This is a genomic window from Streptomyces sp. NPDC050121, assembly GCF_044460385.1.
GTDB classification, from domain to species: domain Bacteria; phylum Actinomycetota; class Actinomycetes; order Streptomycetales; family Streptomycetaceae; genus Streptomyces; species Streptomyces soliscabiei.
Genome location: NZ_JBITJV010000050.1, coordinates 1 through 55,465, shown reverse-complemented (window position 1 = coordinate 55,465; position 55,465 = coordinate 1). Strand labels below are relative to the sequence as shown.

Annotated in this window: 53 protein-coding genes and 11 pseudogenes (1 of these 64 cut by a window edge); 29 read left to right on the top strand and 35 right to left on the bottom strand. The window is 69.0% G+C overall.

Annotation, left to right across the window (positions count from 1 at the left end; translation table 11 throughout):
* From ACIBTS_RS43390 to ACIBTS_RS43380, 3 genes and pseudogenes are all read right to left on the bottom strand, one after another.
* Window positions 1-321, bottom strand: a pseudogene (locus ACIBTS_RS43390) (transposase); its annotated part reaches 108 nt to the left of the window's first position; the annotation flags it as partial.
* A gap of 93 nt (window positions 322-414) precedes the next feature.
* Window positions 415-1,412 (bottom strand): annotated as a pseudogene (locus ACIBTS_RS43385) (transposase).
* Window positions 1,413-1,622: 210 nt separating this feature from the next.
* Complete coding sequence (locus ACIBTS_RS43380; RefSeq protein WP_399326660.1) at window positions 1,623-4,805, bottom strand: right-handed parallel beta-helix repeat-containing protein; 3,183 nt, start codon at window positions 4,803-4,805, stop codon at window positions 1,623-1,625.
* A 150-nt stretch (window positions 4,806-4,955) separates the two neighbouring features.
* On the opposite strand from ACIBTS_RS43380, the gene ACIBTS_RS43375 reads away from it, so the two are divergent.
* On the top strand, window positions 4,956-5,279 hold the full coding sequence (locus tag ACIBTS_RS43375; protein ID WP_399326659.1) for a FadR/GntR family transcriptional regulator: 324 nt from the start codon (window positions 4,956-4,958) through the stop codon (window positions 5,277-5,279).
* Here the strand turns inward: ACIBTS_RS43375 and ACIBTS_RS43370 are convergent.
* The 9 genes from ACIBTS_RS43370 to ACIBTS_RS43330 all read right to left on the bottom strand — a co-directional run bounded on the left by ACIBTS_RS43370 (window position 5,224) and on the right by ACIBTS_RS43330 (window position 14,033).
* Window positions 5,224-5,493 carry a hypothetical protein gene (locus ACIBTS_RS43370; protein WP_351804360.1) on the bottom strand — a complete coding sequence of 90 codons (270 nt, stop codon included), beginning with the start codon at window positions 5,491-5,493 and terminating at the stop codon, window positions 5,224-5,226. The two genes, ACIBTS_RS43375 and ACIBTS_RS43370, sit on opposite strands and share 56 nt — an antisense overlap.
* Complete coding sequence (locus ACIBTS_RS43365; RefSeq protein WP_399326656.1) at window positions 5,490-6,251, bottom strand: SDR family NAD(P)-dependent oxidoreductase; 762 nt, start codon at window positions 6,249-6,251, stop codon at window positions 5,490-5,492. The genes ACIBTS_RS43370 and ACIBTS_RS43365 overlap by 4 nt, the downstream gene beginning before the upstream one ends.
* Window positions 6,248-7,300, bottom strand: coding sequence for a zinc-binding dehydrogenase (locus ACIBTS_RS43360; protein WP_399326654.1), 1,053 nt, complete (start codon window positions 7,298-7,300; stop codon window positions 6,248-6,250). Before ACIBTS_RS43360 ends, ACIBTS_RS43365 begins: the two co-directional genes overlap by 4 nt.
* Before the next feature lie 115 nt (window positions 7,301-7,415).
* Complete coding sequence (locus ACIBTS_RS43355) at window positions 7,416-8,336, bottom strand: amidohydrolase family protein (protein WP_399326653.1); 921 nt, start codon at window positions 8,334-8,336, stop codon at window positions 7,416-7,418.
* 38 nt (window positions 8,337-8,374) lie between these two features.
* The gene (locus tag ACIBTS_RS43350; RefSeq protein WP_399326651.1) at window positions 8,375-8,722 is read right to left on the bottom strand and encodes an L-rhamnose mutarotase; all 348 of its coding nucleotides are present in this window, start codon (window positions 8,720-8,722) and stop codon (window positions 8,375-8,377) included.
* A complete protein-coding gene (locus tag ACIBTS_RS43345; protein ID WP_399326649.1) occupies window positions 8,719-10,731 on the bottom strand; it encodes a hypothetical protein in 2,013 nt (670 codons plus the stop codon). The genes ACIBTS_RS43350 and ACIBTS_RS43345 overlap by 4 nt, the downstream gene beginning before the upstream one ends.
* A 62-nt stretch (window positions 10,732-10,793) precedes the next feature.
* Window positions 10,794-11,702, bottom strand: a complete 909-nt coding sequence (locus ACIBTS_RS43340; protein WP_399326647.1) for a carbohydrate ABC transporter permease — start codon at window positions 11,700-11,702, stop codon at window positions 10,794-10,796.
* Between the two features lie 55 nt (window positions 11,703-11,757).
* Window positions 11,758-12,672: a carbohydrate ABC transporter permease gene (locus ACIBTS_RS43335; protein WP_399326645.1), complete on the bottom strand. Its 915-nt coding sequence runs from the start codon at window positions 12,670-12,672 to the stop codon at window positions 11,758-11,760.
* Entirely contained in the window at window positions 12,669-14,033 is a 1,365-nt protein-coding gene (locus ACIBTS_RS43330; RefSeq protein ID WP_399326643.1) for an ABC transporter substrate-binding protein, read from the bottom strand. Before ACIBTS_RS43330 ends, ACIBTS_RS43335 begins: the two co-directional genes overlap by 4 nt.
* 187 nt (window positions 14,034-14,220) lie before the next feature.
* On the opposite strand from ACIBTS_RS43330, the gene ACIBTS_RS43325 reads away from it, so the two are divergent.
* The 8 genes from ACIBTS_RS43325 to ACIBTS_RS43290 all read left to right on the top strand — a co-directional run bounded on the left by ACIBTS_RS43325 (window position 14,221) and on the right by ACIBTS_RS43290 (window position 21,095).
* Window positions 14,221-14,988 (top strand): FadR/GntR family transcriptional regulator, encoded by a 768-nt coding sequence (locus ACIBTS_RS43325; protein WP_399326641.1) that lies wholly within the window; start codon window positions 14,221-14,223, stop codon window positions 14,986-14,988.
* A gap of 285 nt (window positions 14,989-15,273) precedes the next feature.
* The gene (locus tag ACIBTS_RS43320) at window positions 15,274-15,408 is read left to right on the top strand and encodes a hypothetical protein (RefSeq protein ID WP_399326640.1); all 135 of its coding nucleotides are present in this window, start codon (window positions 15,274-15,276) and stop codon (window positions 15,406-15,408) included.
* A 35-nt stretch (window positions 15,409-15,443) separates the two neighbouring features.
* Window positions 15,444-16,187, top strand: a complete 744-nt coding sequence (locus tag ACIBTS_RS43315; protein ID WP_399326638.1) for a DUF1349 domain-containing protein — start codon at window positions 15,444-15,446, stop codon at window positions 16,185-16,187.
* Window positions 16,184-16,912 carry an RICIN domain-containing protein gene (locus ACIBTS_RS43310; RefSeq protein WP_399326669.1) on the top strand — a complete coding sequence of 243 codons (729 nt, stop codon included), beginning with the start codon at window positions 16,184-16,186 and terminating at the stop codon, window positions 16,910-16,912. Before ACIBTS_RS43315 ends, ACIBTS_RS43310 begins: the two co-directional genes overlap by 4 nt.
* A 241-nt stretch (window positions 16,913-17,153) precedes the next feature.
* Complete coding sequence (locus tag ACIBTS_RS43305) at window positions 17,154-19,217, top strand: alpha-L-fucosidase (RefSeq protein ID WP_399326636.1); 2,064 nt, start codon at window positions 17,154-17,156, stop codon at window positions 19,215-19,217.
* Window positions 19,218-19,672: 455 nt separating this feature from the next.
* Window positions 19,673-20,044, top strand: a complete 372-nt coding sequence (locus ACIBTS_RS43300; RefSeq protein ID WP_399326634.1) for a MarR family transcriptional regulator — start codon at window positions 19,673-19,675, stop codon at window positions 20,042-20,044.
* Window positions 20,045-20,367: 323 nt separating this feature from the next.
* Window positions 20,368-20,787, top strand: coding sequence for a histidinol dehydrogenase (locus tag ACIBTS_RS43295; RefSeq protein ID WP_399326667.1), 420 nt, complete (start codon window positions 20,368-20,370; stop codon window positions 20,785-20,787).
* Window positions 20,709-21,095: an SDR family oxidoreductase gene (locus ACIBTS_RS43290; protein ID WP_399326665.1), complete on the top strand. Its 387-nt coding sequence runs from the start codon at window positions 20,709-20,711 to the stop codon at window positions 21,093-21,095. Before ACIBTS_RS43295 ends, ACIBTS_RS43290 begins: the two co-directional genes overlap by 79 nt.
* A gap of 520 nt (window positions 21,096-21,615) precedes the next feature.
* On the opposite strand, the pseudogene ACIBTS_RS43285 reads toward ACIBTS_RS43290, so the two are convergent.
* The 5 genes and pseudogenes from ACIBTS_RS43285 to ACIBTS_RS43265 all read right to left on the bottom strand — a co-directional run.
* Window positions 21,616-22,734, bottom strand: a pseudogene (locus ACIBTS_RS43285) (FAD-dependent oxidoreductase); the annotation flags it as partial.
* Between the two features lie 302 nt (window positions 22,735-23,036).
* Window positions 23,037-25,379 carry an RICIN domain-containing protein gene (locus ACIBTS_RS43280; RefSeq protein WP_399326632.1) on the bottom strand — a complete coding sequence of 781 codons (2,343 nt, stop codon included), beginning with the start codon at window positions 25,377-25,379 and terminating at the stop codon, window positions 23,037-23,039.
* Between the two features lie 140 nt (window positions 25,380-25,519).
* Window positions 25,520-25,729: a hypothetical protein gene (locus ACIBTS_RS43275; RefSeq protein ID WP_399326630.1), complete on the bottom strand. Its 210-nt coding sequence runs from the start codon at window positions 25,727-25,729 to the stop codon at window positions 25,520-25,522.
* Between the two features lie 167 nt (window positions 25,730-25,896).
* Window positions 25,897-26,484 (bottom strand): hypothetical protein, encoded by a 588-nt coding sequence (locus tag ACIBTS_RS43270; RefSeq protein WP_399326628.1) that lies wholly within the window; start codon window positions 26,482-26,484, stop codon window positions 25,897-25,899.
* Window positions 26,485-26,637: 153 nt separating this feature from the next.
* Complete coding sequence (locus tag ACIBTS_RS43265; RefSeq protein WP_399326626.1) at window positions 26,638-27,072, bottom strand: transposase; 435 nt, start codon at window positions 27,070-27,072, stop codon at window positions 26,638-26,640.
* Between the two features lie 235 nt (window positions 27,073-27,307).
* Between ACIBTS_RS43265 and ACIBTS_RS43260 the strand changes: the two genes are divergently transcribed.
* From ACIBTS_RS43260 to ACIBTS_RS43240, 5 genes and pseudogenes are all read left to right on the top strand, one after another.
* Window positions 27,308-27,814 carry a flavin reductase family protein gene (locus ACIBTS_RS43260; RefSeq protein WP_399326624.1) on the top strand — a complete coding sequence of 169 codons (507 nt, stop codon included), beginning with the start codon at window positions 27,308-27,310 and terminating at the stop codon, window positions 27,812-27,814.
* An 88-nt stretch (window positions 27,815-27,902) separates the two neighbouring features.
* Window positions 27,903-28,664, top strand: a complete 762-nt coding sequence (locus ACIBTS_RS43255; protein WP_351579900.1) for an IclR family transcriptional regulator — start codon at window positions 27,903-27,905, stop codon at window positions 28,662-28,664.
* A gap of 108 nt (window positions 28,665-28,772) precedes the next feature.
* Window positions 28,773-29,843: an LLM class flavin-dependent oxidoreductase gene (locus ACIBTS_RS43250; protein WP_399326623.1), complete on the top strand. Its 1,071-nt coding sequence runs from the start codon at window positions 28,773-28,775 to the stop codon at window positions 29,841-29,843.
* Window positions 29,840-31,213 (top strand): carboxylesterase family protein, encoded by a 1,374-nt coding sequence (locus ACIBTS_RS43245; protein ID WP_399326621.1) that lies wholly within the window; start codon window positions 29,840-29,842, stop codon window positions 31,211-31,213. The genes ACIBTS_RS43250 and ACIBTS_RS43245 overlap by 4 nt, the downstream gene beginning before the upstream one ends.
* A gap of 93 nt (window positions 31,214-31,306) precedes the next feature.
* Window positions 31,307-31,814, top strand: a pseudogene (locus ACIBTS_RS43240) (transposase); the annotation flags it as partial.
* An 806-nt stretch (window positions 31,815-32,620) separates the two neighbouring features.
* On the opposite strand, the gene ACIBTS_RS43235 reads toward ACIBTS_RS43240, so the two are convergent.
* Entirely contained in the window at window positions 32,621-33,358 is a 738-nt protein-coding gene (locus ACIBTS_RS43235; protein WP_399326620.1) for an SDR family oxidoreductase, read from the bottom strand.
* A gap of 92 nt (window positions 33,359-33,450) precedes the next feature.
* On the opposite strand from ACIBTS_RS43235, the gene ACIBTS_RS43230 reads away from it, so the two are divergent.
* Window positions 33,451-34,314: a LysR family transcriptional regulator gene (locus ACIBTS_RS43230; RefSeq protein WP_399326618.1), complete on the top strand. Its 864-nt coding sequence runs from the start codon at window positions 33,451-33,453 to the stop codon at window positions 34,312-34,314.
* A gap of 84 nt (window positions 34,315-34,398) precedes the next feature.
* Here the strand turns inward: ACIBTS_RS43230 and ACIBTS_RS43225 are convergent.
* Window positions 34,399-35,095: pseudogene (locus ACIBTS_RS43225) on the bottom strand (transposase); the annotation flags it as partial.
* Window positions 35,096-35,274: 179 nt separating this feature from the next.
* Between ACIBTS_RS43225 and ACIBTS_RS43220 the strand changes: the two are divergent.
* Genes ACIBTS_RS43220 through ACIBTS_RS43205 form a run of 4 tightly spaced genes read left to right on the top strand, consistent with a single transcriptional unit; the run spans window position 35,275 to window position 37,569 of the window.
* Entirely contained in the window at window positions 35,275-35,709 is a 435-nt protein-coding gene (locus tag ACIBTS_RS43220; protein WP_399326616.1) for an SRPBCC domain-containing protein, read from the top strand.
* On the top strand, window positions 35,696-36,046 hold the full coding sequence (locus ACIBTS_RS43215; protein ID WP_399326614.1) for an ArsR/SmtB family transcription factor: 351 nt from the start codon (window positions 35,696-35,698) through the stop codon (window positions 36,044-36,046). Before ACIBTS_RS43220 ends, ACIBTS_RS43215 begins: the two co-directional genes overlap by 14 nt.
* Window positions 36,047-36,072: 26 nt before the next feature.
* Window positions 36,073-36,741 (top strand): DUF2182 domain-containing protein, encoded by a 669-nt coding sequence (locus ACIBTS_RS43210; protein WP_399326612.1) that lies wholly within the window; start codon window positions 36,073-36,075, stop codon window positions 36,739-36,741.
* 60 nt (window positions 36,742-36,801) lie between these two features.
* Complete coding sequence (locus tag ACIBTS_RS43205; RefSeq protein ID WP_399326611.1) at window positions 36,802-37,569, top strand: DUF899 domain-containing protein; 768 nt, start codon at window positions 36,802-36,804, stop codon at window positions 37,567-37,569.
* A 121-nt stretch (window positions 37,570-37,690) separates the two neighbouring features.
* On the opposite strand, the gene ACIBTS_RS43200 is transcribed toward ACIBTS_RS43205, so the two are convergent.
* Window positions 37,691-37,909, bottom strand: coding sequence for a transposase family protein (locus tag ACIBTS_RS43200; protein WP_399326609.1), 219 nt, complete (start codon window positions 37,907-37,909; stop codon window positions 37,691-37,693).
* A 51-nt stretch (window positions 37,910-37,960) separates the two neighbouring features.
* Between ACIBTS_RS43200 and ACIBTS_RS43195 the strand changes: the two genes are divergently transcribed.
* Window positions 37,961-38,134 (top strand): hypothetical protein, encoded by a 174-nt coding sequence (locus ACIBTS_RS43195; RefSeq protein WP_399326607.1) that lies wholly within the window; start codon window positions 37,961-37,963, stop codon window positions 38,132-38,134.
* A gap of 303 nt (window positions 38,135-38,437) precedes the next feature.
* Here ACIBTS_RS43195 and ACIBTS_RS43190 read toward each other — a convergent pair whose 3' ends face one another.
* Genes ACIBTS_RS43190 through ACIBTS_RS43180 form a run of 3 tightly spaced genes read right to left on the bottom strand, consistent with a single transcriptional unit; the run spans window position 38,438 to window position 39,569 of the window.
* Window positions 38,438-38,623, bottom strand: a complete 186-nt coding sequence (locus ACIBTS_RS43190) for a hypothetical protein (RefSeq protein WP_399326605.1) — start codon at window positions 38,621-38,623, stop codon at window positions 38,438-38,440.
* On the bottom strand, window positions 38,623-39,318 hold the full coding sequence (locus ACIBTS_RS43185) for a carbohydrate ABC transporter permease (protein ID WP_399326604.1): 696 nt from the start codon (window positions 39,316-39,318) through the stop codon (window positions 38,623-38,625). Before ACIBTS_RS43185 ends, ACIBTS_RS43190 begins: the two co-directional genes overlap by 1 nt.
* Before the next feature lie 2 nt (window positions 39,319-39,320).
* Window positions 39,321-39,569, bottom strand: coding sequence for a hypothetical protein (locus tag ACIBTS_RS43180; RefSeq protein WP_399326671.1), 249 nt, complete (start codon window positions 39,567-39,569; stop codon window positions 39,321-39,323).
* Between ACIBTS_RS43180 and ACIBTS_RS43175 the strand changes: the two are divergent.
* Window positions 39,547-39,696 (top strand): annotated as a pseudogene (locus tag ACIBTS_RS43175) (family 1 glycosylhydrolase); the annotation flags it as partial. The gene ACIBTS_RS43180 and the pseudogene ACIBTS_RS43175 sit on opposite strands and share 23 nt — an antisense overlap.
* A 500-nt stretch (window positions 39,697-40,196) precedes the next feature.
* Here the strand turns inward: ACIBTS_RS43175 and ACIBTS_RS43170 are convergent.
* On the bottom strand, window positions 40,197-41,003 hold the full coding sequence (locus ACIBTS_RS43170; protein ID WP_399326602.1) for an SGNH/GDSL hydrolase family protein: 807 nt from the start codon (window positions 41,001-41,003) through the stop codon (window positions 40,197-40,199).
* A gap of 502 nt (window positions 41,004-41,505) precedes the next feature.
* Here ACIBTS_RS43170 and ACIBTS_RS43165 point away from each other — a divergent pair.
* The gene (locus ACIBTS_RS43165) at window positions 41,506-41,871 is read left to right on the top strand and encodes a hypothetical protein (RefSeq protein ID WP_399326600.1); all 366 of its coding nucleotides are present in this window, start codon (window positions 41,506-41,508) and stop codon (window positions 41,869-41,871) included.
* On the opposite strand, the gene ACIBTS_RS43160 is transcribed toward ACIBTS_RS43165, so the two are convergent.
* The 4 genes from ACIBTS_RS43160 to ACIBTS_RS43145 form a co-directional block, all read right to left on the bottom strand.
* A complete protein-coding gene (locus tag ACIBTS_RS43160) occupies window positions 41,872-42,027 on the bottom strand; it encodes a hypothetical protein (protein WP_399326598.1) in 156 nt (51 codons plus the stop codon).
* Between the two features lie 82 nt (window positions 42,028-42,109).
* Window positions 42,110-43,057: a phosphotransferase family protein gene (locus ACIBTS_RS43155; RefSeq protein WP_399326596.1), complete on the bottom strand. Its 948-nt coding sequence runs from the start codon at window positions 43,055-43,057 to the stop codon at window positions 42,110-42,112.
* Between the two features lie 457 nt (window positions 43,058-43,514).
* The gene (locus ACIBTS_RS43150) at window positions 43,515-44,168 is read right to left on the bottom strand and encodes a LysE family translocator (protein WP_399326594.1); all 654 of its coding nucleotides are present in this window, start codon (window positions 44,166-44,168) and stop codon (window positions 43,515-43,517) included.
* Between the two features lie 48 nt (window positions 44,169-44,216).
* A complete protein-coding gene (locus ACIBTS_RS43145) occupies window positions 44,217-45,509 on the bottom strand; it encodes a serine hydrolase domain-containing protein (RefSeq protein ID WP_399326592.1) in 1,293 nt (430 codons plus the stop codon).
* 153 nt (window positions 45,510-45,662) lie between these two features.
* Here ACIBTS_RS43145 and ACIBTS_RS43140 point away from each other — a divergent pair, with 153 nt between their 5' ends.
* A complete protein-coding gene (locus ACIBTS_RS43140; protein ID WP_399326590.1) occupies window positions 45,663-46,817 on the top strand; it encodes a sensor histidine kinase in 1,155 nt (384 codons plus the stop codon).
* A complete protein-coding gene (locus tag ACIBTS_RS43135) occupies window positions 46,808-47,503 on the top strand; it encodes a response regulator (protein WP_399326588.1) in 696 nt (231 codons plus the stop codon). Before ACIBTS_RS43140 ends, ACIBTS_RS43135 begins: the two co-directional genes overlap by 10 nt.
* 211 nt (window positions 47,504-47,714) lie before the next feature.
* On the opposite strand, the pseudogene ACIBTS_RS43130 reads toward ACIBTS_RS43135, so the two are convergent.
* The 4 genes and pseudogenes from ACIBTS_RS43130 to ACIBTS_RS43115 form a co-directional block, all read right to left on the bottom strand.
* Window positions 47,715-47,915: pseudogene (locus ACIBTS_RS43130) on the bottom strand (hypothetical protein); the annotation flags it as partial.
* Window positions 47,916-47,917: 2 nt separating this feature from the next.
* Window positions 47,918-48,052: pseudogene (locus tag ACIBTS_RS43125) on the bottom strand (IS5/IS1182 family transposase); the annotation flags it as partial.
* Between the two features lie 494 nt (window positions 48,053-48,546).
* Entirely contained in the window at window positions 48,547-49,104 is a 558-nt protein-coding gene (locus ACIBTS_RS43120; RefSeq protein WP_399326586.1) for a TetR/AcrR family transcriptional regulator, read from the bottom strand.
* Window positions 49,105-49,266: 162 nt separating this feature from the next.
* Window positions 49,267-49,443: a helix-turn-helix domain-containing protein gene (locus ACIBTS_RS43115; RefSeq protein WP_399326663.1), complete on the bottom strand. Its 177-nt coding sequence runs from the start codon at window positions 49,441-49,443 to the stop codon at window positions 49,267-49,269.
* A 220-nt stretch (window positions 49,444-49,663) separates the two neighbouring features.
* Between ACIBTS_RS43115 and ACIBTS_RS43110 the strand changes: the two are divergent.
* Together ACIBTS_RS43110 and ACIBTS_RS43105 are read left to right on the top strand one after the other, a co-directional pair.
* Window positions 49,664-50,350 (top strand): annotated as a pseudogene (locus ACIBTS_RS43110) (metallophosphoesterase); the annotation flags it as partial.
* Between the two features lie 337 nt (window positions 50,351-50,687).
* On the top strand, window positions 50,688-50,888 hold the full coding sequence (locus tag ACIBTS_RS43105; protein WP_399326584.1) for a 4-oxalocrotonate tautomerase family protein: 201 nt from the start codon (window positions 50,688-50,690) through the stop codon (window positions 50,886-50,888).
* 82 nt (window positions 50,889-50,970) lie between these two features.
* On the opposite strand, the gene ACIBTS_RS43100 is transcribed toward ACIBTS_RS43105, so the two are convergent.
* Window positions 50,971-51,558, bottom strand: coding sequence for a TetR/AcrR family transcriptional regulator (locus ACIBTS_RS43100; protein ID WP_399326582.1), 588 nt, complete (start codon window positions 51,556-51,558; stop codon window positions 50,971-50,973).
* 58 nt (window positions 51,559-51,616) lie between these two features.
* Here ACIBTS_RS43100 and ACIBTS_RS43095 point away from each other — a divergent pair, with 58 nt between their 5' ends.
* A complete protein-coding gene (locus tag ACIBTS_RS43095; protein WP_399326580.1) occupies window positions 51,617-52,561 on the top strand; it encodes a patatin-like phospholipase family protein in 945 nt (314 codons plus the stop codon).
* The gene (locus ACIBTS_RS43090) at window positions 52,558-54,009 is read left to right on the top strand and encodes a flavin-containing monooxygenase (RefSeq protein WP_399326579.1); all 1,452 of its coding nucleotides are present in this window, start codon (window positions 52,558-52,560) and stop codon (window positions 54,007-54,009) included. Before ACIBTS_RS43095 ends, ACIBTS_RS43090 begins: the two co-directional genes overlap by 4 nt.
* A 177-nt stretch (window positions 54,010-54,186) precedes the next feature.
* On the opposite strand, the pseudogene ACIBTS_RS43085 reads toward ACIBTS_RS43090, so the two are convergent.
* A pseudogene (locus tag ACIBTS_RS43085) lies at window positions 54,187-54,480 on the bottom strand (haloacid dehalogenase); the annotation flags it as partial.
* A 55-nt stretch (window positions 54,481-54,535) separates the two neighbouring features.
* Window positions 54,536-54,820: a hypothetical protein gene (locus ACIBTS_RS43080; RefSeq protein ID WP_399326576.1), complete on the bottom strand. Its 285-nt coding sequence runs from the start codon at window positions 54,818-54,820 to the stop codon at window positions 54,536-54,538.
* Window positions 54,821-55,280: 460 nt separating this feature from the next.
* Here ACIBTS_RS43080 and ACIBTS_RS43075 point away from each other — a divergent pair.
* Window positions 55,281-55,465 (top strand): annotated as a pseudogene (locus ACIBTS_RS43075) (MarR family transcriptional regulator); the annotation flags it as partial.

The following is a 55,465-nucleotide window of genomic DNA, read 5'->3' as shown; positions in this document are numbered from 1 at the left end:
CACCACAAAGCCGCGCATGTCGTCGCTGCACCTGACGATGGCAAGGACCAAGGCGAACGCGGCCAGGCAGTGCTCGACGAGGCTGCCGGTGCAGCCGCCGTCGGCCCGGACGAGGGCGAGGCGGTGGTGCTCGGCGGCCACCCGCGCCAGCAGGACCTGAGCGGCGGTGCGGTCGCCGACATCCGCAGCGGTGACCGTCACCCCCAGCAGCAGGCCGAGGGTGTCGACCACGACGTGCCGCTTGCGCCCGTCGACCTGCTTGCCCCCGTCGTAGCCGCGGCTGTCGGCGCCGACGACGGCGTCCGCCTCGACCGACTGCAGGTCAACCCCCGTTATCTTCTTCGCGGTCCTGCAAGAGGGCCGCTGGCCTCCGGGCCCGGCATGGCTGGTCCCCCAAGTTTCTTACCTTGATCATTAACCTCGCTGCTGTTTCAGGCGGACGTGTTCGGTGAGGGTTTCGATTCGTTTCACGGTCTTCCCAGGCTCGTGACGTGGGGCTGGCCCGCGGTTCTTCGAGCCAGGTGGGCGTCCGGGTCCGGGCTTGGAGGGTCTGGGCACGTCGGCGGGACGGGCGGTCTTCACGCGGAGGTGGCGGAACCCCCGCCGAACCCGGGCAGGGGTGAGGCGACGAGGCTCGGCCGGCCGCTCCCAGGGCCGACGAAGGTCCTCGGCGAGGGGCCGGGCAAGGCGGAGCTGAGTGTGGGCGTGACCGGCATCCCGGAGCATGACGCGGTCCGAGCGGAGCCGGCCGACCAGCTCGACGAGCAGGTCGGCCAGGACACAGGCAAGACGGGTGACGTCGTAGCCGGTGTCCATGACAACGAGGATGTCCGCGTCGCCGGGCCGCCACTGCCCGGCGTGCACCAGCCGGGTGACCACCTCGCGCAGCTGGGCGGCGGTCACCGCGGTGGCATCGTCGCACGGGCCGAGCCGGATCGCGTCCAACACAGCCGTCCAGGACGTGCGTCCCGTCTCCAGCGCGGAGACGAAGGAGTAGGGCCAGCCGGGGATGAACTGATCCGCGCTGCGGCCCCGCCCGTAGACGTGGCAGAACAGCAACTCCGGGCTGGTGGGGGCGTCGGGACGCAGCCAGTTGCTCACGTCCACCGCGAGCACGATCCGCCCGTCGGCGGCACGCGGCAGCGGCGTGGAGGCCGGCAGCCTGCACAGGCGGCGCGGCTCCAGCCAGCCGTGATTGATCGCGTCGTACATCGCTCCGTGCCCGCGCCGATGCTCGGCCGTGAGCGTCAACTCGGCCAGCGAGGTGACCGGGCGTCCGAGCACAGCACCGCGTCGGCGAGCTCGAAAAGCGCATCCGCCCGGGTGTACAGACAGTCGTAGAACTGGACACGAAAGTGGGACAGGACACCCAACGCGGCGTCAGCGGACTGTTCAGCGGCGAGACTCTTCACCAGCGGCCGTTCCTTCACACGACGTCACTCGACACCTCGAAGCGTGAAGAACGGCCGTCCCGCCTGTCCCGGGAACGAACCAAGATCAGCGGGTCAGGTGAACGGTCGAGGTTAAACACCAAGCTTACGTACGGTGTGGTCGAGAGGGTGTTCAAGTCTTGCGTCGCAAGATGATCTTGAACACCCTCTGCCCGACTGATGGAGAACTGGCTACGGAGACGTGGTGATGCTCAGGCCGCTGAAGTTGGCCGTACCCGAGATCTTGTTGTCGTGGGAGGTGTGGAAGACGCCCGCGTCCTCGGTCGCGTTGGCCCCGGACAGGTTCACCGCCGAGCCGACCTGGGTGAAGGTGGTCCCGTTGGTGGAGTAGTACCCGCTGACCTGGTTGCCCGTGCGGGTGAGCCGCAACCAGACCGGTGCCGTGATGCCCGCGGTCCTCACGTTGGTGTCGAGGTATCCGTCACCGTTGGAGTCGTACGCGAGAACGACTCCATTGCCCGGCGTGACGGCCATGACCGCGTACCCCGCTGAACTGCCTGCGGCCGTCATGTTGTTACGCACCATGATGCCCGCTTTTGCCCAGGCGTTGGCGTCGTCCATCTGGTCCACCTTGACAGTCACGGTGGTGCCGCTGCTGAACGCTTGGCTCTGGTAGACGGCCCCGTACTGGTCGTCGTGCTGCGGCGCGACACCCCAGACGTCGGCCCCGGCGCCGGTGATCGAGAGCTGGCTCTGGTGCTGGTCGAGGAGGGCCGGGATGTTCGCGTATCCGGCGAGCGGGGACGTGGTGATGCTCAGGCTGCCGAAGGTGGCCGTGCCCGGGACGTTGACGTCGTGGGAGCTATGGAAGACGCCCGCGTCCTCGATCGCGTTGGCCCCGGACAGGTTCACCGCCGAGCCGACCTGGGTGAAGGTGGTCCCGTTGGTGGAGTAGTACCCGCTGACCTGGTTGCCCGTGCGGGTGAGCCGCAACCAGACCGGTGCCGTGATGCCCGCGGTCCTCACGTTGGTGTCGAGGTATCCGTCACCGTTGGAGTCGTACCCGAGAACGACTCCATTGCCCGGCGTGACGGCCATGACCGCGTACCCCGCCGAGCTGCCGACGGCCGTCATGTTGTTACGCACCATGATGCCCGCTTTTGCCCAGGCGTTGGTGTTGTCCAGCTGGCTCACCTTGGTGGTCACGGTGGTGCCGTTGGTGAACGCTCGGTTCTGGTAGATGGCCCCGTACTGGTCGTCGTGCTGTCCGCCGGCACCCCAGACGTCGGTCCCGGCTTCGGTGATCGCGAACTGGCCGTTCGCCTGGCTGAAGGTGGCCGGCGAGTTCACCGCGAAGCTGGAGTAGGGAGCGGTCACCGGGTACTTGAGGTACTGGTACGCGGGTTCCAGACCGGCCGCGTTCATGACCGTTTGGGCGCCCGACGGCCAGGCACCGCCCGTGACGATCACCGTGCCGCTGACCACGCTGCCGCGGTTGCCGTCAGTGACGTCGCCGTCCTTCGTGGCCCAGTTGTTGGTCAGGGTGAAATTGCCGGTGTTGTTGGTGCTGGTGGCGTTCTGGTGGGCGTACGGTCCGACGTTGAAGACATTGTTGGTGGCGGAGATGTACCGCGATCCCTCGTCGAAGTACATGCCGTTGAAGTTGGGGCCGTTGGTGCAGTAGTTCTGGTCGAACACACTGGAGGGGTTCGCCGACAGCGTGTAGAAGCAGCCGCCGTCGTTCATCGACTGCAGGAAGTCGTGCACGTAGTTGGCCGTGACCGAGTTCCCCGTGGCTGTCGTCGGGGTGTTGTAGATCGGCTGGTAGTTGTACAGACCCCGGTTGACGTAGTCCTGGCTGCCGCCCGGGTCGTTGACTCCCCACCCCTCGCCGATGCTGATGCCGGTATAGGGCAGGTTGTACACCTCGTTGTAGCTGATCACGGCGTTGGTGGTGTATGTGGCGAGAATCGCGTCGTTGTCACGGTAGTCGAGCGCGACGTCGTGGATGAGGTTGTCCTTGATGGTGATGTTCTTGTTCGTCATCCGGACGTCACTGGGGTGGTGCGCGTCTGCCTGGTAGCCGCCGACGATGACGCCGCCGGCCGCGATCTGGTTGAAGAGCGAGCCGATGACGGTGATGTCGCCGGCTCCCAGGCCGACACCTGAGGTGTTCGCATTGGCGTCCTCGCCGATGCCGAGGCCTTCCTGGCCGAGGCCGATGAACTTGTCGGCGCTGAACGTCACGTGGTTCGCTGCGGACACCTGTACCGCCGCGGGCATCTGCAGCTGGTTCGGCCGGGTCGCCTCGAACAGGCTGCATCCGGCTTTGCAGGAGGTGAAGGCATCCGAGGGCCTGTTCCAGTTGCCCTGGATGTACCCGCCGGTCTGCTGGTCGGCCCAGCCCTCGTTGGTGCTCGGGTGCAGCCAGCTCGTGTGGGAGAACTGCACACCGACGAACGACAGGTCGTGGGCCGGCGCACTGTAGGTGCCGCCGACGCTGATGAGCGACTCCAGACGCGGCAGCTCCACGTCAGCAGTGCTGAGGTCCTGGCCCGCCAGCGGCTTGTAGTAGAGGTAGCCGGTGGCGGTGTTCAGATACCACTCCCCTGCGGCATCGAGGAATTCGTAGGCGTTCTCCAGGTACGCCGGTCCCTTGCGGAACGGGGACTGGACGGTGTCCCAGCCCCAGGTGTTGTTGTCCCAGGCGGGCTGCTGCATGGTGAACGTGTTGTTGCTGATGCTCTGCACGGGCATGTAGCGGTCGGTCCAGCTGTTGAGCGTCTCGAGCTCCACCCGGCTCTGGTTGGCCAGCGTGTTCAGGTAGCTCAGTGCGGAATTGGTGAAGGTGAACCCGGTCGGATTGAAGGTCAGGTCCGAGCGGGTGACCTGGGTGCGCGCCCGGGTGGCGAGCAGGCCGTCGACGTAGAGCTGGCGGGTGTCGAAGCCGGTACCGACATTGGCGCGCCAGATGTCCTTGGACGCGTCGAACTGCGACCAGCCGGTTACCTTCTGTGCCCCCGAGATGATCGGGTTCGCACCGGGGGCGGCCTTCCACACCACCGTGTGGCCGTTGTTGCCCGAGTCGGCGGCGGTGAAGGAGAGCGGGGCGGAGAGGCGGTAGGTACCGTCCGCCAACTGCACGACGATGTCGCCGGTCATGCCGGCGTTGATCGCACGCACCGAGGTCTTCGCCTGGGTGATCGAACACGGCTGGGTGGAGGAACAGGCGGTGCCGGTACCCGAGGGCGACGCGTAGAGCGTCGTCATGGCCGCCGCCTGCGCCGCTCCGGCGGACACGACCGCGGAGAGCAGGGCGCCGACGAGCGCCGTCGCCGCGGCCGCGGCGCGAATCCGCGGCCGGGGGCGGGGGCGGGAGCGGCGTGATGGGATCGTTCTTCGGAGTGAAAGCACGAGGGCTCCTTCGGTGATGCGCACCGTGCCTGGTCCCATCGCGGTCGCGACCCGGCGGGAATTCGGCCATGTTTCACCGGCGTTTCGCCGGGGCGGAGGGATTTCATCATACGAATGATGTAATCCGCAAGGTGTGGGTTGTCCCATTTGATGATCACAAGGAGCGGCACGCCCCGGTACCCCGGCCCGTCGTCAACGACTGGCACCTGCGCCCTCGGAGGGTCGCTCGGAGCCGTTCCCCGACGGCAGACCGGCCGGCTCAGCGACACCGTGGTGACCTGTCTCGTCGACCGGATCGTGGGCGGGGCCTTTCCCCCGACCTCCGCGCTGCCCATCGAGGCGGTGCTGTGCGAAGAGTTCGCCGTCAGTCGGACCGTCGTGCGCGAGTCGGTGAAGGTACTCGAAGAAAAGGGGCTGGTCAGGGCGGCGCCCGGAAGCGGTACACGGGTGCCCGCTCCACCTGCTCGGGCGTGAGGACGGTGCCGGCGCCGACGGTCAGCCCACTATGGGCGGCCATCTCCTTGACCACCTGTTCGGCTCCCGGGGTGCGGAAGGTGACCTCCGCGCACCGGGCACCGCCCGTGGCGAGCGCGTCGGCCGGCGGGCCGGCGCTCGCGGTGGACGGCACGGTCAGCACGGGCAGGAGGCGGGATCCGGCCAGTACGGTGACCCGGGATGTGCCGCTCATCGGCCGAGCCATCCGCCGTCCACGGGCAGGACGACGCCGTGGACGTAGGCGGCGGCGTCCGAGGCGAGGAACACGGTGGCGCCCGCGAGGTCGTCGGCGCTGCCCCAGCGGGCGGCCGGGATGCGGTCCAGGATCGCCTTGCTGCGCACCGGGTCGTCCTGGAGGGCCTGGGTGTTGTCGGTGGCGATGTAGCCGGGGGCGATGGCGTTGACGTTCACACCGTGCGGCGCCCACTCGTTGGCCAGCGCTTTGGTCAGGCCCGCGATGCCGTGCTTGGCGGCGGTGTAGCCGGGCACGGTGATACCGCCCTGGAAGCTGAGCAGCGACGCCGTGAAGATGACCTTCCCCTGGCCGCGTGCGACCATCGCCGCGCCGACCGCACGGGACAGGACGAACTGGGCGTTGAGGTTGACCTGGAGCACCAACTCCCAGTCGGCGTCGGTGTGTTCGGCGGCCGGGGCACGGCGGATCGTCCCCGCGTTGTTGACCAGGATGTCCACCGGGCGTTCGCGCCCGGCGAGGTCCGCGCCCAGGGCCCGTACCGCCTCGGGGTCGGCGAAGTCGGTGCGGATCGCCTCGAACGTGCGGCCCGCGGCGAGGACGTCCTTCTCCACCGCGCTGCCGGACTCCTCCAACTGGGCGCTGACGCCGATGACGTCCGCGCCGGCCCCGGCGAGCGCGCGGGCCATGGCCCGTCCGATGCCGCGCCGGGCTCCGGTGACGACGGCGAGCCGTCCGGTGAGGTCGAAGGCGGTCATACGGCGGCTCCCTGGGCGTCGTCGCTGTCGTCGGTGCAGTTCACGAGGATCTTCATCACGTCACCGCCGCCCTCCAGGGCCTCGAAGGCGGCAGGTGCCTGCGTGAGCGGCACGACCTTGCTGATCAGCCGCTCGGCCGGGATGGTGCCGTCCGCGACCAGGGCGACCGCCTTCTCGAAGTCGGAGCGGTCGTACAACCGGGCCCCGACCAGGGTCAGTTCACGCCAGAAGAAGCGGTGCAGATTGACCTCGCGGGGGCGGGGGTGGATCGCGACGAGGCAGAGCCGGCCGCGTACGCCGAGCACGTCGACCGCGGTGTCCACGCCGCCTTGCGCGCCGGAGACCTCGAAGGCGACGTCCGCACCCGCGTCCTCGGTCCACGCGCCGACCAGCGCCGGCACGTCGTCGGCGGCCGGGTCCCACACGGTCAGCCCCAACTCCTCGGCGAGCAGCCGCCGGTGCGCGCTCAACTCCACCACTCGCACATCGGCGCCCGCGGAGCGCGCGACCAGCGCGATCAGGACGCCGACCGGGCCGCCGCCGACCACCACGACCTTCTCACCCTCGCGAACCTTGGCCCGGCCCACATCGTGCACGGCCACCGCGGTCGGTTCGACGAGCGCGGCATGGTCCAGGGCGAGGGTGCCGGGCAGCCGGATGAGTGTCGAAGCGGGCACGGTCCAGAGCTGCTGCATCGCGCCCGGCGAGTCGATGCCGATGAAGTCCAGGTGCTGGCAGACGTGTTGGTGACCGGTGCGGCAGGCCGGGCAGGTGTCGTCCCAGCGCAGCGGCATCACGGTGACCGCGTCACCGGCTGCCCAGCCCTCCACGCCCGGGCCGACGCGCACGACTCTGCCGGACATCTCGTGGCCCAGGACGGCGGGCGCGGCCACCCGGGAGTCCATGTCGCCGTGGAAGATGTGCAGGTCGGTGCCGCAGATGCCGACATAGGCGGGGGCCAGCTCCACCTCGCCGGGACCGGGCGGCGCACTGAGTGCGGGAGCCGTGTCGAGGGTGCGGGCGGACGTGTAACGGACGGCGAGTGTCATTGTGTCGTCAGGGTCCCTTCAGCGCGGACGCCGATGGTCAGCAGAGGCGGATGCACGTCCCGCGCGGGTTCGTCGGCGTGCGCGATGGGTGCGCACGCCGGGGTGGGCGTGAGGGTCAGATGGTGTGCGTGGCGCTGTCCGCCGCGACGTCGGCTTCCTCTGACACGGAGGGGAGACGGTAGAAGGCGGTCGCGGTGCCGGCGAGGACCGCGTGGATCTCGGTGGCGGAACAGCCGTCGAGCAGTTCGTCCACGGTGGCGGCCCACCGGTTCCAGCCGCCCGCGAGGTTCGCGACCGGCCAGTCGGAACCGAACATCAGGCGGTCGGGGCCGAAGGCGGAGGCCAGTACGTCCCAGGCGGGGCGGATGTCGGCGGTGGTCCAACGGGTGTGGTCGGCCTCCGTGATCAGCCCCGACACCTTGCAGACCACCTGCGGGTGCGCGGCCAGCAGACGCACCTGCCGCCCCCAGTCGGCCAGGTCACCGTCGGCGATCGGCGGCTTGCCCGCGTGGTTCAGCACCTGGGGCAGGTCGGGCAAGCACTCGGCCAGCCGGGTCGCCTGGTCGAGCTGGTGGCTGCGGACCAGCACGTCGTAGCCGAGCCCGCGGTCCCGGGCCGCCGCCAATCCCCTTATCACCTCGGGGCGTTGCAGCCACCCCGGATCCGTCTCGCCCTGGACGAGGTGGCGCAGGGAGCGAAGATACGCACCGCCCGGTCCGGCAAGCAACCCGTCGAGCAGATCGCCGATGGCTGGTGAGGTCAGGTCTGCCCAGCCGACCACGGCCCCGATCAGGGTCTCCTGCTCCGCGAGGGCGAGGAGGTCCTCGGTCTCGGGCACGTCCGGGATGCACTGCACGACCACCGTGCGGTGCAGACGGCGGCCCGCGATGGGCTGGGTGGCGGTGGCAAGCAGGTCCTCGGGCGTGAAGGTGCGGCGGATCGCCGTCACGTCGGGGTCGTCGAGCCAGGGTTGCGGACGGTTGGAGAGGTCCCACAGGTGGTGGTGGGCGTCGATGAGGACGGGGGCGGGGATCATGGCAGTTTCCAAGTCGGCTCGGTCTGGTACGGGCCGGGTCAGGCGGTGGTGTCTTCGCCTGACGGGTTCAGGTGCCAGATCTCGGTGAGTTCCGTCCACTGGCGGGAGTCGCCCCGGTCGGGCCAGGGTTCCTGGCAGGGGTCGGTGAGTTTCCACCACTGCTGGGTCTCGGGGTCGGCTTCGAGGGTGGCCATGTCGGCCTCGAAGTCGTCGCCGTGGTATTCGAGGTAGCCGAACAGCACGTCACCGTGGAGGAAGATGCCGAAGTTGCGGATGTTCGCCCGGTGCATGGCCGCCTCCACCCCGGGCCAGACGGCGGAGTGCAGTTCGAGGTATCTCTCCCGGTGCTCGGGCCGGAGCCTGATGGTCTGGGCGATGCGCTTCACGCCGTGCTCTCTCCTGTGCCGGGGGCGGGCTCGTTGGCGTCGGTGTCGAACGGGGTGCGGTAGCTGGGGGTGTTGGCGCGCAGGTCCAGCCGCAGGACGAGCTTGATCCGGGTGGACGCGGGCAGCCGGACGGTCAGGAAGGGGCTGTCGCAGGACAGTTCTTCCTCGGTGACGACGGGCTCGGTGTGGCCGTAGTCGTACATGTCGCCGATCCAGCCGTCGTCCGCGCAGGTGGTGTAGCGGACGGTGGTGATGGTGTGCTCGGCGAAGGCGCCGGCCTGGACGATCACCGTGCGGCCGGTCTCGGGGGCGAGGTTGACGAGTTCGACGGTGGTGGCCTCGGGGTCGATGGAGGTGACCAGTGCGGCCACGTCCTGGGGGAGGCCGGCGCGGCGGGCGTCGGCGTCGTGGTAGCGCAGCCGGGCTTGCTGGAGGCCGCCGTTGTAGAGCACCTGGGGGCCGCCCCAGGTGAGCTGGACGAGGGCCTCGGTGGCGACGGGGTTTGACTGCTGCCAGACGTGGATGTCGGCCTCGGGGACGTCCAGGTCGCGGTAGCGGTCGATGCGCCGCAGGCGGTGGCGGATCTGTGCCTGGGCGGTGGCGAGGATGCGCTCGGGGTAGCCGGGGTCGTCGCCGGCGAGGAAGGCGAACCACGCCTTCTCGTGCCCGGACTCCTCCTTGGCGCGGAACGGCCTCAGGGTGCGCCAGTCGATCGCCTCGGCCTCGCGCAGGTCCTCCAGCCGCTCGCGGTCGGCGTCCGAGGCCGAGTGGTGCCACAGGGCCACCGGTACGGGCGGGGTGGTCGGGTTGTAGTCGAACCAGCCGGTGTCGTTGTGCCGGAACGGCACGTGGAGCGTGGGGATGTCGGCGTCCGGGCCGAGTTCGACCGCCCACTTGGCGGGCAGGCTGGAGTCGGATTCGGTGTGGCGCATCACCTTGCCGCGGGCGATGAGCGAGTCGAGCGTGGTGCGGACCATGGACAGGAAGTCGTCCTCCCCGGTGACCGTGGCCGCCGCGAGCGCCGCCACACAGGCCGCGGTTCCGATGCTGTGCCAGCCGTGGGGCCAGGACCAGCCGTAGTGGCCGCCGTACCAGCGGCCTTCAAGGAGGCCGCCGACGACTCCGCCCGGGCTGACGTTGTCGGGGATGACGCCGTCGTTCGCCTCGGTGCGCTCCCGCCACGCGCCGACGTACTCGACGATCCAGTCGCGGTAGCGCTCGTCGCCGGTCAGGATCCAGGCGTTGAGGACCAGACCGGTGGCACCGAGGTTGAGCGCGGTGTCGCCGACGCCCATCCGGTCGCGCATCTGCGCGCCGAGCCGCGGGTCCGCGGAGAGCGGGTACGGGCCGCCGTCGGCCTCGGGGATCCAGTCGAGCGGGTACCCGTAGGTGTCGGCCTCCTTCTGGAGCCAGGGGTAGACGTCGCCGTCGAACAGGCCCGTGCGGTCGGGATCGCTGCCGTTGTGCGCGCGAGTGATGATGCGGTGGGCGGGGTCGTAGTTGCCCTTGGCCGGGTCGACGTACAGCTCGGCGAAGCGCAGGGCGCGTTCGGACCAGCGGTCGGGGGCGGCCATGCACAGGAAGTAGAGCAGCAGCAGGCTCTCGCCCTGATGGAACCAGTCGTAGCCGCGCTCGTACTCGTCGCGCAGCATGCCCAGTTCGGTGAGCTGCCGGGTCACGCCCTCCCAGTGCTTCTCACTGGCGGGCAGCAGATCGTCCGCGCCACCGAGCAGGTACAGCTGGGGCCAGTTGAAGAACACCTCGTAGAAGTCGTCCACACCGTCGCGGGTGGTCAGCGGGCCGGAGTAGTTCAGTTGTCCGTCCGGGCCGGTGAAGTCGCGGGCGAAGCGCCGCCAGGCGTGGTCGAGGAGGTCGAACAGGGACCGCTGGGCCACGGCCCAGCCGGGTGGTTCGAGCAGCGGCACCCGCGCCTCGATCTCGGGTGGGGGGACCCGACGGTCGCAGGGGGTGTCCTGTGCCGGGGTACGGTCGGCGGAGCTGTAGGGCATGGGGATCTCCGTTTGGGGTGGGCGGCGGGACGGCGCTCGAGGGCGACGGCCTGAACGGGCCGCTATTCCTTGGTGGCGCCGGCGAGCATCCCGCTGACCAGGAAGCGCTGCGCGAAGAGGAAGACGACCAGCACCGGTGTGATGGCCACCAGCGTGGCCAGCGCCAGCTGCGGGCGCTGGATCGCGAGGGCGCCGACCGCCGGGTTGAAGGACGGCACGTTGCTGAGCAGGCTTCCGACGCCCACCTGGATCGGCATCTGGTCGCTCTCGGGGAGCATCACGTACGGAAGGAAGTAGTTCGTCCAGTTGGCGACGAAACTGAAGAAGCCCACCAGCGCGATGACGGGGGTGGCCAGCGGCAGCGCGATGTGCCGGAAGACGCCCAACTCCGAGCAGCCGTCCATTCTCGCCGCCGCCAGCAGGTCCTTCGGCACGGCGGTGGTGAAGTAGATGTAGGTGAGGTACACGCCGAACGGGTAGAACGAGTAGGGCAGGATGATCGACCACATCGTGCCGATCAGGTGAGCCGCGTTGATCTCCAGGAACAGCGGCACCACCAGGGTGGCGGTCGGCATGAGCATCACGACGAGAGTCGAGACGAGCAGGGTGTGCCGTCCGCGGAACTCGGTCATGGCCAGGCCGTATCCCGCCGGCACCGCCACGCAGAGGGTGATGACCAGGGAGATCACCGCGTACAGCGTGGAGTTGCCGAGCCACTGCATGATGGCGTTGTCCTGGAACGCGGTGAGGCCGTCCCAGTTGGCCTTCAACGCGTGCCAGGAGCCGAAGGACAGCGGGTTGCCGTGGACGAGTTGCTGGTCGGTCTTGGTCGCCGCGAGGACGAGCCACAGCACCGGCAGCACGAAGAACACCGCGAACACGGCCAGTACGGTGCCGGTCAGCAGCCGGGATGTCACGCGCCGCTGGGGACGGGGGCGCCGCTCCGGAGCCCGGTGGTGCCTGTGGCTCATGACGGATGATGCCCCTTTCGTACGTGGAGTGGCGGCGACGGGGATGGCAAAGGACTTAGTCGGCATCGAAGAACCCCGAGCGTGCGACGAAGACGGCGGCGGCCGACACGCTGACGACCAGGAGTTCCACCGAGACCGCGGCGGCGCCGTTGATGTTGTTCATCTGGAAGGCGAAGTCGTAGGTCAGCTGGTTGAGCGAGTAGTCGCGTCCGGCCACGCCCACACTGGCGAGGGACAGCAGTTGCGGCTCGACGAAGAGCTGCGCGCCGCCCGCGAAGGCCAGGATCGCCATGTACACGATCCACTTGCGGAGCATGGGGATCTGGATGTGCCAGGCGGTCTGCCAGGCGCCGGCGCCGTCGATGCGGGCGGCTTCCATGACGTCCGTGGGGATGTTGTTGAGCGCGCCGTACATGACGACGATCCAGCCGCCGGCGCCGGTCCAGAACGCGATGACCGTGAACAGCAGCGCCAGGTTGCCGGGGGCGATGACCTCACCGAAGGTGTGGAAGCCCAGGGAGCCCAGCAGCGAACTGACGGGGCTGACCGTCGGGTCGAGCATGAACAGCCACACCAGGACGCTGGCCGCGCCGGCGAGGGCTCCGGGGATGTAGAAGAGGAACCGCAGGGACTTGCTGACGGTGCCTGACGAGAGGCGGTGCAGGAGCAGGGCCAGGCCCACCACGAACACCACGAGGGAGGCCAGCCAGAACACCAGGTACAGCGCGACATGACTGACGGCGTCCATGAAGCGGAAGTCCTGCGCCGTGGTGACGAAGTTGTCGAGGCCGGTGAAGGTGCCCCCTGCGTCGGTGAAGGCGAAGTAGACGGCGTACCCGGTCGGCAGGATGCCGAACGCGATCAGCAGGAGCACGTACGCCGCGACGAAGGCGATGCCGGCCCGGCCCGGCCGGTCGGCGCCGCGGGGGCGCCGGCGGGCAGAGCCGGACGAGGAGTGGCTGAGCGTCACTGGGAGACCTTGTATCCGTTGGACTTGGCGTACTTGACGATGGAGTCCTGCCAGGCCGGCAGCATCGACTCGATGGACTTGCCCTGCGTCAGGCCGGGCTTGACGGTGGCCGCCCAGATCGCCTCCTGGCTGAACTGGCCCGAGCCCCACCCCGGCCAGACCTGGCTCGACGCGTCCTGCAGCGCGCTCAGGTCCCCGGTAAGGTAGCCGACGCCGCCCTGCGCCTTGAGCCACTTCTGGGCTGCGGGCCCGTAGGCCGGATAGCCGGGCGCTTTCTCTGCCTGGTAGGCGTCGTCGGTGGTGACCCACTTCAGGAAGTCGGTGGCCGCCTTGATGTGGGTGGAGTGCTTTGACAGCAGCCAGGTGCCGCCGCCGACGTTGCCGGTGGTGGGAGCGGGCTGCCCCTTCCACTGGGGGATGGGCGCCACGCCGATCTGCTTGGCCGGCACCTTGAGGGTGTCCTTGAACACCGCGCCGCCGTACCAGGCCGGGCCGGGCATGAGCAGCACCTTGTCGGCCTGGTTCTTGCCGAAGTCGGTGCTGAAGACGCCGCTGATGGACATGGACTTGTTCTTGATCAGCACGTCGAGGAGCTTGGCCATCTTGGTGCAGGCCTCGCTGGTGGTGTTCACCGAGACGGACTTGGGACCGGTGATGTCGTTGGCGCCGCACTTGCTCGCCCACAGGTAGATCTCGGGAGTGAACGAGTCGCCCGCGTCACCCACGAGGAAGCCCGGGTGCTCCTTCGCCACCTTCTCGCCGAGCGCCTGGTACTCCTCCCAGGTCGTCGGCACGGTGTAGCCGAACTTCTTCATCAGCGGAGCGTTGTACCAGAGCACCGCCTGGGAGAGGTCGTTGCGCAGGCAGTAGAGGGTGTCGTTCACCTTGCAGACGTCGTTGGCGCCCTTGGCGAACTGCGCCAGGATGATCGCGGGCATCAGGCCCTTGTCGAGGGGGGCCGCGAACCCCGCGTCGACCGCCCACGTCACCTCGTTGTTCTGCGAGCTGAAGACGACGTCCGGCCAGCCCTTGCCGGTGCGGTTGAACAACTGGACCTTGGTCTGGAGGTAGTTCGAGCCGTTGGCGTCGCCGTCGTAGCTGACGATGTCCAGCTTCGCGTCCGGGTGGAGCTTCTGATACAGCTTCGCGGCGTCCATGCGGGTCGCGTCCACCCAGACGGTCAGCGCGCCGTCCTTTTGCGGCGCCTGGGCGAAGCCGTCCTTGGTCGTCGTACCGGTGCCGCTGCCGCCGCCACAGGCCGTCACGGTCAGCAGTACCGTGGCCACGCAACCGGCCAGCAACGCCGCGCGCTTCTTGCTGATCACTCTCTTCGAGCTGGACGCAGGCTTGTCGACCGTCATGAGTGACTCCACTGGGTTCGCAGGTGCCCCGAGCAGTTCGGGGGCTTGGACAGGTCGACGCCGGGCCGTCCCGGGCGGGCGTCGGACCCTGAGGGGTGCATTTCGTGTAACATAAGTCGTCATACGAATGCCGTCAAGGTGTTGGCGAGTAGAGTCGCCCACCGTTCGCTGCAACGCAAGGGGGCCCATGGTCAGGAACGCCAGCGGCGCGGCCGAGGAATCGCCGGTCATCGAGCCCTGGCCCAAGCGCCCGGCCCGCCTGGCCCATGCCGTCGTGGAGTCCCTCACCGGCACCATCGTCTCGGGTGCCCTCCCGCCGGGCTCGACCCTGCCGGTCGAACCCGAACTGTGCGAGACGTTCGGCGTCAGCCGCATCACCGTCCGTGAGGCCGTCAAGTCTCTGGAGGCCAAGGGTCTGGTCCGCGCCCGGCAGGGCTCCGGCACCACGGTCACCCAGCCCGAGGAGTGGAACCTGCTGGACCCCGTCGTGCTGGCCGCCACCGTCCAGCACGACGGCACACTCGTCGTCCTCGACCAGCTCGTCGCCATCCGGTCGGCGCTCGAGGCTCAGATGGCCGCCCAGGCCGTCGAACTGGCCACCGACGAGGACCTGCAGGCCATCGAGCGGATGCTCGGCCGGCTCGACGAGAAGACCACGACCCCGGCCCGGTTCGTCGAGATCGACGTCGCCTTCCACGACCGCATCATGCAGGCCTCCCGCAACCGGCTCGGCCGTTCCGTCATCCGCACCGTCCACGCCCAGGCCCGCACCACGCTGCTGTACACCGGCGCCCCCGACACCGCCGGGTGCCGACAGGCCAACGCGGAGCACCGGAAAGTGGTCGAGCGTCTCCTGGCCCGCGATCCCGAGGGCGCCGCGCAGGCCATGACCGATCACATCGAAGCAGCGTGGCGTCGCCGTCGCCCGCCCAGCGCGGCCCCGCCCGCTCCGTGAGCACAACCGCACCGACGCCCCCGAGCCGACAAGGCCGGGGGCGTTCGCACATGCCGCAGGCCCATCGGCCGAGTCGTCGCGACGAATCTATTGACGAAATTCATATGACGTCTAATGTTGCATCGATGTTTCCCGTTTGTGTCCGCGTCGCCCGGCCAGCCCACTCCGGCGGAACATCGCGAGGCCTTCCGAGACAATCCACCGGCAGGTGCCATATGCGACCAAGCCGCAACCACGCCATATGCGACCAAACCACAACCAACCCGTATCCGATCGCCTCAGATCATGGCTGGCCACAGGTGCCCTTTCACCGCCTCGGCCGCTGCGGTCCTCGTCCAGGCCAGCCCCGCGTTCGCCGCCACGACGACGCTCTACGCCACGCCGAACGGAACGGGCACCGCCTTCGCCTCGACCAGCTGACCTCCACGGCCACCTCGGTCAAGGCACCGGTCTGGGTGCGGCTCACCCGCACCGCCACCCGGGTGTCCGGCTACTACTCCACCGACGGATCCACGTTCACCCAGATCGGCTCGGCGGTCACCCTGCCGTCCATGGCCGGCACCCAGGACGCCGGTGTCATCCACACCGCCCACAGCGCCACCGCCGGCAGTGCGACCTTCAGCAAACTGCAGATCGTCACCTCGCCCTGGCGCGCCTACAGCTCCATCCCCGCCGCGGTGGGCCAGAGCCAGGGAGTGACCTCCCTGACCAACGCGGGCATCGACACATGGGCCACGAGCATGCTGCACGACGACGAGTACTCCGCCGCCTACCAGCCGGCCGCCGCGGGAACCTCCTCCACCGTCACCGTCCACGTCGACAGCCAGGACAACACCAACGCCTGGGGCAAGGCCGGCCTGATGCTGCGCAACAGCGTCACCGGAGCCGGCTCGTCCACCGGGTACGCCTCCCTCGCCGTCACTCCCGGCAACGGCGTCAGCCTGCAGTGGGACTCCGACAGCGACGGCTACGTCGACAAGATCACCACCAAGACCGGTAAATCCGCCCCCCTCTGGCTCCGGCTGGTCAGGAACGGCACATCGGTCACCGGTTCCTGCTCCACCGACGGCACCACCTGGACCACCGTCGGCACCGCCACGCTGACCGGAGCGAACAGCAGCCTGCACGCGGGCACGTTCTTCACGGCCCACAGCCCCACACCCGGCACCGCGAGCTTCAGCCAGTTCTCCATCAGCTGACGCAGCGGAAGGGGCACCCGTCGCCGATCCGGCAGGCCCCCTTCAGCCGGACCGCGGCAGGACCGCCAGGCCCAGCGACGCCTGGCGGTCCTGCGCCACGCCGAGGAAGTGACGGAGACGTCTCGCTGCCCGCGGACAGGCATCGTCCCGGTCGGCAGGCAGCTCTGCAAGACCATGAAAGGAACAGCGGCAAGGTCCTCGACATCAACGGCTTCAGTCATCGCAGGGAGACTTCTCCACAGCAGTACACCTTCGCCGGCGCCAACAACCAGCTGTGGTACTTCCAGCCGGCCACCGGCGGGTACCTCATCTGCAACGTGGAGAGCAGACAGATACCGGGGGTGAGCGGCGGATCAACGACGAGCGGAGCCGCCATCGATGAGTGGATGGTGACGGTGCGCCCGGAAGGCGAAGACTTTCCGGTTGCACCGACCCCCGCGCCGCATACGGGACCTCGGCCTCGAAGCCGAGCAGGTGCCCGATGCTCGCGCGGCGCAGTTCGGCGGCGTGGTCCTCCGCCGACCCCACGGCAACGTCAAGCGGCTCCGGGACGGAAAGACCAGACGGCACAGCCGTGCGCACCCGGCCGCGTTCTGCGGGCCGACGTCATCGACGCGGCCCGGCTGCTGCGGCCAGTCAAGCGGCGGGCCATGCCCGCCAGCTTCCCGCCGCCGAGCAGCAGGCTACGACCAAGATCAATAGTACGCGCAATGGCGGCGCTATAGATCCCATGTATAGCGCTCCACTCACCGAATGAGTGACCCCTCGGGTCTAACGTACCCGCCCTGAACCTTCCATTTCCTCCCGTGACTTAGACCGGTATCGCCTCAACCGTAGACGCGGCCCTCGCAGTTGCCCTATAAATCCATCCGATGTCTTCTAGAGGGTGAAGCGGAACATGGCCGCCATGCCGGTGTTCCGCTCGTAGCGCCCTGCCCTCCCTCCCCCAACACATGGAGCCGCACCATGTCTTCTGCATCCCTCAGCAGACGCTCTCTGATGAAGGCCGCCGCCCTTGCCGGAGGAGTGGCGGCCTTCGGGCTGCCGCAGGCCCTGTGGCCCGCCACCGCCGAGGCGTACACCGTCCCCTCGAAGATGGACTGGTGGTACGAGGCCCGGTTCGGGATGTTCATCCACTTCGGGTCCTACTCGTACCTCGGCCAGGGCGAGTGGGTGTTTGCGCAGCAGCGGTGGAGCAAGGCGAACTACCAGACGCAGGTCAGCCAGAAGTTCAATCCGACCCAGTTCAACGCGGCCGCCATCGCCGAACTCGCCAAGAACGCCGGCATGAAGTACCTCGTGATCACCGCCAAGCACCACGAGGGCTACGCGATGTGGGACTCCGACGTGGCGAGCTTCACCGACACCACCGGCACCAAGCTGTACAACCTGCACGACTACAGCGGCTTCCAGACCGACCTGCTCGGGGACCTCAAGAGGGAGTGCGAGAGCCGCGGGATCAAGTTCTGCCTGTACTACTCGATCCTCGACTGGAACCATCCTTCACAGACCGAGCGTCACGAGGGCGGTCTCACCACGATGTCCTCGCAGGCCGCCCGCACCGCCTACATCGCCGACATGAAGGCACAGCTCCAGGAACTGCTGGACCGCTACGACCCGGCACTGCTGTGGTTCGACGGCGACTGGTCCGGCGAGCCCTCCAGCCCCACCCTGGAGGACTGGTGGCTGAAATCGGACGGCGTCGACCTCTACAACTGGCTGATCGCCCGCAAGCCCGGCCTCATCGTCAACGAACGGGTCAAGCGGGACCTCGGTCTCGGCGACTACGCGGTCGCGGAGTTCGGCATACCCGCCACGCCGATGAACCGGCAGTGGGAGAAGTGCGCCACCATGAACGGCTCCTGGGGTTACAACGCGGGCTTGGAGACCCGCTACAGGCCCTTGAAGGACCTCGTCCGGGAACTCGTCACGGTGGTCTCCCGGGACGGCAACTACCTGTTGAACATCGGCCCCACGGGCGAGGGCCTGGTCACCGCCGGAACCGAGTCCGTCCTGAACGGCCTGGCCTCATGGATGTCGACGTACAGCGACAGCATCCACGGGACCAGCGGCAGCCCGTTCACCTTCGAACCGGGGTGGGGGAAGGTCACCAAGAAGAGCGGCAAGCTCTTCGCCCATGTCTTCACCTGGCCCACGAACGGCCAGCTGCGGATCCCGGCACTCGACAACACGATCAGCCGCGTCTACCTGCTGGACAACCCCTCGGTCTCGCTCTCGTACACCGTCAGCGGCGGCACCATCGACGTCACCGTGCCGGCCACCGCGCCGAACGCCAACGTCTCCGTGGTGTGCGTCGAGGTCCTGGGCATGCCCATCGGGGTTTCCACGTCAGCGACGTTGTTCCAGGACGTCAGCTACCAAGGCAACAGCGCCATTCTGCCGCTGGGCAGCTACACGTCCTCCCAGCTGTCCGCCGCGGGCCTGGGGCCCGCCATGGCCTCCTCCATCCTGGTACCCGACGGCTACCAGGTGACGGGCTACTCCGGCGACAACTTCACCGGCACCGCCTGGACATTCACCTCGAACGCCCCCGACCTCGTGGCGACCGGCAACAACGACGCGATCAGATCACTGAAGGTGACGTTCAGGCCCGACAAGTACTACCGCCTGACCAATGTCACCAGCCGCTTGGTGCTGGACAGCGGCGGCAATGTCGCCAGCGGCTCGAACCTGAAGCAGTGGTCGCCGGGAAGCAGCTCCAATCTCCAGTGGCAGGCAGTGGAACTCGGCGACGGTTACTACAAGCTCGTCAACCGCACCAATGGCATGGTCGCCGACGGCTGGGGCGCCACCGCCAACGGCGACCCGGCCCGGCAGAAGGCCTGGGACGGCAGCGCAACGCAGCAGTGGCTGATCACCCCCCGCGGCAAGGGCCAGTACTCGATCGCCAACCGCAGCACGGGACTGGTCCTCGACAGCGGCGGAAATGTCGCCTCCGGGTCCGTGACCAAGCAGTGGAAGTGGCAGCAGAGCACCAACCTGCTGTGGACGTTCAGCCCGGTCGCCTGACCGGCGCCACCCCGGTGGCCCACCTTCCCGCCCGGTCGGGGCTGCGGCACACGACCGGGCGGGAAGCGCCGCAGGACGGCAAGCCGGTTCCCTGCCCAAGAACAGCGGGGGCACTGGCTCGTGCGCTGCATCTGCGAGTCGAGGAGTTACCGAAGTTGCGGCAGCAGGCGGGGGCGGGACGCGGTCGGCACCGGAACGTCCAACCGTAGAGTGGGAACCGCACGCCACGGAGGTCGATCCGGCCGTGTGAGTCAAACGCCGGCGAGCACCGCCACCGCCTTCACCAGCTATGCGAGTGGATAGGGGTTTGTCTTCACCTGAACGTGTGGCAGTGCGGCATCCCGGTCGGCCGGCGGCCATGGGCGCGTTGGCCTGGGCGCCGTGAGCGAGCGCAAGTCCTACAAGGCCGACGTGAGCGACGAGCAGTGGGCGCTGGTCGAGCCTGTGATCGCCGCGTGGAAGGCGGCTGGCTCACTCCCGATGAGATGCGAGCCTGCAGCAACTTCATCGACTGCTCGACCCTGCTGAGCGACTGCCTCGATCAGCAGTTACGGCGCGACGCCGACGTGACGCATGCGGATTACAGCCTCCTGGGACGCCTCTCCGCGCGCCCCGACCGCACGCTGGGGATGTCGGTGCTCGCCGAGCAGCTCAAATTCACGCGCAGTCGCCTGACGCGCGCGGTGATCCGCCGCGAGAACGTCGGCTACGTACGGCGCCGGGACGACCCGGCCGACCGGCGCGGTCAGTTGGTCGAACTCACAGAGGAAGGCATGGAGTTGCTGAATGGCGCGCGGTGTTCGACGCGCTCAGTCCAGAACAGGTGAAGCAGTTGGCGGCCATCACCGCCACCGTCATCGATTCTCTCGAGCAGGCCGACGAGGAGGACGCCTACCCGGCGGCTCTGCCCTGGCACCGCCGCTGACGCCCTCCGTAGCCGGCCAGCCGCCGGAACCATCTCGCTGGACGGCGGCTCCGGCGGCCCGCCTGCGCCCGAAATAGGTGGACAGGCCCACGGCCAGCAGGAGCGCGGCACCATGTCGACCCAGTCACTGGCACCGCACCGGCCAGCGTGAGGCCACTGACGGTCTCGGAGACGGCCGTCCCGCACGGTGTAGTCGCCGGTGACGGCGATGACCTCGCTGAGGCGGTGGCTGACGAGGATCACCGTCTGCCCCTGGTCGGCACGCCGGCGTACGGACTCCAGAAGGAAGCTCGCCTCGTGCTCGGGCAGGCTCGCCGTGGGTTCGTCGAGGACGAGGACGAGGACGTCCCGGTCGGTCTCCTGCAGTGCCCGCCCGGCGTGAAGCTCGGTCAGAAGCACATCCCCGTCCAAGCCGCGGGCGCCTACATCCCCGGGGGCCGCTACCCGCTGACCGCCTCCGCCCACATGACCATCGTCACGGCGAAGGTCGCGGGCGTGCCCCGGGTCGTCGCCGTCACCCGCCGATCCGCGGCGAGGTCCCTTCCGCGACCGTCGCCGCCGCGCACCTGGCGGGCGCCGACGACATCGTCAACATCGCGTCGGTCAGCGGCAAACGCCCCCTCCTCAACCGCACCCCCTGCATAGCCTCCAAGATGGCCCTGCTGGGCCTGACCCGCACCCTCACCGCTGAGGTCGGACCCCACGGTGTCGCCGTCAACTCCCTCTCCCCCGGCCCGGTGCGCGGCCCGCGCATGGACCGCAACTTCCGGCTGGAGGCCGAACTGACGGGCAGCACATCTGAAGAGGCCGAGCGGGCGTTCGCGTCCCGGGCGGCCCTGGGCAGACTGGTGGAGGAGGACGAAGTGACGAAGGCCCTGGTGGCGATGCTCGCCGTGCCCGGACTCTGCGGCGCGGACATCGACCTCTCGGCCGGCATGATCGCCCCCTCGTGACCCACGGCTCCGGCCCGTCCGTACGTACGTATGTGGACCCGTCCTGCCCGACGCGGAACGCATCGTCCTCAACCTGCACCGCGCGCCTGCGCCGAGACCACCGGCCACCCCTTCGGCCTGCCCCAGGCACTCACCGACGCGATCACCTGCAACTCGGGCCCCTTCCACGCCCAGGTCTGACCGGCGTCGGCCTGCCTCACGACGCGCGCACTGCCCCACCACCATTCGAGCCATAGCGGACGATCTTCATGAAGTCGTGGGCGTCCATCTGGATCCAGCCGCGGGACCGGGCGGTGTCGAGCAGCAGGGAGAAGTTGGTTCGTTGTCTGAGTAAATCTGCATAAGACGCTCGATAGCGCCATCCTGCGTGTCGTAGCCGGCCCCTGCCCTAGGCGCAGGTCAGCACGCCGGACACCGTCCGGCCGGATGCTGACCCTTTGCTGACCCGGAGGCGGACACCAGGGATCTGACCTGCGGAAACACCCAAACGCTAGATCTTGGACTTGAACATGGTACGAAACAGGGTCATGCACGAGCGTCCCCGGTCGTGCCACACCTCCGGGTGGGCGCAGGCCTCCTGGGCCTCCGGGCCGGTGAGGACGAAGCCGCGGGAGTCGAGGGCGATGCTGCCGGCGAGCCACTCGGTGTGGGGGTCAGCGCCGGTGAAGACGAACAGGCCCCCTACCGCGAGCCGGCGGTGCCCGCCCGTGCGGTTGTCGACCACGTCGAGCTCCTCCAGCACCTCCTGGCCGATGACCTCGGTGACCTCGGTGTGCAGCATGACCTCCACCTGCGGATGGCGCTCGACCTGGTCGACCAGGTAGCGGGACATGTTGGCCTCAAGGCTGGGTCCCCGGACCAGCAGGTGCACCTTCGGCGCGTACCCGGCGAGGAACAGCACCGCCTGGCCCGCCGAGTTGCCTCCGCCGACGACGGCCACCGGGTCGGTGCGGCACTGCTGGGCCTCGTAGACGGTCGCCGAGTAGTGGACGCTTGTTCCTTCCAGGCGTTCGATGCCGGGCACCTGGAGCCGGCGGTAGCGGGCGCCCGTGGCCCGGACGACGGCGCGGGCAGCGATCTCGCTGCCGTCGGCGAACGCCACCACGTAGTGGTCCTCGTCCTTGTGATGGAGAGCGGTCGCCTCGACCGGAATGCTGATCCTGGCGCCGAACTTGTCGGCCTGGAGCACGGCGCGTTCGGTGAGTTCGGCACCGGAGATGCCGGCGGGGAAGCCGAGCAGATTCTCGATGCGGGACGACGTGCCGGCCTGGCCGCCGGTGGCCATCGCCTCCACCACGGTGGTACTCAGGCCCTCCGAGGCGGCGTACACCGCGGCAGCGAGGCCGCCGGGTCCGGAGCCGACGATGAGGACGTCACCGTGACGGATTCCGGCGGGCAGTTGCGGCAGGCCGATGAGCCGGGCCAGTTCCGCGTTGCTGGGGTTGCGCAACAGGGTGGTGTCCCGCCAGATGACGAGCGGTGTCTCCTCCGGGCCGACGCCGAAGCGGCGCAGCAGGTCCTCGGCCTCCTCGTCGGTCTCCAGGTCGATCCAGCGGTGCGGCAGCCGGTTGCGGACGGCGAACTCGCGCAGCCGCCGGGTGTCGGGCGAGTAGCGCGAGCCGATGATGCGGAAGCCGGCCATCCTCGGTGCGGACCGCGGGACGCTCCTCGCCGGGCGCGCCGACTCGTACAAGTTTCACTGGGCTTTTCCTTGCGATGGGTGGTGGTCAGGTGGCTCGGGCGAGGGATGGGGGATGACCGTCACGGTGTGCCGGACTCACTCGGATGCCAGATCTCGGTCAGGTCCGCCCAGCTGCCCGGTGCCTCACTCCTTGGTCGCGCCGGCGAGCATGCCGGCCACGAGGGCGCGCTGGGTACGGTGCGGCCGGAAAGCCTTCGTCTTCCGGCCGCGCCGTCACCGTCCTGCGCTGGGTCACCCGGTCACTGGATCGTCCATGCCTGGTACAGGTGGTTCAGGGGCATCCACTGGCTGATGGCGGCTCCGTTCGTCGTCGATCCGGCACCCACCTCCAGGACCTGCCCGCTCTCGAAGTTGCGGATGAGGTATCCGCCGCTGGTCGGCTCGAAGTACCACAGCTGGTTGTTGCCGCCGCTGTAGGTGTACTGCTGCAGCGCGGACCCCCTCCGGTGACTGGAGCCGTTCATGTCGAGGGCCTTGCCGCTGTTGCGGTTCACGATCTTGTAGAGCTGACCGCTGACCGGGACGATGTTCCACTGCTGGTTGGTACCGCCGTTGCTCGGGTACTGGTTGACGCTCGCGCCGTTGGCGGTGGAGGCCTGGTTCACGTCCATCAGCTGTCCGCTGTTGGCGTTCTTGATCGTGTAGTACGTCGACGGGTTGGTGTTCGGCGTACTGGTCGCGTCCTCCAGCGCGCCGCCGGCCTGCTGGACACTGAAGTCGGCGATGAAGAAGTACGCGCCGTCGGTCTTGGCGACCCGCACGTAGCGGAACTTCTGGCGGACGTCGATGTCGCCCGTGAGCGTCGAGGCGAGCGGCAGGGTGGTGGCGCCCTGGCGTCCCAGCACGGTGTAGGTGGCGAAGGACGGGTCGTTGGAGCCACGGATCTCGAAGTTGCTGCGCGTCTCGGGCTGGTCGAGGTCCTGGCGGGTGGTCAGCGAGAACTGTCCGAGCTGGTAGGCCTGGCCGAGGTCGACCTGCCACCAGGCCGAGGTGTCGCTGCCGGTCGGCGACCAGCCGGTCGAGCCGTTGTTGTCGTTGGCCTTGGCCGCCACCCAGGCTGAGCTGTACACCGAGGAGGAGGATGCCGGCTTGTTGTAGGCGAGGTTGAGCTTCGTGGCCAGCCCCTGGTAGGCGGACTCCAGGCCGGATGCCTTGATCACTGAGTCACCGGACGTGGTGTTGTTGGTGAGCGTGACGTTGGTTCCGTTGTTGTTCTGGTGGATGGATTCCTCGGTGTGCGACAGCACGTTGTTCGACAGGGTCATGTTGTTCGACCCCTCGTCCAGGTAGATGCCGCTGACCGCGGAAGTGCAGGCGGCCGGTCCCCGCACCACGTCGTGGATGTAGTTGCCGTTGATGACCGTGCCCGGGTCGTTGGAGAGGTGGTAGATACCGGCGGAGTCGCACAGCCGGTTCATCACGTTGCCGATCCGGTTGTAGCTGACGCTGTTGTTGCCCTCGGCATTGGCCGCCGACTGCCAGCCCCAGCCCAGCGAGATGCCCGCCCACGGAGTGTCCGAGATGTCGTTGTGGTCGATGGCGGTGCTGTTGACGAAGCCCGCGTTGATGCCGGCGGTGCCCAGGTAGTCCTGACCGATCCGGGTGATCAGGTTGTTCTTCACGGTGACGTTCTTGACGACCTCCCGGGCGTCCTCACCGGCCGGCGAGGTGGGCGGGTTGTAGACGGTGTGGTACTCCACGGTCGGGTCGGAGAACTTGCCGACCATGATTCCGTTGCCGGCGATGTCGTAGATGAGGTTGCCGGTCACGGTGCTGTCGTGCACGCCGTGGTGCAGGTCGAGGGCGCTGGTGCCCATCTGTGTGAAGGTGTTGCCGGTGAAGGAGAGGCGGTCGGCGTTCGACGCCTGGACCCCGGCCGGCGGACGGCCGACGTACTGGTTGTTGGAGGTGTCGGCCGAGGTGTTGTAGTTGCCGCCCTGGGCGTTGAGGTAGCCGTTGTCCGTCGCTTCCATCCAGGTGGTCCGGGTGAAGGTGATCCCGGAGAAGCGCAGGTCGTGGGCGGGACTGTCGAGGCTTGTGCCCTTGATGTCGAAGAGCGTCTGCACCGTTGGCGCCTGCACGGTGGTCGTGGACATGTCCTCGCCGGGGCGGGGCTTGTAGTAGACGGTCTGCGCGGCCGTGTCGACGTAGAACTCGCCCGGTTCGTTGAGGAATTCGTGGGCGTTCTCGAAGTGCAGGGGAGAGCCGGCGGCGAGGTTCGGGTTGGGGCGCTGGAAGAGGATGCCCGCCTCGTGGTCCTGGATCGACACGTTGGCGGTGCCGTTGGCGGAGCTGGTCGACTTCAGCCGCAGGTAGCTCTCGCCCCACGCCGTTTCCAGCAGCATCTCGACCTGGTTGAGGTTGTTCCAGTTGGAGACCTGTGAGCTGAGCACCTTCAGCAGCTTGTTGGTCTTGTCGCTGCCCTGCAGCTGGAAGTCCGAGCCTAGGTCGGGGTAGCGGGCGCGGGTGGCGCGGACCCCGTTGACGTAGAGCTGCCGGAAGTTGAGGCTGCCCACGGAGGCCTTGTACTCGCCGCCCGCCGCCGAGGTCCAGCCGGTGATCGCCTTGCCGCCGGTGATCACGGGCGTCTCACCGTTGTACGCCTGTTAGACGACCGTGTGGCCGTTCGTGCCCGAGTCGCTGGTGCCGAAGCTGACCGGGCTGGTGAGGGAGTAGGTGCCGCCGCGCAGGTTCACCACGATGTCGTCGGACATGTTCGCGTTCACGGCCGCACCGCGTCCTGGGCGGCCTGGATGGTCTTGAACGCCGCGGCAGTGCTGGTTCCCGAGTTGCTGTCACTGCCGTTGACAGGGTCGACGTAGAAGTTGGTCGTGGCCGCGTAGGCGGGCGTAGCGGGCAACACGGCCGCGAAGACGACAGCCGCCGTTGCGAGCGCCTTGACCGTCCCCGCGCCGATGCGTGGAGGTCTCATCTGTGGTGTCCTTCCTGGAACCCCCGCCGCTTCCTATGAGTTGCATTTATTGGGGCAAGAAGGCACGCCAGTCAAGACGATAGGCACACCTATTTTCTGAGGACGTAACACCGATGACATATGGACTAACCGAGGTAGGTGTCACTCAGACGACTACGGCAGAGTGATCATCCCAGGCGAGAGGGCATCAAATCGGGAACGGTCATCCGCCGACCCACCCCTTCCAGCCCCCCGTCAAACCGGCGGCTGCAAAATGAGTAGTATTCATTTAGGATCCCGTCGCAGTCGATATCTCGCACAGCACGTGGGACGCTGAGCGACCGCGCCTGGCCTGCTTCGCGGAATTGCACCGGTGGCGGAGATCCTGGAGCGACGCTTCCCGCCGCAGCTCCCGGCCCTGGCCTCGCCACCGATTTGAGCTGTACAAAGTGGCATAACCGGCGTTCGACGCTTCGTTCGCTGTGATCAAGCCACGTCCTGATCCACAAGAAGCGCCCCAGTAGTGCTTCGTGTAGGTTCTGGTTCTGCGGGGGCGAGAAGGGGGCGGCCGCAGGCGGTGCAGGTGCCGTCCCAGCACCGCAGCAGGTCCTGTAACGCGTCGAGGACTTGGTCACCCAGCCGCGCCAGGTGCGGCCTTCGAAATGGTCCAGACCCAGGCCGTGTTTGAGTTCGAGGTAGTCGTGCTCGATGCGCCAGCGCATCTTCGCGAAGCGCACCAGATCGGCGACCGTAGTGGTGACGGGCAGGTTGGACATCCGGTGGGCTCGTCGGCTTCTTCCGGGGGTTCGACCAGCAGCGTCCGTAAGGGCAGCCCCCGTCCCACCTGCTGCGTCCACCGGCCTTTTCCTGGGCGGTGCGGGTGGCTTCCTTGCCCGACGGTCGCACCTGGAGCACCGCAAAGCGTGAGGTCATCGACCCTTTGCTGCCCTGGCGCCAGGTGACCGTCTCGACGCAGGCACCCGCCACGACCAGCTGAGGCAGGGGACGGGCCGGCTCGCGGTAGCGGGACAACGTAGGCGGGCCCAGGCCCTGGTAGGGCGGCAAGTACGGGACGGCTCAGCCGGGCGGGCGGTCTCTTTGGGCTCGACAGCCATGACGTAGGAACAGCTGCGTTCCTCCAGGGCCAGACGGAAGTAGACACCGCGGCCGTAGCCGGCATCGGCCACGAGCACCGGCACCGAGCCCAGCCGGCCAGCCTCTCCAACAGCCCCAACGCCAGGCGGGGCTTGGTCACATGCCCCCACATCCTCGGGCACTCCCGCAGCCGTGCGCCGTGGGACGTCGTGGGCCCATTCCTCGGGCAAAGGCGCCGAACTCGCCTGGCGGGTCTCGGCGAGCTTCACCCTGCCGGTGAGGGGGGCGACGCCCTGACCTCTGACGGGCCGGTCTGCGGGGCTGCTACTCCAGCCCTACCCGCCTATGCGGGGTCTGCAGGCAGATGCTGTCCTGGCCCGCTGTCGCCGACGACGGACAGGCCCCTGGCCGGGCCTTCCAATCCGTGGAAGGAATTCTTCGACAGGCGCCTGCCGGGCGATGACAGTGGAGATCACATTGTCAGTGATTCCGAGGTGATCAGCAATGACGACTCAGGCAACAGCACCGGTCAGAGCAGCCGAACACAAAGAACTCCGCCGCGCGTTCTCTCTCTTCCCCTCCGGGGTCACCGCGGTCGCCGCGCTCGTCGACGGGTCTCCGGTCGGTCTGGCCGCGAGTTCGTTCACGACTGTCTCCCTGGACCCGCCACTGGTGAGCGTCGCGTTCGGGAACCAGTCGCGGACCTGGGCGCGGCTGCGTGAAGTGAGGCAACTCGGCATCAGCGTCCTGGCGGACCAGCACGCGGACTACGCGCGCGTGCTGGCCGGGCCGGGCGACCGGTTCGCCGGCGCCGACTGGACCGCCACACCCGAGGGCGCGGTGCACATCGGAGGCAGCGCACTGGTACTGAACTGCTCGATCGCCGAACTCACCACGATCGGGGACCACGAGGTCGCGTTCCTCCTCGTGGAGGACGTGCGTGCGCAGTCGGCCGTCGAACCGCTGCTGTTCCACGGCAGCAAGTTCCGCCGCGTGACCGACGGCATGTAGTGAATGCGCGTGACCGACGGCATGTAGTGAACGCCCGATTTCCTGGTTAACATCGGGGATATCTGAGGTGGACGTACTTGGAGTCTCGATGGCGCAGAAGCCCGGCGGCGAGTCCAACAGCCACGTCGGGCGCGTGTTCGGCCTGATGGATCTCCTCGGCGCGGAAACCTCGCCGCTCACGCTCAGCGAGCTGGCGCGCCGCGCGGACCTGCCGATTTCGACGGCGCATCGGCTGCTGGGCGAGCTCGTCGCGTGGGGCGGCGTGGAGCGGACCGAGTCGGGGACGTACCGGCTGGGAGAGAAGATCTGGCGCCTGGGCGTGTCCTCGGCCTGGGAGCGCGAGCTGCGCAGGACCGCCCTCCCGTTCGCCAATGAACTCGCCGCGCGCACCGGGGCGGCCGTCGCTCTGAGCACGATGATCGGCGACCGGCTCGTGTGTATCGACACCGTGCGCGGCAAGCTCGACAGCATCCGCCTGACGCACGCCGGCGACGAACTCCCGCTGTTCGCGACCAGCGCGGGCAAGCTGTTGATGTCGACGGTGGACAAGACCGCGCTCTCCGAAGCGCTCCGTACGCGCCTGGAGAGGCACACGCCGTACACGCAGGTCCTGCCGCGCCTCGTCGTGGCACAGGTCGAAGCCGCGCGACAGGCCGGGTACGCCATCGCCCGCGCGGAGAGCTCCCCCGGGCAGTCCTCGCTCTCCGTGCCCGTGGCGACCGGGATCGACCGCACTCCGATGGCACTGACGGCGCTGGTCCCCGCGTCTGACGCGAACCTCCCGCGGCTGATCCCCCCGCTGCGGGAGTACGCCCAGCTGATCTCCCGGGAGATCGCGAACCCCGGCTGATCATCCGGGGCGTTTCCGCATACTGGAAAGATCTCCTCGACCGCCCTCCCGCCTCCCGCGCATAGTGATCGAAAGGTCACGAACACCGGGAAGCGGAAAGGCCGTCTCATGTCTTTGGAACTAGGCATCTTCGACTCGTTCGATCTCGCCCACGGCAGTGTCGGGGAACTGCTCGACGACCGGTTCCGCTTCGCGCAGGAGGTCGAGCAGCTGGGGTTCGCGCACTATCACGTGACCGAGCACCACGGCACGCCGCTCTCGGTTGTCCCGTCGCCCAACCTCTTCGTCGCGGCCCTGAGCCGGATCACCAGCACGCTGCGCATCGGCACCCTGGTGAACGTCCTGCCCGCCTACGAGCCGTTCCGCCTGGCCGAGGAGATCGCCACGCTGGACCAACTCTCGCACGGCAGGCTCGACTTCGGCGTCGGCCCCGGTGTCAGCCCACTGGAACTCGGCATCCTGGGCGTCCAAGGCGATCAGGCCCGTGCGATCTACGAGGAGACGCTCACGGCGGTGACGACGGCGCTGCGCACCGGCCGGATGAAGCATCGGGGAACCCTGCTGCGCGATTACGACGCGGCGCTGTCCGTGCTCCCGGTCCAGAGCCCGTACCCGCAACTGTGGTACGCCTCCGGCAGCGCGGCCACCGCGGAGTGGGCGGCATCCAACGGCATCAACTTCGTCACGCGCTGGGAGAACGGCCGGGTCGCCGAGGTGGGCAACACCTTCTGGACGACCTGGGAGAAGCACCGCGCCGACGAGGACCGGCTCAATCCCATCACCGGCCGGCCGCGTCTGGGCATCTCCAGCCCCGTCGTGATCGCGGGCAGCCGGGCCGAGGCGGAGGACGTCTTCCACCGCGCGAGCGACCTGTTCCAGCAGCGCATCCTGCACCTGTGGCACGAGAACGACGACCACCGGCTGGACGGTGTCTTCTCCGCTGAGAAGCTCCTCGCCAAGGGCAACGCGTTCGTCGGCACCGCGGACTCCGTGCGCGACGAGATCGTGGCGCAGATCGAGGCGTCCGGCATCAACTACCTCGAACTGTCGATCATCTTCGGCGACATCGGGCTCGCAGAAGCCACCGCCACCGCCAGGGCCGTCGCCGACCACGTCGCCCCGGCAGCCCGCGAGGCCGCACAGAAGACGCTGAGCCTCCGAGGAGTCCCGGTCGCATGACGAAAGGCACCACGATGCGTGTGCGCGTCGAATCAGGAGAGCTCGAAGGGATCGTCGAGGACGGTGTGGCCGCGTTCCTCGGTGTTCCCTATGCGGCCGGTCCTACGGGCGGGTCGCGATTCCTCCCGCCCACCCTGCCGCCCAGGTGGGAGGGTGTCAGGCCGGCGACCCGATTCGGGGCGACCGCACCGCAGCCGGGAAGCCTTCGAGCTCGGATGGTCCTCGGCCAGTCCGGACCGTCCGGCCCCGACTACCTCGTACTCAACGTATGGACACCACAGTCGGACCGGCGAGCGAATCTGCCGGTGCTCGTATGGATTCACGGCGGCGCGTTCACCAACGGATCGGGCGACGTGCCCGCACTGCGTGGAGCGACGCTCGCCAAAGACACCGAAACCGTCGTCGTCACCGTCAACTACCGGCTCGGCCCACTCGGCTTCGCCTCGCACCCCGAACTGACCGGCGACCACACCAACCTCGGCCTGCTCGACCAGAGGGCCGCGCTCGACTGGGTCGGCCGCAACATCACCGCGTTCGGCGGCGATCCCAGCCGTGTCACCCTGGCCGGGGATTCGGCAGGCGCGATGAGCGCGGCCATACAGTCCGTACTGCCCGGCGCCGACACACCAATCGCCGCACTGTCCCTGCACAGCGGAGTCCCCCGCCTCACCGAACCGGACTCCGCAGCCGACGTCGTGCAGCGCCTGGCCGCACAGCTCGACGTATCTGTCCGACAGCTGGCAGAGCTCGATGACAGTACTCTGATCGCCGCCGCGTCCGCGATCGCCCCGACCCACCGCTTCGGCCCTGTCGCCGCGGGCGAACTCGCAAACGGCCTCCCCGCGCCCTCCGCGATCCCGACCAGGCTCAACACGACGTCCGACGAGGGCACGTTCTTCATGCTCGACGAACGCTCCCCGCGCCGGCTGACGTCGACCGAGGCCGAAGCCCTGGCCGCGGCGATGCTGCCCGGCGACGGCCACCGCCGCTACAAGGCAGCAGCCCTCTCACTCCCGACAGCCAGAGCAGACGACCCGCACTGGGCGCTGTCCGCCGCCGTGACCAGCGCCCTTTTCGAAGAACCCGCCGACGCCTGGGCCAGCGCCGCACCAAACCGCGTCTGGCGCACCCGCTACAGCCGCCCCGCGCCCCTGTGGGACGGCTGGCTCGGCGCCACCCACACCCTCGACGTGCCCGTACTGTTCGGCAACCATCGCCACCCCGAACTCGCCCGCCTCTACGCAGGCGATGAAGGAATCGACGAAGTCTCCATCCGCCTACGACGCGACATCCGAGCCTTCCTCTACGGTCACCCGCCGACGACAGAGCGACCAGACGAGGGAGTGTCTAATCAACGGCGGATCTGTTGATCATGGAGACGCCAAGTGAGTGAGATGACGATCGAGCACGAGTCCGTGGCTGAGCTGGTCGGTGCGGCCACGACGGACGAGCAGTTGATCGCGATGCTGGTCGACCGGGCTCGGAGCGAGGGCCTGCAACTGACCCGATGGCGGGCTGTTGCAGCAGCTGACCAAGCGGGTGCTGGAATCTGCCCTGGAGGGCGAGATCACCGATCACCTCGGCTATGAGAAGCACGAGGCGGCCGGGAAGAACAGCGGGAACAGCCGTAACGGCACCCGGGCGAAGACAGTGCTGACCGACGTCGGCCCGGTTGAGGTCAGGGTGCCCCGGGACGCGGCCGGCAGCTTCGAGCCGCAGATCGTCAAGAAGCGGCAGCGCCGGCTGACCGGAGTGGATGAGATGGTGCTGTCCCTGTCCGCGAAGGGCCTCACGCACGGGGAAATTTCCGCGCACCTGGCCGAGGTCTACGGGGCCGAGGTCTCGAAGCAGACCATCTCCACGATCACCGACAAGGTGATGGAGGGCATGGCCGAATGGCAGAACCGCCCACTGGACCGCGTCTATCCGGTCCTGTCACCGTGCCACCTCATCATCCGGACGGCGGCAGGAACGAACGATTTAGCCCTGGAAGCGACTCCGAGCCGCACCACCTCCACCATGCCGTCGCCGGCTCCAAGAGGCGTGTCTTTCGACATCAGGAGCGCGCAAACGCCTGGCCAGCGTCACCCAACGTGACCAACGAGGTTAAGGAACAAGGTCAGAAGCATGTGCCAGATCCGGTGATCTGCGGCACTCCGTGCCAGTTGGCCTGTAGCGAGGAGTGTCCGACTCTCGGTCTGAGGAGGGACTCAGGTCCCTGGTATCCCCCCTCTGACCATGGAGCGGAGTGCAGCGGCGGGTGACGTGCCATCAGCTTCCTCCAGCCAGGCTGGGACGGATGGACGCGGAACCCGGCCACCCGGATGAGTGACAGTCGCATCACGGCATGACGGGGCGAGGCGACGAGCCATGAGGGTGATGAAGGTCCAGGTGATGTGGGCCTCGCTGTGGGAGATGAGCCGTTCGTAGTCGCGGACGTTTCTCCTGGCCCTCATGATCCACGAGATGAACCCCGGCCCGGCGTTGCGCCCAGACTCTTCTCCGCACCACTGACATCACCAGACTTCAGCCGACATGGCCGAATCCGGACCCTGTTGAACTGCCGCAGCATCTACCCCTGTCCCGTCTCCGATGAGCTGGTCCGGGTGCAGGGCCGTCGCCTGCGGCGACCGGATCGATTGAGACGCCGCATCGCCGGCGATCCCAGTCGATCGGGTCCTGGTCGGACGGATGCCTCCGGCTGTCTCATCCGATCCGGTCCGTCCGCACCGTTTCGTGGACCCGCCGGAGCTTCGTCGGCTCAGGGCAGTTCGTGGTCACCAGGGGACGACGCCGTCGTCCTCGAAGAACGAACCGCTCGGGCCGCCTTCGGGCAGTGTGGCGAGCCGGATCGCTGTGGCCGCGCCCTGTTCGGGGGTGCGGGGTCCGTGGAAGCCTGTGAAGTCGGTGGCGACCAGGCCCGGGCAGGCGGCATTGATCAGGATGTTCGTACCGGTGAACTGCCGGGCGTACTGGACGGTGAGGGCGTTGAGGAACGACTTCGACGGCGCGTAGGCCGCCATGATTGGGCCGATCTCGGTGTCCGGGTCCGCCTGCCGGGCCAGGGAGCCGACGCTGCTGGAGACGTTGACGATGCGTGGCGAGGCCGAGCGCCGCAGCAGCGGCAGCATCGCGTTGGTCACCCGGACGACACCCATGACGTTGGTGTCCACGACCGTGCGGAGCACCTCCAGGTCGAGCGCGGTCGGGTCCTGCTCCCACCCCGGGCCCATCTCGCCCGAGATGCCGGCATTGTTGACCAGGGCGTCCAGGCGCCCGGCCAACCGTTCGACCAGCTCCGCGGCATCGGTGACGCTCCGGTCGTCGGTCACGTCCAGCGGTACCCCGAACGCGTCCACGCCGAGGGCGCGCAGTTTTCCGACGGCGGTTTCGCGTCGGGTCTCGTCACGGGCTCCCACGCCCACGCGGTAGCCGAGGCTGCCCAGCCCGGCCGCGATCTCGTACCCGATGCCCTTGTTCGCGCCGGTCACCAGCGCGATCATTGTTTCGCTCATGCGGATGATGGTGGCCCTCGGACGAGTGGCGCGGCCAACACCGATACGGTGCCCTGTCATACCTGCCAGGTATCACCACGTATGCTGCGGCCGTGGACACCCTGGAAACCCGCGAGTTGAGGTACTTCGTGGCCGTCGCCGAGGAACTGCACTTCGGGCGCGCCGCCGAGCGCCTCGGCATGGCCCAGCCGCCGCTGTCGCGGGCGATCCAGCAGCTCGAACGGCGCCTCGGGGTCTGCCTGCTGCAGCGCAACCGCCGTGGTGTCCGCCTGACCGGTGCCGGAGAGGTGCTGCTGCACGAGGGCAGGGCAGCCCTCGACGCGACCGTCGCCGCCGCTCGCCGAACCCGGCGCGCGGGCGGTGCCGACAGCCCCGGCGGCCCCCGCAATCGGCTGGTCCTCGCGGTAAAGGCCGCCGCGTCCCACGAACTACTGCGGAAACTTCTCGACGCCTACGCGGCCGAGCCCGGCAGTGCCGAGATCGAGGTACTGCCTTGCGGCATCTGCGAGCAGGAAGAGCTGCTGCGCGACGGACGCGCCGATGTCGCGCTCATGCACACGCCGTGGAACTCCCTCGCCGGCTTCGACAGCGAGGCACTGACGACCGAGGGGCAGGTCGCCGTCCTGCCGGTCGGGCACCCCCTCGCCGCCCGCGAGACCTTGTCCCTGGCCGATGTCAGGGACGTCCCCGATCTGCCGCTCGCCCGCTGGCCCACCCGCGGCGCCTACGCGCCCGGCCCTGGCCCCGAGATCCACAACCAGACGCAACTGGCCCAGCTGATCGCCCTCGGACGCACCGTGGCGGTCGTCCCCGACTCCGCCCGCTCCTGGCTGTGGGCCGAGCACACAGCCGTCCCCTTGACCGACGCACCTCCCGTCGTGACCCACATCGTCTGGCCTGCGCACAGCCGCTCCCTCACCCTGGCCGGCCTGGTCCGCACGGCCGCACGGCTATGACCTGATCCTGCCCCCATCGGTCAGCACCCGGGAGGGCTCAGACACCACCGGGGTCTGCGGGACCGGAGAAGCAGACCCACGGGACCGGCGCAGGCCGCGGTGGTAGCGCCGGGGGGCGGCGCAGGCTGCCGCTGACGCGGCCGGAGTCGCGTGGTCTGGGGGCCAGGCCGGTGAAGCCGGCCAGGCGGTCGGGGCTGCCGAAGGCGTCCATGTCGCCGCCGGTGGCGGCGATGAACTCGGCCGCGAGTTTCGTGCCCATGCCGGGCAGGCTGCGGATCACCTCGGCGTGCGGATGCTCGCGAAACCGGGCCTCGATCAGGGCGTCGAGCTCGGCGATCTCCTCATCGAGGGCCATCACCCCCTTTGCGAGGCGGACCACCATGGCGGCGGCCAGCTTCTCGCCGGGCAGCGCGGTCTGCTGGGCCCGGGCAGCCTCCACGGCCGTCTTCGCCAGTGCGGCGGCGCCCCTGACCTTGCGGTTCTTCAGCCACGTCTCGATCCGGCTCGCTCCCGCCCGACGAATCGCGGCCGGGGTCCGGTAGCCGGTCAGCAGCATCACCGGCCCCCGGTTCGTCAGTTCCAGGGGCCGTTCCAACGCGGGGAAAATCTCCAGCAGTTGGGCACGGAGACGGTTGATCTGCCGGGTCCGGTCGAAGACCGCGTCCAGGCGGCGGGTGGTCAGGGTGCGCAGGTCGACGGCGATCTCGTCGCCTGGCCTCAGCAGGCCGAGATCGCGACGGACGCGGGCCTGGTCGGCGATGACGAAGGCGTCCTTCGCTCCAACGGGCAGGGCTCCGCGGTGTCCAGTCGATCATGTCGTGGGTGCCCCGCAGCACACACCCTCGACAGCCGCCCGGCACTGCGACGGGGCTCCGCCCGCGCACACCGGTCCAGGTTGACGCAACCACCTGGTTGCCATAATATCGCAACCAGGTTGTTGCTATACCTATGGAGGTAGCCATGGCATTCCCTGATCGCATCGAGCGGACCATCGAGATCGCGCACACGCCGGCCACGGTGTGGGCGGCGCTCACCACGGCCGAGGGACTTAGCGCCTGGTTCGGCCAGCAAGCGGGGATCGATCTGCGCCCGGGCGGCTCGGCCTGGATGAAATGGGACGGCGGCCACACCGCCGACATGCGGGTGGAACGGGTGGAGGAGCCGACTGTGTTCGGCTACACCTGGAAGGTCCCGGGGCTGCCCGAGGACGATCCGCGCCGCACCTATGTGGAGTTCACGCTCGAACCGGTCGCCTCCGGCACTCGGCTGAGGGTGGTCGAGACCGGCTTCGCCCAGCTCCCGGACGAGGTCCGCGGCAAGGAGTACGACGACCACACCAAGGGCTGGACGCACGAACTGGGCGAACTGGTCGACCACCTCGATGCCGCGGCCTGACACCGAGGCGATCGCCGAACAGGTCTTCGCCGCCCTGGCCGACCCGAGCCGGCGCGCCATCCTGGCCGCGCTGGCTTCGGGAGGGCCGGCCACGGCCACGGACCTGGCCGCGCGGCTGCCGATCACCCGGCAGGCGATCGCCAAACACCTGGTCCTGCTGGCCGAGGCCGGCCTGGTGACGGCCGAACCGGGCGAGCGGCGCCGGGTGCGCTACCGGCTGCGCTCCGCGCCGATGCAGGTGGCGCAACAGTTCCTGGCCGCGCTGGCGCGCGATTGGGACGGCCCGCTCGGTGCGCTGAAGGACCACCTCGACGACCAGGCGCGCGGATCCACGTAACCGGGACCGGCGCGGAAGGAGCTCCGATGGTGCACGCCGAATCCCAGCGACCGGCCGAGTCGGCGATCGCGGCGGGGGTGGCACTCGGGCTCGCCGCGGCCTGCTGGGCGGTCTCGCTCTGGCTGATGCGCGGCATGGACATGGGGCTCGCGACCAGGCCCGGGTCGTCGGGGCTGTTCGCCGCGACGTGGACGACGATGATGGCGGCGATGATGCTGCCGGGCGCGACTCCGGCACTGGCCAGGCATGTCCGCCGGAACGGCGGGTTGCGTGGTGCGCTGCCGTTCACCGGGTCCTACCTGGCCGTCTGGGTACTCGCAGGCGTGGTGGCGTACGCGCTGGACCGGCCACACGGGTCGGCGGCCGCCGGCGTGGTAGTGATCGCCGCGGGCGCTTATGAACTCACGCCGGTCAAGCGGCACTTCCGGGATCGCTGCCACGAGGACGCCGGTGGCGGACTCAGGTTCGGGTTGTACTGCGTCGGCTCCGGCATCGGGCTGATGGCGATGCTGGTGGCACTGGACGTGATGAGCCCGCTGTGGATGTCGGTGGTTGCCGTCCTCATGTGCGCCCAGAAGCTGCTGCCCGCGAAGATCGCGATCGACGTTCCAGCGGCCTTGGCGATCATCGCGCTCGGACTGGTGATCGTCGTCGCACCCTTCCTGGTCCCGGGGCTCGCACCACCACCGATGTAACGACAGGACAGCAGGACAAGTACCTCGAAAGAAACAAGAAACAAGACAAGGAGACAGACGATGGCGACTCATAAGACGGGGACACGCGAGGAATGGCTGGCCGCGCGGCTCGAACTGCTCAAGGCGGAGAAGGAGCTCACCCGGCGCGGTGACGAGCTGGCCCGGCAACGGCAGGAGCTGCCCTGGGTCCGGGTTGATAAGGACTACCGCTTCGAGACCGACGAGGGCACGGTGTCACTCGCCGACCTGTTCCAGGGACGCTCGCAGCTGCTCGTCTACCATTTCATGTTCGGGCCCGACTACACCGCCGGATGCCCGTCCTGCTCGGCGATCGCCGACGGCTTCGACGGCTCCGTGGTCCATCTCGCCCACCACGACGTCGCGTTCTGGGGGGTGTCACGGGCTCCGCTCGCCAAGCTCCACGCGTACCGGCAGCGGATGGGCTGGAGCTTCCCGTGGGCGTCGTCCTACGGCAGCGACTTCAACTTCGACTTCGGGGTGGCGCACACCGAGCAGGAGTGGGAAGCGGGAGCCGTCGCGTACAACTTCGGTGAACAGGACCTGCGGCCGACAACGGCCGACGAGAAGGGGTCCCGCGACGCCTTCACCCAGTCGATCGTAGACACGGACTGGCAGACGTACCGGCGAGAAGGCCCCGGCATGAGCGCGTTCGCCCTGCAGGACGACGCCGTCTACCACACCTACTCGTCGTACTCCCGCGGCCTGGACGGCCTGTGGGGCATGTACCAGTGGCTCGACCGCGCCCCTCTCGGCCGCAACGAGAACGGCTTCTGGTGGCGCCGCCACGACGAGTACGACAACGAGTGAGCGAGGTGACTGACGTGGCTCACTGCTCTGACTTCGGACTCCCATCACTGATGGCTGGTGTGAGTCGCTGATCTCGTACTCGTGCTGGTCGCGGGCGGTTGCCTGCCCACAAGATCGGCTGTCAGCGGGCGACTTCGCTGTTGGTCAGCACGAGCAGCGCCCGCAGCAGCGTGGTGGCGTGGCGAACGTTCAGGCGGAGCTTGGTGAGGATGCGCCAGTTCTTCAGATGTGCGAAGGCGTGCTCGCAGACCGCGCGGACGGACGCGATCAGCTTGTTGACCTGCTTCTTCGCCGCCGTAAGCGGTTTGGTGCGGGCGGCCTTGCAGCCGGAGATGACCACGGGGTTGTCCAGGTCGTCGTCCCCGGTTCCGCTATCCCAACGAGCAGGTCTGTGACCACAGTTCGAGCCGAAGCGGCCGAGCCCGCCGGCGGCCCGCTGTGGGAGTTCTACCGCGCTGTCCTCGGCACCGACACCACCGCGGTGGCCCCGGCTCTGCCAGCGGTGGCGAGAAAGCTCGAACTGTCGTTGCCGAGGCCCGTTCTGGCCGGCCTGGGCGCAAAGTGATCGCGCTGGCCACCAGGGCCGTGCCCTCGGCCTACCGCACCCCGCCCGCCAAGGGCACTCCGAGGCGGGCCCCACCGCGGTTGCCCTGATCGAAGGGCGGCCGGGTCATGACGCTGCGCACGCGGACGAGCCCGAGGTGGAAGGCGTACTCGGCTTCAGCTTGACTCTGTCGGGGATCTTGGAGCGGTCGATGTCAACTGCCCGGCGTTCGCCAGGACTTCGGCCGGGGAATGCATCGGTCTGCTCGGGCAGAGAACCCGCGCGCCCACGGACGCACAGCGTTTCGCAGCCGCTGTCTTCTGGTCATCCCTTCACGGCTGAACTGGCCACGCCCTGGACGAACCAGCGCTGGAAGAAGGCGAAGACCACGAGTACGGGCAGGACCAGAAGGACGCCGAAGGCGAGGATCTGACCCCAGTCCGGGGGCAGTTGGCCCTGGAAGACGCTCATCTCCAGCGGGAGGGGGCGGACGGAGGGGTCAAAGACCATCAGGACGGCCAGAGGAAGGAGCCCCACTGGGTGAGGAACGTGAGGATGGCGACGGACGCGAAGGCGGGCTTCGACATGGGGACGATGATCGCGAAGAAGGTGCGCCAGGGCCCGGCGCCGTCGATGCGGGCCGCTTCCTCGATGCTGGGCGGGATCGTGCGGAAGAACGTGTGGAACTGGTAGATCGAGAAGGCGTTGGCGATGAACGGGAGCGCCAGTATGGGGAGCGTGTTGCGCTGGCCGTTGAACATGTAGAAGAGCGGAACGGCCACCGACTCGAACGGGACCAGCATGAGCAGCAGGACGAGCGTGAACACGGCCTCCCTGCCCTGCCACTTCAGCCGTGACAGGCCGTACGCCGCCATCGAGTTGACGAACAGCCCCCCGGTCACAACCACGAATGCCAACAGCAGCGAGATGCCCATGAAGCGCCAGAAGTAGCCGGTGCTGTCGGAGTTGAGGGCGTGGAGGACGGCGGAGTAGTTGTCGAAGGACAGGTGGGTGGGCAAGAAGCCGGTCAGGCCGTCGAGTACCTCGTCGGAGGGCTTGAGGCTGCCGATGAACAGGTAGCTCACGGGCAGCGTGAAGATGAACGCCAGCACGCTCAGTACGGCGTAGTCGAGGACGCGGCGCAGCGGCTGCCTGCGGGGCGTCCCCGTGCTCGTGGTCGCCCCCGTGCTCGTGGTCGTGCTCATGCTCAGTCCTCGTTTCCGGGCCGGACGACGCGGCGCTGGATGAGGGTCAGGACGACGACGATCAGGAAGAAGACGACGGTGATCGCGGACGCCTGGCCGATGTTGTTCTGGTCGAAGGCGGTGGTGACGGCCTGGTACCCGAACGCGACGCGGTGTAGCCGAGTGAGGCGGCGACGGCCGCGATCTGCGCCCGCACCTCCTCGGACACGCCCGACCGGCCGCGCAGAGCTCGCACGTGGCCTGCGCCCCATGGTCACCCTCCACCACTTCACCGTGCCTCGCTGGTTCGCCGAGGTTGGCGGCTGGAGTGCCGACGGCGCCGCCGACCTGTTCGAGAGGTACGTCCGGGCGACCGCACCGATCACCGGCACCGGCGTACGGCAAAAAGGACCCCCAAACCCTCAGCAGCCTGGCTCGGCGACCTCGGCCGTACCCGGGTGCTGCCGCGGGCCGTCTGATTCTCCGCGACGGCCCCAGGCGGCAGGCGCGGATCGTCACCGGGAAGAGGCGAGCGAGGGCATCGCAGGTACGGGCCCATGATCTACACCGGCCGCCGGACCCCTCGCCGGGTCTCGCCCCTGGGGCCCCGTGAACTACAGCCTGCGTACGGACGACGTCCTGGTGGCGCGCCGTGGCGGCGGCCAGAGCCTGGGCGTCCCCGGCGGCACGTCAGCCACGCATGCGAGCCGGATTGTGGGTGTCCGCGTCAGCGGATGGGCGGCAGAGCCTTGTTGGGGTGGGCAGCCTGGACGTAGCGCGCAGCGGTCCCGGGGTGCGGCAACGGGCGGCTCGGCCTGGGTGGCCTTGCGATCTCCAACTACCGTCCGGTGAAGAGAGCTCAGCACGAGGATCCACCGGCCTGGTCGCAAGCCAGAGCATCACACCGTCGGGGAGGTGTCCCCAACGGACGCAGCCACCGGAAGCAGCGCCGGCCGCTTGGCCTGGCGGCCGTCGCCGGAGGAGCGGCCACGCAGGCGGCGGCCGATCCAGGGGCCGAGGAAGGTGCCGGCCCAGCGCAGTTCGGCACCCACGGCCCTCCAGGCAGAGATGTCCGTCCCCGCGGCCGGAAGGGGAAGGGCCCACTTGTCGTCGCTGCCCGGCAGACCGAGCGCCTGGGCCACGGCAGCCGCGATGCGCGCGTGTCCCAACGGACCGGCGTGCAGCCGGTCAGCGCTCCACAACCGCGGGTCGGTCGCCGCCGCGTGCGCGGCCGTCTCCGCCACCAGCACGCAGTGGCGGTCGGCGGCCTCCCGGATGCGCGCGTTGAGAGCGAGAAGACGGTGACCGATCGGGCGGGCCAACGGCGTGATACGCCCGACGTCGGGAAACATGAGGGTCGCGACGGTGGCGCCCTGCGCGGTGAGGGCGGCGAACATCGCCTCGACATGGCCGGCCACCTCGTCGAGGTCGCAGCTCGGACGCAACACGTCATTGATCCCAGCCACCACGGTGGCGAGGTCGGGCCGCATCGCGAGAGCCGGACCGAGCTGCTCGGCGCGCACCTGACCGGCCTTACGGCCGCGCACCGCGAGGTTGGCATAGAGCAGGCCGGGACTGTGGTGGGCGACCTGCTCGGCGAGCCGGTCCGCCCAGCCCCGAAGACCACGGGCATCGTCGCCGTCCCCGAGCCCTTCGGTGTGACTGTCCCCCAGGGCGACATAGCGCAGATACCCACTGCTAGACACGGACCGACCGCCTCTCGTCAACGCTGTTGATGGAAGTAGCACACGACCACTACTGGACAATTAAGCACTTACTCGCATTGTTGACTATCACGATAGCCACCGGCTCACCCTCCTGCAAAGTGACGCCGCTCAGGGAGGAGCCGAGGCCGCCGAGGCGGGCCGAGAAAGGCGACAGATCGCCGCCGGGGCAGCCCGACACGCAGGCGAAGTCGATCCCGAACCCGTCTACGACGGCGCGCGGAGAACTCCAGCCACGCCAGGTGAGATGACCTCGACATCGCGCAGTGGGCGGCCGAAGAACCAACCCGCTGGGGGGCCATGAGCTGGGTCGAGCTGTTGCTTGAGCATGGAGGTGTGGCGACCGACGACTGTTCCGGCCACGTGAGAACTCTCCTGACCCGATCACCACCCAACCGGCAAGTTCGCAGAAGCTTGCGTCAGATGCTCGCTCCTCCGACCCGACCCGACCCGACAGGCGCGGCTTGCCGAGCTCCGCGACAACTTGATCGCCCGAATCGCCGAAGTCGAACCGGAAGGCCGGCTCGGCGAGGCCGAAGGTCTCTGGGCCGGCCCGGCCGGCGAGAGGAGAAGCTCCGTCGGCTCGATCCGGGCCACGGGCGGCATGCGGCCGTGGACCTCGGCATCCCCACGACGCGTGGGGATCGATGAACCCACGAAGACGGACTGCCGCACGGCCCTCAACCAAGAAGAGATGACCAGCAACGCAGTCGCGCGCCCGGCCGAGGCAAAGGAGCGGGCCTGGCTCGCTGAAGTCGCCGCTTTGGAGGAATCGCTGAAGCGGCTGCGGCACCGCCGCGCCGAGGCCGAGCAGCGGCTTCCCGCCAGCGAGGACCAGCCGGTGTGGTGATCAGCTGGCGGGCAGCGTCTCGACGTCGCCGGGTCGGAGGTCGGCGCAATACCGAACGAACCGGAGCAGGTGGCGCGACTGACCAGCCTGGATCGCGGCGTCAGCGCTGACCTCGACCACGAAGTCCGGCCGGACCTTGGTCAGCGGCTTCTTCATGTCCCGGCCGCCCCACCGCTGGGAGTGAGCGGGATCGGGAGCGCGCGTTACGCCGCGCACCCCGCACAGAAGCAGGTCACTGTCACACGAGCAGCGCCTCGAGCTCCGGAAGTCGGCCGAACATGTCGGGGAGGCCGCGCACGCCGTTGCGCACGGACTCGTGCGACAGCGCGAGGTCAGGGCCGGTGCTCGCCTCGACACCGGCGAGGCAGCGGAGGATGTTCCACCTTGTGAACCCCAGCCAGCCGCCGATCATGAACACGAACCAGCTTGGACCTGACGGCGGCAGCGCTCCGCCCCCTGCGACGTAGCCGTCGAGGACCGAGCGGAAGACGGTGGGCTCGATGTTGTCGAAGCCAGGTCCCTTCGCGAGGCTCAGCGCGGTCGAGCCGAGCTCACCGGCCAGGTCGAGCATCCCCGAAAGCTCCCAGTCGAGCACCACCGGCCGACCGTCTCGAGCGAGCAGATTCCACGGTTGGATGTCCCTGTGGGTCAGCACGACGGGGCCTGGCCGTTCGCAGGTTTCGACGAAGTGGGCGATCGCGAGGAACGTCTCGACGTGGGAGGCGAGTTCGTCGGCCCACGGCTGTCCGGTCGACGCCGCCCGCTCGGCGAGCTCGGGCCAGTCCCGTGACGTCGGGTCCTCGATCGAGACCTGGGTCCAGTCGACGTCGAGCGCGTGGATGCGCGCGAGGATCTCACCGATCTCGAAAGCGTACGCCGCCGACACCGGCGCTTCGGGCACCTTCTCTCCCTCGACCCACCGGTGGACGAGCGTGTGGTGGCTGGCCGAGATCGGCTCTGGCATCGGGATGCCGGCAGCGAAGGCCGCCCGCTCGAACCTGAACACGTCCTCGACGCGATAGGTCCAGCGGCGGTCGACGAGGTTCAACTCCTTCACCGCGAACGACCCTTGGTCGGTGTCGAGTCGGGACATCCGGTTGGCCAACCCGCCCTGGACGCGGATCATCGGCCCGATCGGCGCACCGAGATGCGAGAGGTTGGAGGGCACGTCGTCGTCCGCGGTCACCCCACGCAATCTAGGGCTCGCAGTTCGTCGATGCACCGGAATTTTCCTGGGACCACCGAGGCCGTCAAGGTCACCATGGACGAGAAGTCATCGACGCGTGCGGCGGCGACGAAGGCGGCCACACTGGTTTCGCCCGGGGCGGGAAGAGCACCGTGATCGCGAAGGAGTGCGGATCAGCGTCCGGTCGGTGGAGCGGTGGCGTCGGTCTTTGGCGCAACGCAGTACGACAGGCACTGCGCACCTCGGGCCCGACCAAGCGACCCAAGGACGACCAAGCGACCCAAGGACGACCAAGACTTCGTCGTACTCGAGCCACAGCCGCTGGAAGGCGCGATGGCTCAGGGCCGGCCGGACGAGCGATGGACACTCTCGTGCGTGAGGCTGTGCTGCGATGCGCCCCCATCGACCCGGCCGGGCCGACCGGGTCCTGTCAGGTGCAGATTCCCGGTCTCAGCGGTCAGTTGTCCGCGAGTGCCAGCTTGATGCCGAAACCGACGAGTACCGAGCCGGTGATCGCGTCGATGACCCGCTGCACCGAGCCTCGGTTCAGCCACCGACGGACGAGCTGGGTGCCGAATATCAGCGCGCTGAACCAGACCAGCCCTTCCAGGTCATGCACGGTCGCCAGGACGACCCCCATCAGCAGATGCGGGGCGCCGCTGGGGATGAACTGGGGCAGCATCGCCATGTAGAAGACGCCGTTCTTCGGGTTCAGCAGGCTGGTGCCCAGCCCGCGCGCCCAGGCCCGTGCCCACGTCGCCTCCGCGGTCGTGGCTCTCGCTCCGCCCGCCGCATCCTCCGACACGGGCCGGCCGCGCTCCTTGAGCGTCCGGCGAAGCATGCCGATCCCCAGCCACGCCAGGTACCCGGCACCGGCCACGCGCAGCGCGTCGTACAGCAGATGGGATGCCGTGAGCACCGCCGTGGCACCGACTGCGGCGGCCACGCCCCACACGAGCACGCCGCAGAGGATCCCCAGCGCCGTCGCGAAGGCCCGGCGTCTGCCCAGGGTGATGGCGGAGCGCAGCACCAGAGCGGTGTCCAGCCCCGGCATGATGGTCAGCATGCCTGCCACTATGGCGAAGGAGGCGACAGCAGAGGAAACGGTCATGCGGCCATCCTGAAGTGGCGGACGCGATCATGTCCAACGCGGTCTGCTTCACTGCGCGTCAGCAGAACTGATACCGCTGCTCGCAGGGCGCTTCGCCCCTCCCTGTCTGTTGCTGGAGGTGTCGCACAGCGCGCGGTCGACGAGGTCACTGGCGGCCTTTTGCTGCCGGATTGTTTTATGGAGGTCGTTGAAGCTGGTGGACATGGAGACGGTGACGGTGCGGCTGCCGTCGTCGCTGGCGCCGTTCAGGGTGATGTAGCCGGCTTCGCCTCCTTCGTGGCTCCAATAGCTGCCGCCGCAGCTCAGGGGGCGGTTGACCAGGCCGAGGCCGTAGCGTCCGCCGGGCCAGAACGCCTCGAACTGCTTGGGGACCGGGACGGTGTCCTGCATCTCGGTCATGCGCGCCCCGGACAGCAGTTTGCCGCCGAGCAGCCCCTGGAAGAAACGGTTGACGTCCGCCGTGGTGGAGACATAGCCGCCGAGGTCGGGGACGATCTGTTCGGTGACGTCCGTCCGTTCGCCGGAGGCGAAGACCTGATAGCCCTCGGCGTGCGGGCGGCGAAGGGTGGACGTGGTGCCCGGCAGGTAGGTGTGGTTCATGCCGAGCGGTTTCAGGATCCGGCTCTCGACCTCCTCCTGCCATGGGCGCCCGGCGGCCTTCTCGGTGATCATGCCGAGGACGACGTAGCCGGTGTTGGAGTAGCTCCAGCCGGTGCCGGGCTGGAAGTCCGGGTGGTGCTTCTTCGCCCGGGCGACGATCTGTGCGGGGGTGTAGGTGTCGTAGCGGTGCTGGTGGTACTGCTGCGGGGTGTCGAAGCCGGGAAGGTCGTCGTGGAGGCCGCTGGTGTTCTGCAGCAGCTGACGCACGGTGATCTTCCGTCCGTCGTTGCCGTTGCCGTCGATCACTCCGGGCAGCCGGCGGTCCACCGTGTCGTCCAGTGACAGCTTGCCGTCGTCGACCAACTGAAGGATCACCGTGGCCATGAGTGCCTTGCCGGTGCTGGCTATCCGGAAGTAGCCGTCGCGGGGCACCGGACGGTTCGCGCCCGCCACGGCGACGCCGGCGGTGACCACCAGATCCCGGCCGGAGGCGGTGGTCACCCGCGCCTGAACGCCGGTGATCCCCAGCGCCCGGATGGCATCGGTGTCCCGGCGCAGGTCGTCCTGCTGGTAGCCGGGCGCGGACCTCGCGGTCGCGCCGTCCGAGGACTGGACGGCCATGGCCACGCTCGCTGCGGCGACTGTGGCCGCAGCGACGGCCAGCCACCGTCGGCCGATCCGGCGGGGACGTTGCTGGGACGGGCGGTTCTGCGGCGCGGAGGCCGGGGTTGTCGATCTCATGAATCACACGCTAGGTAGCGTCGAGTTGGGTGTCGTTACCGCAGGCGGCCGATGGAAACCTACAGGTGGCTGTAGTGCCGCGGGGGTGCCCGGCACGTACAGTGGCGCGCCGAGGGCCGCTCCCGGTCCCGTACGACAGACGAGGGCGAACCAGTGCACGGCGTGATCGGCGAGGCCCGCGCACGGTTGGTCCGGACCGGGCGCAGCGGACGCTACCTGCTCGGCACCCTGATGACCGCGACGGTGACGCTCGTGGCGGCGCCACTGCTGTGCGTACCGTCGCTGGCGGCTCCCTGGGCGGAGCACCACCGCCGGCGCGCCGGGGCGATGCTGGGCCGATCGGTGGAGCCGCGCCCGCGCGCCCTGCGCCGCGACCTTGCGTGGCTCGTGACGCAGGTGGCCACCGGCCTGCCCGCGGGCACACTCGCCCTGCTGTGCCTGGGCAACCTCCTCCTCACCCTCGTCGTCACCGTGGGGTGGTGGGCCTTTCCCACGTCGGATCCGCCACGGCTGCTGCTCGGTGTCCGTATCAACAGCTGGACCTCCGCGCTGACGATCAACGTGGCGCAACTCCTGCTCCTTGCGGCGCTGGCGGCCATCGCCCTGCCGCCGCTCGCCCGGGTGCACGCGCGGTGCTGCCTGGCAGTCCTGGCACCGTCTCCCGCGGAACAACTGGCCGCGCGCGTCACCGAGCTCACCCGGACACGCGCAGACGTCCTTCAGGCGCACGGTGCGGAACTCCGCCGGATCGAACGCGACCTGCACGACGGCACCCAGGCCCGGCTCGTGGCCATCGCCATACGGCTTGCCGTGGCCGGGGAGAGCCTTCCCCAGGACCCGGACGCGGCCGCCGCGCTCGTACGGCAGGCTCAGGCCGAGACCGAGGAGGCCATGACCGAGCTGCGCTCCGTCATCTGCGCCATCTACCCGCCGGTCCTGGCCGACCAGGGCCTCGTCGGCGCGCTCGGCACCCTGACCGACAGGGCCGGCGTGCCGCCCCACATCGACATCGGCGAGCTCGGCGAGGTCCCCGCCGCGGTCGAAGCGGTCGCCTACTTCGCCGTCACCGAGACGCTGGCGAACATCGCCCGGCACAGCCGCGCCGCCAAGGCCGCCGTCCACGTCACCCGCAACGGCGCGACGCTGTCCGCGGAGATCACCGACGACGGGACCGGCGGGGCGGACGCATCCCGAGGCAGCGGCCTGGACGGAATTCGCCGCCGCGCCGCCGCCCTGGACGGCACCATGAAGATCAGCAGCCCGCCGGGCGGGCCGACCACCATCACCGTGGAGCTGCCGTGCGTGTAGTCATCGCCGAGGACAACGTCCTGCTGTCCTCCGGACTCGAACTCCTGCTGGGCTCCCAGGGCTTCGAGGTCGCCGCGATCGCGGAGGACGCCCCCGGGTTCCTCGCCGCCGTCGACACCCACCGCCCGGACGTCACCATCGTCGACGTGCGGCTGCCCCCGGCCTTCCGCGACGAGGGTATCCGCGCCGCACTCCGGGCCCGCCGCGAGCGCCCCGGACTTCCCGTCCTGGTCCTGTCCCAGTACGTCGAGCAGGAATACGCCGGCCGCCTCCTCTCCGACACCCGCGGCGGCATCGGCTATCTGCTCAAAGACCGGGTGAGCCGCATCGCGGAGTTCACCGACGCACTGCGCCGCGTGGCCGCCGGCGGTACCGCCATGGACCCCGGCGTCATCGCCCAGCTCCTCGCCGTCCGCGGCGATCCCGTCGACGCCCTCACCCCCCGCGAACGCGAGGTCCTGGCTCTGATGGCCGAAGGGCACGACAACGCCACCATCGCCCAGCGGCTCTTCGTCACCGACAACGCCGTCCACAAACACATCGGCAGCGTCTTCCTCAAACTCGGCCTGTCGGCCGGCGACAGCGGCCACCGTCGGGTCCGCGCCGTCCTGGCCTACCTCCGCCGCCATGAGGCACCGAACCCAGCGCTGTTGAGTAATCGACCGATTGATGAGCAAGATCGGTAAGCGACGGCACGCGGCCGGATCGGCATCGGATCATGTCGAAGCCGCCGCCGTCCACGCCGGCCAGGAGGCGTCCAACGGCGAAGCCCTCCCCCGCGGTCACGCCATCTACCCAACGCGGTGCACGCGGACAGCGCATCGGGCATTGAAGGACCGTTACTTCACGAACAATTGAGGTCTTGGCCCAAGCGCTGCGTCCGCGCAGCGGGCTCATACCGGTCGCAGCCTTGAAATGGCGGTGGAGGGTCGCCGGGCTCATGCTGGCCTCGGCGGCGATCTGGTCGATGCTCACCGGTTCGGTAAAGCGGTCGCCGAGCCAGGTGATGACGCCGCGGATCCGAGTGCTCGGGTCTGCCGCGGCGGCCTGGCGTAGCGCCGGACCGAGGTCGTCGTGGCCTTCGTAAGCGCCGGGCACTGTCAGCGGTTGACTTCGAGGTTCGTCAGGACGAGCAGGGCGCGCAGGAGGCGGGTTGCGTGGGCGGGGTCGGTGCGGAGTTTGGTGAGGGTCCGCCAGTTCTTGAGGTGGGCGAAGCCGTGCTCGACCGGTGCCCGTCCGACGGCGAGGACGCGGTTGGCTTCCTTCTGGCCGGGCGTGAGCTTGTGGGTGCGGCTGGCGTGGAAGCCGGTGAACGATCATGGGGTCGCGTACGTCGTTGTCCACGCCGCGGAAGCCGAGGTCCGCGAGGGCGCCGAGGCCAGCGGCGCAGGTGGGCAAGGATGTGGTCGTGGCGGGCGGCGGTGATGTCGTGAGTGCGGCCGGGCCGGGCGGCGGATATCCAGAGCAAGCGGCCCTTCTCGTCTGTCAGGGCGAGGAAGTGCAGGCCGTGATGGTGGTACCACTACGCCGTGCTCAACTCGGCCACGGCGCCACTGTTCGCACTCGTTTCCTGAGCCTCTGCCTGCTGTACAACCCGCTGCAGGACCGGGACGACAACGGCGGACGGCGCGTTCTGGCAAGGGACGATGACAGGAGTGATCGCCAGCGGGCGAGAAGGCCGCCGTCTCCGGGTATCCGGGTTCATGGAGGGCACGGCCCCGGGCGGACTTCAGCGGGCGAGCAGCCCGCGGAGAACCACCCTTTCCACAGCTGCGACGAGTTCCGTCAAGTGGGAGGCGTCAGCGCGGAGTCGGTCCGCGCGCCAGGAGAGGCCGAGAACGCCGTTCATGGCAGCCCACAACGCGGTGGCGGTGGTGACGGGATCGAGGTCGGCGGCGAGCGAGCCGTCGGCCACCCCGTCGGCCAGGGCGGCGGCGAGTTTGGCGTTCTGCTCGTCGACGAGCGCGGCGACCCGTTCCAGGGCCGCGGGTTCGTCCGGCGGCTCGGCCAGCAGGCGGAACTGGTGTGGGCGCTCGGCGGCGAAGCGGACGTACGCGGCCGAGGCGGCCCTGATGCGTTCCACGGGGGTGCCCGGGGCAGCGTAGGCGTCGTCCATGTAGGTCCGGTTGTCCTCGAGTGCCCGCTCGGCAACCGCGATGAGAACGGCCGCGCGGCCGCCCACGCGGTTGTACACCGTCTGCACGGCGACATCCGCGCGTTCGGCGATGCCTTCCAAGGTGACCGCGTCGGGGCCTCCGGAGGCCAGCAGGTGGGGGTCGGAGACCACCCTCGCGACGCCCAGGTCTCCCGCGTGATGGAGACGGTGGACGTGTTCTGGTTCATCGATCACTACGAGAACTACTGCCGGGAGAACGGTCTGAAGATCAACGAACGTCTCTATCTCTAAGTACGCCGATGCTTTCCCGACCCTCGCCGACGACGCACCCGGTCAACCGCGCCAGCGGATCACTTCGGGGGCGGCGGCGACGGCGGTGACGTTGTCGCCAAGGGGGCGGGGCAGCAGGTCGTCGGCGGGGGTCAGGCGGCGCAGCACGGTGTTGCGGTGAGTGAAGAGCCGCTCGGCGGTGCGCGTGGTGCTGCATTGCTCACGGAGGTAGGTGTCCAGGGTCTGGCGGGTCTCGGCATCGGCGTGCAGGAGTGAGCATGCGCTGGGTGAGGCCCAGGTGGCTGCGGCGGAAGCCGTCGATGTCGTTTCCCGGTCGGCCCACCGATCAGCAAGTCACATGCCCGCAGGGGCAGGTCAGGGCGCGAGTTCGCCTCGCTGTCCGGTTGGCCCAGGAAGCTGGTTCGGCGAATCCCAGGCTGGCAGGCGCGCTCCTGGGCACCTCATCACCGACACCCACTACGGCCCACTCGATCGCGCTCGCTGGTCGGCACGCGTATGCGAGACGGTGAACACCCTGAAAGCCGACCTGGTCTGCCACACCAGCGACATCGCGGACGGCACGGCCGAACGCCGCTGTGCCCAGGCCACCCCACTCGGTACCGTGCGGGCCACCCGGGCCCGGGTGTACGTCACCGGCAACCACGAGTACTACAGCGAGGCCCAGGGCTGGGTCGACCTGATGGACGAGCTGGGCTGGGAGCCACTCCGCAACCGTCATCTGCTGCTCGAACGCGGAGGCGACACCCTCGTGGTCGCCGGCGTGGACGACGTCACCGCCGAGGCCTCCGGCCTGGCAGGCCACGGCGCCCACCTCGCCGGAGCCCTGAACGGCGCCGACCCCGATCTACCCGTCCTGCTCCTGGCACACCAGCCCAAGTTCATCGACCGGGCGGCAGCCGCAGGCATCGACCTTTTACTCTCCGGCCACACCCACGGCGGCCAGATCTGGCCCTTCCACCACCTGGTCCGCACCGACCAGCCCGCCCTCGCTGGCCTCAGTCACCACGGCACCCGCACCCTTCTCTACACCAGCCGCGGCACCGGTTTCTGGGGCCCGCCGGTCCGCGTCTTCGCCCCCGAGATCACCCTGCTCGTGCTCCGCTCCCCACACCGGCCCACGCCGTAGCACCCAGGCGGCCCAACACATCCGCTGGGAGGTGTCCTCGAGCCTCCTCGAGCCGGGGTGCGGCGTCGACAGGTGACCAGGCTCGTCTCGCCGAGGACCTGGCGGAAGAGAGAGGAAGGGCTATGTCCCAGATCGATCTCACTGTGCCCGTGGGTGCGCTGACCGAGGAAGGCGCGGCGAGCATCCAACGGGACCTGGCGCGTGCCCTGCTCACGTGGGGAGGGCGCACCCGACCGGGAGATATTCCGTTCCCTGCTGTAGTCCTACCTGCAATGTTGCCTGCCGGGGCACTGGTCACCGCAGCCGATGACGCCCGCGCTTCCAGGTCGACGTCACCGTGCCGTTCGGGGTCCTCGATCACGAGCGGCGCCCAGGTCTGGTCGGAGAAGCGACGGAACTGGTGCTGGCCGCCGCGGGGCTCGGCGCGGACCAGGCGCTCCGGGTGTGGGTGCTCATCCATGAGCAGCCGGACGGGACCTGGGGAGCAGGCGGCACGATCATGCGCTACACCGAGGTCGCGGAACTCGCCACGGACTGAGGACATGAGTCCGCTGTCTCGGCGCACGCTCGCATCAGGCACCCGGCGCGAGCCCGGGTGCCTGCCGTGATCCGGGGCGGGGTCAGTCGGTCATGACCTGACGGAGCAGGTCCACGAGCGGCTGTACGGGGACGGTGGGGTCGAACGCGCGCTGGACGCCGATGCCGATCCCGAGACTGAGAAGGACGAAGGCGGCGGTGTCCGCGGGCATGTGGGGCGTGACGCCCAGTTCCTGCATCTGAGCCCGGATGAGGTCCGCGAGGGCCTCGGTGACGGCGCGCCGTCGGTGGGCGAGCTGTTCGCAGACGTGTGCGTCGCGGCGGTTGGCGGTGGCGAACTCGACTTCCAGCGCGGTCCACGAGCTGTCGCCTATGCGCTGCTCGGCCCACCGGGCGAAACCCGCGAGCCTGTCCTCCAGTCGGGGCCCGTCTCCCATCTCGGCGGCGATGTACGCCACTTGCTGCAGGGCAATGCGGTCCAGGACAGCCAGGCAAAGCTCGTTCTTGGTCGCGAAGTTCGAGTACACCGCGCCCTTCGAGTAGCCGGCGGCCTCCGCGACCCGCTCGATGGAGGTCTTCGTGAAGCCATCGCGCAGGAAGAGGTCGTGCGCGGTGTCGAGGACGTGTTCGCGGGTGCGGGCCTGGCTCTCGGCCCGGGTCAGTCTTGCCACGCCTGCAGAATACCGCTAGCTTCCGGATTCCATTGATATCTGAATTCCAGGGGGATCTGTGGTTCCACGGCGTGCACTGGTGGTCGGGTGCGGCGGCACGCTCGGCTTCGCCTGGACGGTCGCCGCGCTCACCGCGGTGGAAGCGGAGCTGGACTGGGACGTGCGGACCGCCGAGGTGTCGGTGGGGACGTCCGCCGGGGCAGAAGTCGTGTCCGCTCTCGGCTCCGGGCGGTCCGTGTCCGACCTGCTCGCGGCGGTACGGGGAGAGACCGGCGCGGACCCGGTGCTACTCGGACACGTCCACGCCCACCCCGGTGCACTGCCTCCCGTCCCGTGGCCCGGGCTGCCGGGGTCGGGACTGGTGACCGCTGCCGTACGCGGCCGGGTCTCGCCGGGGTCGGGGCTGGTGGGGCTGCTGCCGCGCGGCCGGGGTGATGCGCGTTGGCTGCACCGATTCGGTGCCGCACTGGCGGAGGGCCGTCCGTGGCCGGATTCCACGCACACCTGGCTGGTTGCGGCCGACGCGCGCTCGGGCCGGCGGGTCGCGTTCGGCGCGCCGGGAGCTCCGGCCACGGACCTGGGCAGCGCGATCGCCGCGTCCTGGGCGATCCCGGGCTGGTTCCCGCCGGTACGGATCGACGGGCGGACCTACCTCGACGGCGGCGCAGTGTCCCCGACCTCGGCGGACCTCCTCCTACCCCTGGGGCTGGACGAGGTGGTGATCGTCGCTCCCATGTCGACCTCCGGGGGCGCACCCGCCACCGGCCTGAGCCGTCTCGAACGGCTCCTGCGCCGCTGGATGACCCGGACCGTCGACGCCGAAGAACGCCTCTTGCGTGCGGCGGGATGCCGCGTCGTCCGGATCGAGCCCGGGGTGGAGGAACTGGCCGTGATGGGGCCCAACTTCATGGACCCACGGCGGCGTGCGGCCACGCTCGACGTCTCCCTGCGCACCACACCCGACCGCGTCAAGCGAGCCATCGACAGGAGCATTGCGGCATGAGCACACACGTCGAGGTCATCGTCGTCGGCGCCGGCATCTCCGGGATCGGCGCCGGGGCCAGGCTCCGCGGCGCCGGTATCCGGGACTTCCTGATCATCGAGGCGGCCGACGACTTCGGCGGCACGTGGCGGGCGAACACCTATCCCGGCTGCCAGTGCGACGTACCGTCCCGCCTCTACAGCTACTCCTTCGCTCCGAACCCGGACTGGACGCGGGTGTACGCGCACCAGCCGGAGATCCTCACGTACGTGAGGCGGGTCGCCGACACGTACCGGCTGCGCGAACACACCCGGTTCGGGGTGCGTATGACCCAAGCGCGATGGCAGCCCGGCCAGGCCCGCTGGCTCGTCCGTACCGACGCCGGTGAGTTCACAGCCCGGTTCCTGATCGCCGGCGCCGGCCCGTGGAACGAGCCTCTCGTCCCGGACGTCCCCGGCCTCGACGGTTTCCCCGGCGAGGTGTTCCACTCCGCGCGCTGGAACCACGACTACGACCTGCGCGGCAAGCGCGTCGCGGTGCTCGGCACCGGCGCCTCGGCCGTGCAGTTCGTCCCGGCGATCGCCCCCGACGTCGCCCGCTTGCATGTGTTCCAGCGCACCGCCCAGTGGGTGCTGCCCAAGCTGGACCATCACATACCGAAGGCCGAACGGTGGGCGATGCGCCACCTGCCGGGCGCGCGAGCCGCGGTGGCAGGGCTGGAGTACCGGGCCATGGAGACGCTCGGACGTGGATTCCGGCGCCCCGGGCTGATGCGTGGCGTCCAGGCCATCGCACGGGCCCACCTGCGGGCCACGGTCCGCGACACCGAACTGCGCCGCAAGCTGACCCCCGACTACACCATAGGCTGCAAGCGCATCCTGTTCTCCAACCACTACTACCCCGCGCTGAGGCGACCGAATGTCGACGTGCACGCCGCCGCGGTGCACGCCATCGAAGGCAACACCGTGCACGGCGCCGACGGCAGCACCGCCGAGGTGGACGCGATCATCCTCGGCACCGGCTTCCACATCCTCGACACGCCGCTCGCGGGCCTGGTCCGAGACGGAGCCGGCCACTCGCTCGCCGACCGCTGGCAGGGCTCCCCCGAGGCATACCTCGGCACCGTCGTCGCGGGCTTCCCCAACGCCTTCCTGCTCCTCGGCCCCGGCCTGGGCACCGGGCACTCGTCGGCGTTCGCCATTCTGGAGGCACAGCTCGACCTCGTCCTGGGCGCCATCAAGGCCGCGCGGGAGGAGAGTTGGGCGGTGCTGGAGGTACGCGGCGACGTGCAGGCCGCGTACAACGCCCGGCTGCAGACCGCGCTGGCCGGCACCGTCTACAACGCCGGTGGGTGCAGGAGCTACTACCTCGACGCCAACGGCCGCAACAGCTTCAGCTGGCCTTGGTCCACCAACCGGCTTCGCGCCGAGGTAGGTCGCTTTGAGCCGCAGGACTTCACCGCTTCCTGAGCCGAGGGAACTCATCGTGCCAACAGCGTCCGGAGGGGGCGGGGGCCTGCGCTGCGGTGTGGCTAGGGCCACTGATCTTCGTCTGCGTGTTCCCAGGCGAAACGCGCAGGTTAGGACTCCTGCTGGGCGAAGGGCAGCAGGAGTGACCCGCGCGGGACGGCGCGGCTCGATGCCGGCTTGGCGAAGCGGCTCCTTCAGGCCGTCGCCGCCGAGCACCAGCGCGCTGCGGTGTCCCATGGCCAGGAAGTGGTCGACGGCGCTGGTCGCCGGAGTGAGCATGGCGTCGTCCGGCAGGTCGAACCCGATGCGGCGCAGCGTCTCGGCGTAGGCCGACGGAGTGCGCGTGGTGCCGTTGGTGAAGGTGACCCAGGGCAGGCCGCGGGCGGTGAGGTCGGCCGTGACTTTCAGGGCTCCGGGGAGGGGGGTGAGCCCGTGGTTGCGTCGGTCGCCCAGGACGAGCGTGCCGTCCATGTCGAAGACGACGCCCCGGACCGCCCGCAGACGGCCAGTCAGGTCGTCGGTCTCATCAGCTGTTTCGGCGGTTACGCAGGCGGCAGCCTCGGTCGGCCGCCTGCTCGACGGGGGTGCCGAGCAGGATGCGGTGCGCCGGCACCTCGAGCTTCTTGCCGGTCAGGGTGGTCGGGACGGCCGGGACCTGGATGATGCGGTCCGGTACATGGCAAGGGCTGTACTCACGGCGAAGCCGGTCCCGGATCGTCTGCTGGAGGCCTTCGTCGAGGGTGACGCCGTCGGTCAGGGCGACGAACAGCGGCATGAAGAACTTCTCGTCCGGCAGGTCGAGGCTGACCACCAGGGCTCCGTGACCTGGTCGAGGGCTTCGACGACCCGGTAGATCTCCGCGGTGCCGATGCGCACGCCCTGCCGGTTGAGGGTGGCGTCGGCGCGGCCGAGTACGAAGCAGCCGCCGCGAGCGTTGACCTTGAAGAAGTCGCCGTGTCGCCAGGCGCCCGGGAAGTCCTCGAAGTACGTACGGTGGTACCGCTCGTCCCGGTCCGGGCCCCAGAACGTGACCGGGCAGGGTGGGCACACCGCCGACGAAGCCGGTGCAGCAGTCGGTGCCGCCGCTGCCGGTGGCGATCCACAGGTCCGCCTTGACGTTGCCGTAGAACCAGGCGGTGCACTGGGGCGACACCGGTGAGCCGGCGGGCATGACCGTGCGCAGGGCGGACAGGCAACGAGGCACCGTATATTTTGGGCCCGAACCATTCTGATGTCTCATGGCTTCTCAGGCGGCCCGAAGGAGCGTGCTCATGCCCGGCCATCGATCCATCGCCGAGGTCGAGAAACTTGCAGCGGCCAGGCTCGGCGGTATCCCCGTCCGGCATGACCAGATGGCAGTTGTCGCCAACATCTATCGCGCCGCCTCGGCGGTGCGGCAGCACCTGGAGAACTCCGTGCTGCGCGGAGTCGACCTGACCTGGACCGCCTTCGTGGT

Bases quoted from the DNA above. Each gene is read 5' to 3' on its own strand.
- ACIBTS_RS43375 (WP_399326659.1), top strand. From the start codon at position 4,956: ATGATCACAAGGAGCGGCACGCCCCGGTACCCCGGCCCGTCGTCAACG.
- ACIBTS_RS43370 (WP_351804360.1), bottom strand. From the start codon at position 5,493: ATGAGCGGCACATCCCGGGTCACCGTACTGGCCGGATCCCGCCTCCTG.
- ACIBTS_RS43365 (WP_399326656.1), bottom strand. From the start codon at position 6,251: ATGACCGCCTTCGACCTCACCGGACGGCTCGCCGTCGTCACCGGAGCC.
- ACIBTS_RS43360 (WP_399326654.1), bottom strand. From the start codon at position 7,300: ATGACACTCGCCGTCCGTTACACGTCCGCCCGCACCCTCGACACGGCT.
- ACIBTS_RS43355 (WP_399326653.1), bottom strand. From the start codon at position 8,336: ATGATCCCCGCCCCCGTCCTCATCGACGCCCACCACCACCTGTGGGAC.
- ACIBTS_RS43345 (WP_399326649.1), bottom strand. From the start codon at position 10,731: ATGCCCTACAGCTCCGCCGACCGTACCCCGGCACAGGACACCCCCTGC.
- ACIBTS_RS43340 (WP_399326647.1), bottom strand. From the start codon at position 11,702: ATGAGCCACAGGCACCACCGGGCTCCGGAGCGGCGCCCCCGTCCCCAG.
- ACIBTS_RS43330 (WP_399326643.1), bottom strand. From the start codon at position 14,033: ATGACGGTCGACAAGCCTGCGTCCAGCTCGAAGAGAGTGATCAGCAAG.
- ACIBTS_RS43325 (WP_399326641.1), top strand. From the start codon at position 14,221: ATGGTCAGGAACGCCAGCGGCGCGGCCGAGGAATCGCCGGTCATCGAG.
- ACIBTS_RS43320 (WP_399326640.1), top strand. From the start codon at position 15,274: ATGGCTGGCCACAGGTGCCCTTTCACCGCCTCGGCCGCTGCGGTCCTC.
- ACIBTS_RS43305 (WP_399326636.1), top strand. From the start codon at position 17,154: ATGTCTTCTGCATCCCTCAGCAGACGCTCTCTGATGAAGGCCGCCGCC.
- ACIBTS_RS43275 (WP_399326630.1), bottom strand. From the start codon at position 25,729: ATGAGACCTCCACGCATCGGCGCGGGGACGGTCAAGGCGCTCGCAACG.
- ACIBTS_RS43270 (WP_399326628.1), bottom strand. From the start codon at position 26,484: ATGTCCAACCTGCCCGTCACCACTACGGTCGCCGATCTGGTGCGCTTC.
- ACIBTS_RS43260 (WP_399326624.1), top strand. From the start codon at position 27,308: ATGACGACTCAGGCAACAGCACCGGTCAGAGCAGCCGAACACAAAGAA.
- ACIBTS_RS43255 (WP_351579900.1), top strand. From the start codon at position 27,903: ATGGCGCAGAAGCCCGGCGGCGAGTCCAACAGCCACGTCGGGCGCGTG.
- ACIBTS_RS43250 (WP_399326623.1), top strand. From the start codon at position 28,773: ATGTCTTTGGAACTAGGCATCTTCGACTCGTTCGATCTCGCCCACGGC.
- ACIBTS_RS43245 (WP_399326621.1), top strand. From the start codon at position 29,840: ATGACGAAAGGCACCACGATGCGTGTGCGCGTCGAATCAGGAGAGCTC.
- ACIBTS_RS43235 (WP_399326620.1), bottom strand. From the start codon at position 33,358: ATGAGCGAAACAATGATCGCGCTGGTGACCGGCGCGAACAAGGGCATC.
- ACIBTS_RS43220 (WP_399326616.1), top strand. From the start codon at position 35,275: ATGGCATTCCCTGATCGCATCGAGCGGACCATCGAGATCGCGCACACG.
- ACIBTS_RS43215 (WP_399326614.1), top strand. From the start codon at position 35,696: ATGCCGCGGCCTGACACCGAGGCGATCGCCGAACAGGTCTTCGCCGCC.
- ACIBTS_RS43210 (WP_399326612.1), top strand. From the start codon at position 36,073: ATGGTGCACGCCGAATCCCAGCGACCGGCCGAGTCGGCGATCGCGGCG.
- ACIBTS_RS43205 (WP_399326611.1), top strand. From the start codon at position 36,802: ATGGCGACTCATAAGACGGGGACACGCGAGGAATGGCTGGCCGCGCGG.
- ACIBTS_RS43190 (WP_399326605.1), bottom strand. From the start codon at position 38,623: ATGGTCTTTGACCCCTCCGTCCGCCCCCTCCCGCTGGAGATGAGCGTC.
- ACIBTS_RS43185 (WP_399326604.1), bottom strand. From the start codon at position 39,318: ATGAGCACGACCACGAGCACGGGGGCGACCACGAGCACGGGGACGCCC.
- ACIBTS_RS43180 (WP_399326671.1), bottom strand. From the start codon at position 39,569: ATGGGGCGCAGGCCACGTGCGAGCTCTGCGCGGCCGGTCGGGCGTGTC.
- ACIBTS_RS43160 (WP_399326598.1), bottom strand. From the start codon at position 42,027: ATGAAGAAGCCGCTGACCAAGGTCCGGCCGGACTTCGTGGTCGAGGTC.
- ACIBTS_RS43150 (WP_399326594.1), bottom strand. From the start codon at position 44,168: ATGACCGTTTCCTCTGCTGTCGCCTCCTTCGCCATAGTGGCAGGCATG.
- ACIBTS_RS43145 (WP_399326592.1), bottom strand. From the start codon at position 45,509: ATGAGATCGACAACCCCGGCCTCCGCGCCGCAGAACCGCCCGTCCCAG.
- ACIBTS_RS43090 (WP_399326579.1), top strand. From the start codon at position 52,558: ATGAGCACACACGTCGAGGTCATCGTCGTCGGCGCCGGCATCTCCGGG.